Source organism: Chryseobacterium sp. A301 (assembly GCF_054489425.1).
On the sequence record NZ_JBTMWY010000001.1, the window covers coordinates 230686 to 287285 of the forward strand.

The following is a 56600-nucleotide window of genomic DNA, read 5'->3' on the forward strand; positions in this document are numbered from 1 at the left end:
ACCTCCATATCCGTAAAGAATGGTTGGGTTTTTTCCGTCCATTTTAAGACCTTTCTTGTAGGAAATAATCATAGGTACTTTAGTGCCATCTTTGGAGGTATAGAAAACCTGTTCCGAAACATAATTGTCCGCATCGAATTTTACATTTGGCTTGTAATAAACCTCTGATTTTCCACTCGCAACATTAAATTTGTATGTGGTTCCCGGTGTGATATAGTTACTAAATGAATAGTATAGATCTTTGTCCTCTGCTTTCCCGTAAAAACCACCCGCGGATCCTTTTCCTGGAAGAGTGATCTCACGAATGAGCTTGCCTGAATAGTCGTACTGCTTAACGACAGAGACCGCATCCTTAATGTAGCTTGCAAAAAGATTTCCGCCTCCTGTGGAAATTCCAAGTACGTCCGAGGTTTCCTTAATTAGATCCGTCCATTTCGTGGGCGTATTTATATTCGCAGTGACCACACGTTGATTCGGCGCGCCTTTGTCGGTAAGCAAATAAAGGGTATCTCCTTTTGAATCAATGAAATTGGTATTGTAGTCATACCCTGTTTGAATCGGAGTAAAATCCGATTTCGAACCGATCTTTTTAATGTATAACTCATTGCCATTGGTGGCATTAGCGGCGGAAAGAATTAAATACTGTTGATCATCTGAGACCCCTACATTCATGTAGCGTCTTTTGAAATCCTCACCTCCAATAATCAGTTCGTCATTTTTTTGATCGGTTCCTAGTTTATGAAAGTAAACTTTGTGCGTATCGGTCTTCGCTGATAGTGCGCTTCCTTCAGGCTTATCATAGCTAGAGTAGAAAAATCCTTCTTCTCCAAGCCAAGAAGCTCCACTAAATTTCACATCTTGAATGGTTTGGTCGATCACCTGGTTTTTATCCACATCAAGAATAATGATTTTGTTCCAATCACTGCCCCCTTCAGAGATAGAATATGCGGCAAGTTTCCCGCTCTTATTGAACGATAGACCTGCAAGCGAAGTCGTTCCGTCTTTCGAAAAGGTATTAGGGTCTAGAAAGACCTCCGTCTTCCCATCCTTATCGGTACGATAAATCACGGACTGGGCTTGAAGTCCATCATTTTTTGAAAAGTAAGTATAATCACCCTCTTTATATGGAGCTCCTACCCTTTCATAGTTCCAAATTTCTTTTAATTGGTTTTTTATATCCTGGCGGAAAGGTATTTTCGATAAATAACGATCGGTGTACGCCGCTTGTGATTGCACCCAAGCTTGGGTGTCGGTCGCCATGTCATCTTCCAACCATCGGTAGGGATCGGCAACGTTTTGCCCAAAATAAACGTCTACCACATCGGTTTTCTTAGTTTCTGGATACATGGTCGTGTTTTCGCCTGATGAAGTTTGTGCTGTACAGGAAGTAAGGAAAGCAACTCCTGAAGTCATAACCAGTGATTTTAAATTCATTATTATACAATTTGACCAAAAATACATTTTTTTTAACAAATTTTATACGTTCCATGGGGTAGAAAGGAACATAATTTGCAAGTTACAGAGAGATAAATCTCACGAAAATGAAAATCGAAACAAAAGTATTACTTGCAAGCACACTAGGATTAGCCGCTGTATTCGGAATTACCTTCTTTAAAAAGTTATTTACAACGGAGATGGAATCGAATTGCTATTACGACGAATTTCATAAACAGTTTTCGAAAACAGAACCTAAAGAAGATCCTCAACACGGTGTGGAGTATCTCTCCTTGCTTTAATCCGAAGTGAAATTAGATAATTTCAATCTCTACCCTTTTAAAGTCCAATCATAACTCCGAGCGTGGGCGAAAATCCACTGGAAAACACAGAACTATTCTTTTTGTAAAGAACGTTATACATTCCTCCGATTTGAAGGTAGGAACCTCTTGCTATGGGCTGAGCGTACCCTAATCCAAACCAAAGGGAGGGCTCAGAGTCCGATATCTTTTGAGAGGTCGCTTTGTCCTTCTGACCCACAAAATAATGTTCATACTTGGAGGAAAGATAAAAATTAGGAAGCACAAAATAATTTAAAAAGGGTCCCACGCCCGCAATCGAGGTTGAGAAATACTTTGAGTTTTGCCACATAAAATTTGTACTTAATCCACCCTGCAATGCAGGCGTTAGCCAATACCCAACTTTGGGGGAAAGGGATAAAGCCGTGCTTGAGCTTCCGCTTCCAAAGGACCCTCCTAGACCCACAGATCCTCCGAGTGTCCATCGGGAAGGAGCTGGCTCCTCCTCTTGGGAGTAGGACTCTTGGGCAAAGCTGAAGGCAAAGAGATGCACCAAAACCAAAAGTGATATTTTCTGTAAATTTTTCATTTGTTGTTTTTTAAATTGTCTATTTCTGTCTTTCGTTCCATGAATCACAGAACCGACTTTTTGAATAATTAAGTCGTAAATTTGCAAAAATATTTTTTAAGTATTCACATGAAAATAGTAGTTGGACTTTCTGGAGGTGTAGACTCATCTGTTGCCGCTTACCTGCTTCAGCAGCAAGGGCACGACGTGGTGGGGTTATTCATGCGCAATTGGAACGATGCTTCCGTTACCTTAGAGGATGAATGTCCTTGGATTGAGGACAGCAATGACGCTCTGCTAGTAGCACAAAAACTAGGAATCCCATTCCAAGTGATTGACATGAGTGACTTGTATAAAGAGCGTATCGTGGACTACATGTTTGAAGAATACCAAAAAGGTCGTACTCCCAACCCAGATATTTTGTGCAACCGTGAAGTAAAATTCGATGTCTTTCTAGATACCGCCTTGTCTCTCGGTGCAGACAAAGTTGCAACGGGCCATTATGCACGTTTAGACTCCACAAAGAATTCGGAAGGAAAAGAAATCTACAGACTTTTAGAAGGAATAGACTCCAACAAAGACCAAAGCTATTTCTTATGTCAACTTAACCAACAACAACTCTCTAAAGCTGTTTTCCCCATTGGAGAACTGACCAAACCTCAAGTGCGAGAAATTGCTAAAAAACTAGATTTGGTCACTGCAGAAAAAAAGGATTCTCAAGGGTTATGTTTCATTGGCAAAGTGAGCTTACCTGAATTTTTAAAGCAACAGCTAGAGCCAAAAGAAGGTGAGATTGTGGAGATTTTCAAAGACCATCCTATTTTTCAGAAAGAACTTCCAACGTTTGAAACAAAAACTCAGGAGCTCGAATATTTATCCTCAAAAATCACCTACCAGAAACCGGAAGGAAAAGTCATTGGAAAACACCAAGGAGCGCAGTACTACACGATTGGACAAAGCAAAGGTTTAGGGATTGGTGGACACAAAGAAAGTTGCTTTATCCTCTCTCGCGATATGGAAAATAACATTCTCTATGTGGGAGAAGGAAAAGACTTCCCTGGCCTATTTCAAAAAGTGATTAAAGTGACTCCTGAAGAAATACACTGGATTCGTCCGGACTTAAGTTTAAAAGTAGGAGAATCTATGGAGGTAATGGCTAGAATCCGATACCGTCAACCCTTAAGCAAAGCCACACTTTACCAAGAGGAATCAGGACTGTATGTTGAATTTGAAACCCCTCAATCTGCCGTAGCGGAAGGACAATTTGTGGCATGGTATCAAGGAGATGAGCTTATTGGAAGTGGTGTTATCAATTAAAAAGATTAGGCTTCTAGCCAAGCTTTAAAATCCTTCACCCGTTCCCTACTCACAATGATTTCTTCATGCGATTGACCCGCCATTTCTACTTTGAATTGAGGCGAAGTATGAATATTTCGAATCTCTTCCAATCGAATGATCGTTTGTCTATTGATTCGGAAAAACGCGGCGGGATCTAAATTCTCTTGCAGTTCCTCAAGTGTAAAATCAGTAGGATAAGTCCTCTCTAACGTTTGGGCATAGACCGTCTTATTTTCGCTAAAAAAATAACTTATATCTTCCACCGGGATGACCTTTAAATTGTAACCTATTTTTACTAAAATTCTGGAGAGTGAGGCTCTTGGAGTACTAATTAATTCTCGGAAATTTAAATCCGCATAATGCTGCTCTTGGGGTGCAAATTTTCGATACTTTTCAATAGCACATTCTAATTCTGGCTTTCCAATGGGTTTAAGTAAATAATCAATCGAATTGAGCTTAAATGCTCGTAACGTATAATTATCAAAGGCGGTCGTATAAATAATAAAACTCTGGGTGGGTATTTGATCAAAGATGTCAAACGAGACACCATCTCCAAGGACAATATCTGAAAATATGAGGTCGGGATGTGGGCTATTTTTAAAATAATCCACTCCCTCCTCCACCGAATGCAGCACTGCAACTAGCTCCAACTCAGGAAACAAGCTAATAAGCCTTTCTAGCTTTCGTGCGGCTGGTTTTTCGTCTTCAATAATGAGCGTTTTGGTCTTACGTTGCATTTTTCTTAGCTTTTTCCTTCCTTATCAATTCTTCAATTTTTCTCTCCTCCCATTTCCTTCCTAGGATAAATTTAGGAATAAATACGGAACAGCCATGGGCAAGCAGACCAATTCCCCAAAATCCTAGTCCCCAAATGGCACTGAAATCTTCCTCACCCTCATGAACCAGATAAGGAAGAAGGGTCAAAAACACCAAAACAGTTAAATAGACCTGCAAATGAATGTAAAAGCCTTTTATTTTCCGTACTTGCCTTTTCGCGGTTTGGTAGGTTTGATCTGAACTCATAATCCCTGATTGTTTTTGGTAGCATACTTCTCGATTCGTTTCAGTTCCTTCTCTAACTGCCTATCTTCCCAATGACGAAAAAAAGGTATGTAAAGAAATAGTCCAAACAAAATCAAAAATACACCCCAGAGAGTAAGAAGCCAACCGTTCAAAAAAGGTCCAAGACTAAAGAAGGGTTCGCCGCTTTTATTTAGAAAATATATCAGTACAATAATTACATATCCAAAAAGCATGAAATAGTAGGTTTTGAGATTTTTTACTCTCGCCTTCGCTTTGCGGTATTCAAGAGACTTCTGCGTTTGTGTATTTGTTACTTCCATTGGTTGGTATTTGCATTTTCTTTTTTCATATACTTTTTAATCTGTCGCTCTTCCCAATCGCGTCCGATGCCAAAAATGTGGACTGCATGGGATACCACTCCGATTCCCCACCCTAGCATGGGCCAAAATGCCCACCAGTAGTTAGGCGAGGTTCTCCAATTGATAAAAAACAAAAAAGGAATGAAAATGCAGTAGGATATTAAATTTCCATAGAACCCTTTGAGTTCTTCCACTCGTTTTTTAGCTTGTTTGTAGGAAGTATCTTCCGTATATTCATAGGTTTGCATTGCTGTGATTTTTTTAGTTAATAAGGGTATTTTTACTTTAAACTTTTCTTCCGATTTTTCAATGTATACATTGCGTGAGGTTAATAGTGCGTAGCGCTGCACAATATTGCTCAGCCCGATTCCATGGCGCTCTTTGGATTGTTCTCTAGGTTGATAATTATTCTCGACGCATAAGAAACCCTCCTCAGAATAGATTCGTATACGTAGCGGCCTACTTTCAGTGGCAAAATTGTGCTTGATGCTATTCTCCAACAAAAGTTGCAAAGAGAGTGGGACTACGAACGCTTCTAAGGTTTTTTCGTTCACATCAAATTCAAATTGCACACTTTCTTCAAAACGCGTTTTAAGAAGCTCACAATAGGTTTTTGCAAATTCAATTTCCTCCTGTGTGCTTACTAATTCTTTGTCCTTTTGTTCCAAAACATACCGGTATACTTTTGACATCGAATCGGTGAATTTTTGCGCTGCTTCAGAATTTTCCTCAATTAGGGCACTCAACACATTTAGAGAATTGAATAGAAAATGAGGGTCTAATTGGTTTTTCAAACTCTCAAATTGTGCATTGGCCGCTGAAGCAATGATTTTTTGCTCCACGACCTCACTCCGAGTATTTCTCTTTAGGGCCTTAACAAATCCATTAATATGCATTACTGCGGTAACTAATAGAGCAATATTTAATATAAACCAGTGTCTAAAATTCATATCCCCGTTGAAAAAATGGGAAGGATCCTCCCCTTGAATCACGATAAAATTCAGGTAATTGCAAAGTAGAACAAGGACTGCATTGACCACTAGAGTCAAAAGAATACCAAGGGCTACTCGCTTCCCCGTATTTTTTGCCCATGAAAACTTCTGATTCAAAAACGTATTTAATGCAGTGTTACTTACGCCAAGTATTACGGTATACATTAAACATACGCCAAGGGTAAGACCAAGATTCGCAACGGTCCTGTCAGGGGTAAGAAAACCAAACAAGAGGCTCGAGAGTATCAGAGTAATTAGCAGTATGTTACGAAGGTTTTTAGACATTTTTAATAGCGTTTAAGTAAAGATACATTTTAATTAGATTTGGTTATTGTGGAACCATTAGATTTTAACCAGGGTTTTACACTTGCATGATAGAACAAATGAAAAATTACAAATTGTCCGTATACGGTTAGAAGATATACCGAGATGAGAAATTTTTCTTGTGAGGACTCATGCATTCTGCAGAGCAGTATCAGAAGCATAAGTACGATACTGTGAATCCAAATCCATCGCGAGAATCTCCCAGTCCATGGATTTGCTTTCCTATTAATGAAATGTTCTAGCATACAATATTGGTTTTGGTCCGTACTTCGCGACTTTAAGGTTTCGACTTTAAGAAATACTCAGCCTCAGACTTACCCCAATTTGGAGCATTTTTTCCTTTTACTTGATAGGAATCAAACTGTTCGATCGACTTTGCAAAGAGCTCAAGTCCTTTTGATTTACTACCCCCATACTCTTCTGGAGTATAATACAAATCTTCTGCACGCAAGAGTGTAATCCTAGGATTGGTCGGATCGATTTTTTCCGCTTTTTCTAAAGACTGGGCACCAAGCATACTTTCACTTGCATATCTCTCCATGGGATTAACCATTAACCTAAGTCCATGAATCATCTTTTTCAAAATATAGAGTTCTGCGTTTTCAGGTTGTAAGGCCATTGCTTTCGCTACATAACTCTCTGCTTTATCTGCATAGGGATCTAATTCTCCAATTTTACCCTCCATCATAAGGCTTCTTCCCATCCGTATTTGTGCCAAGGCAGCAAAATAGTTGGGAAGCCAATTCGATGGGTCTTGGCTAGCCAGAGTAGCAAACTCATTTGATAACTTTTTTAAATGCTCAAAGGAAGGACGCTGCTCTAATTGTTCGATTTTCTCGTGCATATTGATTTGTTCTCCTTGTTGAGCAGAAACAAAATTTAGAGAAAATAGAATTCCGGTAATAAGTAGTACATTTTTCATATTCTTTATATTTATAGAACAAAGGTATTCGCTCGAAGCTTTTTTTCAAAAGCGAACCGACCGAACCGTATATTTTGTATCCTGAACCGTAAAGATTAGTACCGGTTTTGGAAAAAGAACGTAAAGGATGGTGATTTTACGGGTAAATCCGCACATTTAACTCCTTAACGTTCCGTGAGAACCTGCTTCAAAATGAATTTAAAAGGTCTTTGAAATGACAAAACCATCTATTCCGGTAATCACCCTACTTACATTTATTCAAAAAAGCTTTCTAAAATATCGACATCTTACTATTCTTTCGCTTAATAATCAGTAAATTTAGGCTCGAGTTAATCTAATTTTAAATTTTATATTATGAAAAATTCTTCATTCCTCTTAATCGGTGCTGTGCTTGCCACTGCCGTTTCTTGCGGGACGACAAAGACCTACGCCATTCAGTCTAAAAGCGATACGAATACTCAAGGTACGGTAAGCTTTACACAAAAGGCTGGCGAAGTAGAACTAGACATGAATGTCTACAATTTAAATCCGAACAGTACGCATGCAGCTCATATTCACGAAACAGGTGATTGTTCTGCAGCGGACGGAAGCTCTGCAGGTGGACACTGGAATCCCCTTGCTAAGGACCATGGAAAATGGGGCGATTCTGATCATCATGCAGGCGATATAGGAAATTTAAAAACCAATCAGGACGGAACAGCCCGTTTGGTCATGAAAACCGACAAATGGTGTGTGGGATGTGACGATCCAAATAAAAATGTAATTGGAAAAGCCATCATTATTCATGCAAAAGCGGATGACTTCAAAACTCAACCGACTGGAAATGCAGGAGGTAGAGTTGGATGTGTCGAAATTAAATAAGACAAAGCACTTAAGGGGAACATTAGACCTATTCTGTGTTCCTCTTATTTTACAAAAACTCAATGCTACATTTGGAATCTACCTTGAGTTTCACTTCCGACCCAATAATTAACGGTCTGTTATCGAAAATATGTCCGTTTGGAAATCCAAATAGCATAGGAATTTCATAGGATTCTAATCTACTAGCAATGAGCTCGTAGGAATACGGATCATAGAAAGATTCGTAATTCTTGTTCTTATCTTTCTTCCCCATGCTAGTCATCCCTCCTACAATCAGTCCTTTAATTTGACCAAATACACCCGCAAGTTCTAAGCTCGTAATCATACGATCTAAAGCATAGTACTCCTCTCCTATTTCTTCTATAAAAAGGATCTTATCTTGAAAATCAAAACTATAAGGGCTTCCAAGCAAAGCATAGACTAAGGCTAAATTACCTCCAACGATTACACCTTCAACCTCCCCTCCTTTATTATGTTCATGCACTTCAACTAAATAATTAGGTTTAATGCCTTTGAAAACATCAAATATGAGCTGGTAGGACTTAGGATCTACTTGGAAACTCGAGGTTTTAATCGTTTGACCGTTAATGGAATTCCATCCCTTCTTTAGCAAATAGCTATGGATTACGGTATTGTCGGAATACCCAACATACCATTTTGGTGTTTTGTGTAATGGGTCCAGCTGAATGCCTTTGAGTAAATGCTGACAACCGTATCCTCCTCGGGTAGCCCACACCGCATCAATCGACTCCTCGTTTAACGCCCAATTCAGGTCTTCTAATCGGTTTTTAATGCTTCCCGAGTACATGTAGCCTTCCTCATGCTCACCGAGTGCATATCGACCCAGAACAGGCTCAAATCCTTCTTTTTTAAGTAGATCTAACGTACCTTCTAAATCCGAGGCCTTAACAGCGCCAGCAGGAGAGATAATTGCAATTCGACTATTTTTCCCAAGCGGCTTCTGAGCTAATTTTGTCTTCATAATTTTCATTTGATTCCTCCTCCTTTCTTTCCATTCCCTTGTCTAATTTAGGGCTCCTGTTTTTGTAACTTAATTTCTTTTTTTTGTGCTTCTTCGATCTGCGTATCTAAACGATTAAATTTCTTGAAACTTTGGAGAAACACAACAAGACTAAAAAGTAATAATATGAATCCTACTACACGTCGTATCGTATTTGCAATGTTTTGATTTAGTTTATAGTGAAATTGCTTTGCAAGGAATATTTTCACCATATCCACACACAAATAGGTTATAATGACCAGTGAAAGATAGAGTATAAAATTATTTTGCTGCGGATACTGATTGCGTACAGAGACCACAGTCACTAACCAAAAAAGGATGACTCCGATATTTAGGAGATTAAAAATAAACCCATTAACAAAGGTTTTAAAATAATTTTGAGAAATTAGATTTCCCTCTCCTTTGATGTGCATCTTTGTTTTGGTCAGAATCATGAAAAGACCATAGATGAATAAAAGCAGTGCCGTTATTCGATAAAAACTAGGGTGTTTATCAATAAGATGGACTATGTCTGAACTGGCGAAATAGGCTGCGATAATACAAAGTATATCTGCGGCAATCACGCCCAAATCCAATGCTAATGCATGCCTTGGTCCTCGTAAAAAACTAGTTTCAATTAATAGAAAGAAAATAGGTCCTATGAAAACTAAACTTAGCATTAAACCAAGTCCAACCGCTGATAGTATGAGTTCTATCATGAAGTAAGTCTTATATTATCAAATGATTCTGGAGGTTAATCTACAATTTTAAAATCAAGTTGTTTTCGAACCAAATTGGCTTTCATTACTTTGATTTTCACTTTATCTCCCAATTGAAATTGACGTCCATGCCTAGACCCATGAACGGAATGCGTTTTCGCATCGTATTGGTAGCTATCGTCTGTCAAATCTCTAAGTTTAATAAGTCCTTCCGCACCATTTTCTGGTATTTGAACCCAAAATCCGAAGTCTGCTACTCCAGAGATAACACCTTCGAACACCTGCCCGACATGTTTATCCATGAATTTCACTTGCATATATTTAATGCTGTCACGCTCCGCATCAGCTGCTAATCGCTCTCGTGCAGAACAGTGTTTCGCTTTTTCCTCAATCTCTTCGCTATTCACCGATTTCCCGCCATCTAAATAATGTTGCAATAATCGATGGGCAATTAAATCGGGGTAACGTCGTATTGGAGAAGTAAAATGTGAATAATAAGAAAAACCTAACCCATAATGCCCAATGGGATCGGTTGAATAAACTGCCTTGCTCATCGAGCGCATGGCCAAGGTTTCGATCATATTTTCTTCTGGTTTCCCCTTTACATCTTGCAAAAGAGAATTCATACTTTCCGTGGTTTGCTTCGAATTCGAAATGTTCATTTTGTAGCCAAAAGTAGAAACAAAATCTCGTAAGGCTTCCAGTTTAGTAGGATCAGGATCGTCATGAATCCTGTAAATAAAGGTCTTATTCGATATTTCTCCTTTGGAATTGAGCGAAATAAATTCCGATACTTTGCGATTGGCAAGTAGCATGAATTCTTCAATTAAATGGTTGCTATCCTTGCTTACCTTAAAATAAACCCCAATCGGTTCATTATCTTCATCTAAATTAAATCGCACTTCGCTTCGATCAAAAGTAATTGCACCGTTTTTAATACGCGCATCCCTTAAAATTTTAGCAAGCCTATTTAAGGTGTTGATTTCTTCATGTAAGTCACCCTCTCCACTTTCAATTCGTTCTTGAGCTTCTTCGTAGGAGAATCTACGGTCTGAATGGGTTACCGTTCTACCAAACCATTGGTTTTGTATGTTCGATTGATCGTCTAACTCGAAAACAGCCGAAAAGGTATATTTGTCTTCATTAGGACGAAGGGAGCAAACATCGTTGCTGAGCACCTCGGGTAACATGGGAACGACTCGGTCAACTAAGTAGACTGAAGTGGCACGTTCATAAGCTTCCTGGTCAATTATACCCTCGGGTTGTACATAATGGGATACATCTGCAATATGCACGCCTATTTCCCAATTTCCATTTTCTAATTTTTGAATCGAAAGCGCATCGTCAAAATCCTTTGCATCCTTCGGGTCAATGGTAAAGGTTAGAACAGAGCGCATATCTCTACGCTTTGCAACTTCTTCTTTTCGAATTTCTCGATCTATATGATCCGCTGCGTTTTGGACTTCTGCAGGGAACTCATAAGGGAGTCCATATTCTGCTAAAATGGAATGAATTTCGGTCTCGTGTTCCCCAGGCGCACCTAGTATCTGAATTACTTCTCCTTGAGGGTTTTTATCCCCTTTGTTCCAACCTAGCATTCGAACCACAACCTTATCTCCGGATGTCGCACCGCCAAAGTGTTCTTTTTTAATAAATATATCGGTATTAATCACCTTTCTATCGGCGACCACAAAAGCAAAATCCTTAAGTGTGATATGTTCGAAGGTTCCAACAAACTCTGTTTTGTTCCTTTCAAGTACTTCCAGAACAGAGCCCTCAAGCTTTTTGCCTTTGTAATTGTAGGTGACAATCATTACTTTATCTCCTTGAAAAGCATCTTTTACATTCTTGGAATGAATGAATATATCATCCTCAAACCCCTCTACTTTCACAAATGCATTTCCGGCTTGATTGAAATCAATGATTCCTGTCAGCGTTCCTTGGATCTTTAGATTTACGATGTATTTCCCCTTTTCAACCTCTTTGATTCTATCTTGCGATAGAAGTTGATGCAGAGCTTGTATTACCAGTTCTCTCTGTCTAGGGTTTTTATAGTCAATACCATCAGAAATCTGTTTGTAATTGTAGATTTTCGAGGTTTCCTTATTCATGAACTCGAGAACTTTTTTACCAATATCTCGTAATTTCTGATTGTTCTTTTGACTAATGTATTTTGATTTTTTTGCCATTGACACGGTGGGTTATATACTTAACAAGAAATTTTATTGACGCGGGTTTGGTGTCTTCCGCCTTCAAATTCTGTTGTTAAAAAAGTTTCTACAATTTCTAGAGCAAGCTCTTTTGCAATAAAACGAGCTGGAATAGCAACCATATTGCAATTATTATGCTGCTTTGCTAAACTCCCTAAAGCAGGCATCCAACAAAGTGCACATCTCACCCCTTTATGTTTGTTTGCAGTAAGTTGAACACCTTGTCCACTTCCACAGATTAAAATACCCATTTCATTGATGCCTTCTTCTACAGAATTGGCCGCGGGATGTACAAAGTCAGGATAGTCTACACTCTCCAAACCGTCCGTACCATAATCTGTAATCTGGTAACGATCTTTAAGCATCGTTTTTAAATATTCTTTATATTCAAAACCGGCATGGTCACAAGCAATGGCAATTTTCTTCATTTTTTTCATTTTTAATCTTCCAAATTTACAATTTTAAATTCAGTCCGATATTTATCCCCACTCTAAAATCAAGCTCAATACTTTCACTATATTATAACTATTTGAATAACTATAAGTTATAAACTAATGGTCGTTTATAAAGCGTTGATAGAAACCATTTTAACATTTTATTAGGAACTATGTTAATAAATCATAAGAAACGTGTGAATAACTATCCAAAACTTGCTCTTGTTTTATTAACCTAAATTGTCTAAGACAGAATACTAAAAGAGAAAAGCTAAATACTTTTCCAAAATTTGGCCGCAGTTATACCGAGTTTGTCCATATAGATTTTATCCATAAATCAAACTAAAAAAAAATTGCAGTTAATTGTGAATAACCTCGCATTTATCTAATTATCAAATATATGAAATGTGAATTACTTGCGGATTAATTCCCTATTGTACGAGGTAAACTTTTTTAAAAAAACTTATCCCCACAACTAACAAGACATAACAACATACAACACTTTTCTTTTTATATATAAAAAAAAATAGTGAAATACTGTTAGGTAATGTGAAGAAGGGTTTGTGATTAATTTTAGTGAGTTTGATTTTTTTTAAGGCGGTGAATTGATTAGATTTGTTTTCCATTAAGCAATGAATAAAAAGCAATATGAAAACAATTAAAGATTTTGATTTTAATAATAAAAGAGCTCTAGTCCGAGTGGATTTCAATGTTCCACAGAGTGCGGATTTAAAAGTAACTGATTTAAGCCGAATTGAGGCTGCAAAACCTACGATTGATAAAATACTTAGCGATGGGGGTTCGGTTGTGCTTATGACTCATTTGGGGCGACCTAAAGGAAAGGTGAGTGAAGAGTTTTCGCTTAAAAATATTGTGAAAGATATTGAAGGAGTTTTAGGACATAAAGTAGAATTTTGTTCTGATTGTCTTGGGGATGAGGCTGTAAAAAAGACCTCGGAAATAAAGACGGGCGAGATTCTCTTACTTGAAAATTTAAGATTCTATACAGAAGAAGAAGATGGAGATGAAAATTTTGCTGAAAAGCTTTCTAAGTATGGAGATGCCTATGTTAATGATGCCTTTGGTACGGCTCATCGTAACCATGCATCTACGGCAGTAATTGCTAAATTTTTTCCTAAAACTAAATTTTTCGGTTTGTTAATGGCTAAAGAGTTAGAAGCTATTGAACAAGTACTCGGAAAAGGAGAAAGACCGGTGACAGCAGTTATTGGAGGATCTAAAGTTTCTTCTAAAATAACCATTATTGAAAATATGCTTGGCGCGATAGACAATCTCATTATTGGAGGAGGAATGGCGTTCACCTTTATTAAGGCTTTGGGTGGCAATATTGGAAATTCCTTAGTGGAAGTGGATAAGATGGATTTAGCTTTAGATATTTTGAAAAAGGCTAGGGCTAATAACGTGGAGGTTTGTCTTCCTATGGATGTAGTGATTGCGGATGAATTCAATAACGATGCGAATACGAAAGTGGTAGATATTTATGATATTCCAGAAGGTTGGATGGGACTTGATTCTGGTCCTCGATCTCGAGTATTAGTTCATGATACGATTGTGAATTCTAGAACCATCCTTTGGAACGGTCCACTGGGTGTTTTTGAAATGCCTTCTTTTGCGGAAGGAACGATTGCACTAGGGGATAGTATTGCCGAAGCAACAAAGCTTGGTGCTTTTTCTCTTGTTGGAGGAGGGGATAGTGTAGCGTTTGTTAAGCAGAATAACTACGAGAATAAAGTTTCTTATGTTTCTACTGGAGGTGGAGCAATGTTAGAAAGTTTGGAAGGTTTGGAATTGCCTGGAGTTGCTGCGATCATGCATTAATGATTTTTTGATAAAAAAAGAAGGGCCGGAGATTACTTAATTATCTCCGGCCTTTCTTTTTTTCTTTTTTAGTAAATTTTTCCGAAAAAATAGCTTTCAGAAATAGGTCAAATTTAAACGTTCTCTTTTTTTTCGATAATATATATCAGACTAGAATAATCGTTTGTTTTTAATGCTTTAAAATTAGAAATTACTCCAATGAGACCTCCCGAAAGGATTGCAAATGGGTTTTTTTTGTATTTTTCACTCAGAATTGAAATATAAATGGAATCGAGTAGGAGAGGTTTGATTTGTTTCAGTTTCCAAGAGTTTGAATCAAATTTAGATTCTATCCCTATTTTTGAAAAATGGTAAAGGTGTCTTGGTACGTCGTAAGCAGCCCAATAGGATTTGTAATGCTGAGCATCAAACGATTTATAATTGGGAAGCGCTAAGATTAGTATACCGCTTGTTTTCAGTTTGTTATATAATTTATTTAATGTATCTTCTTGATTTTCAATATGTTCCAATACATGCCATAAGGTAATTACATCCAAAGAAGAATCCGGTAGATCTTCGAGGTCTGTAACGAGATGGGTTTTCTTAAGTTTATTTTTCGCTGCTTCACTTGCTACTTTTGAGGGTTCATAGCCATAGGTTATAAAATCCTCCTCAATGGTTTTTAAAAACTCACCGGCGCCACATCCATAGTCGAGTACACTTGCATTTTTAAAACTATGCGAAGCAACTATATTTCGCTTGTAATTGAGATTAAAAGATTGTACAAATTTGTAGATTCTTTCTTTTAAACTTCCGTTATCTTGGTGATGGGAAATGTATTTTGGACTTTGGTAATATCTATTTAATTGAGAGGGGATGGGCCATGTCTTTTTAATACCTTCGGTATCCGTATCTTTTATTTCAAATTCCTCTTGAGTAAGAAAATGATCTTTAACCTGCATTTGTTTTGTTTTTCAATTTCAAATGAATTGTTTCACGTGAAACAATATATTTATCTTCCTATATAAATAAGTAGTACATTAATATCGGCAGGGGAGACTCCGCTGATTCTAGAAGCTTGGGCAATGGTACGTGGTTGTACAGCTTGTAGCTTAATTTTTGCTTCTGCTGAGAGAGAGGCTATCTTAGTATAGTCGAAGTCTTCATGAATTTTGATGTTTTCCATTCGTGAAAGTTTTGATACATTTTCACGTTCCTTGTCTATATAGCCTTTGTATTTTATGTTTATTTCTGCTTGTTCACGAACTTCTTGTTGAAAATTTCTTGAGAACTCTTTAATGAAATCGATTTCATCAAGTTTTTCTAAACTCATATTGGGTCTAGTAAGGATCTGTGCAGCTTTATAGGCTTGATCCACAGGAGAAGATTCGATAGATTCTAAAATAGGATTAATTATACCAGGTTTAAGGGATGTTTCCCTTAAAAAGGCTTCCAGTTCTTGGGATTTTACTATTTTTTCTTGAACTCTTTCGAGACGTTCCTGTGATGCTAATCCAAATTCATATGATTTTTGTGTTAGTCTAATGTCTGCGTTGTCCTGACGAAGCAGTAGTCTGTATTCTGCTCTCGACGTAAACATTCTATAGGGTTCTTCTGTTCCTTTTGTGATTAAATCGTCAATAAGAACACCTATATAGGCCTCGTTTCTGTTGAGAATAACTTCCGGTTTACCGTGGACCTTATTGTGCGCATTGATCCCTGCCATTAGGCCTTGGCCCGCTGCTTCTTCGTATCCTGTTGTTCCATTGATTTGACCTGCGAAATAAAGGTTTTCTATTAATTTGGTTTCTAAGGTATGCTGGAGTTGAGTAGGAGGGAAGTAGTCGTATTCAATGGCATACCCAGGACGGAAAACTTTTACGTTTTCAAAACCTGGAATTTGCTTCATCGCTTTCACTTGAATGTCTTCTGGGAGTGAGGAACTGAATCCATTTACATAAACTTCAACCGTTTTCCAGCCTTCAGGTTCTACGAACAATTGATGTCTCGTACGTTCGGCAAATCTGTTGATTTTATCTTCAATACTAGGGCAGTATCTTGGGCCAATGCTTTGGATGGTTCCATTAAACATAGGACTTCTGTCAAACCCTTCACGAAGAATTTCATGTACTTTTTCGTTGGTATACGTAATGTGGCAGCTTCTTTGGGCTGTCAATGGATCACTAGGCAAGTAGGAAAATTTCTTTGGATTTGGATCTCCCGGCTGTTCTTCCATTTTGCTATAGTCTAGACTTCTTCCGTCTACTCGGGGAGGTGTTCCGGTTTTCATTCGACCACTAGTAAAACCTAAGGATACCAGCTGTTCAGTAATACCAAACGCTTTGGGTTCTCCCATACGTCCACCTCCAAGCTGTTTATCACCTACGTGGATAAGCCCGTTTAGGAAGGTCCCGTTTGTAAGTACAACGGATTTTGATTTGATGTGAATACCGAGAGATGTTATGACTCCAGATACTTTGTTATTTTCAATCAAAAGGCTTTTCACCATGTCTTGAAAGAAATCTAAGTTCGGAGTATTTTCCAAAGCCAGTCTCCATTCCTGGGCAAAGAGCATGCGGTCATTCTGCGTTCTAGGAGACCACATAGCGGGTCCCTTAGATAAGTTTAGCATCTTGAATTGGATGGCAGACTTATCCGCTATAATACCTGAGTAACCACCCATGGCATCGATTTCACGTACGATTTGTCCTTTTGCAATACCTCCCATTGCTGGATTGCAGCTCATTTGACCTATCGTTTGCATATTCATCGTAACTAGTAGAGTTTTGGATCCCATGTTCGCTGCTGCGGCTGCTGCTTCGCAACCAGCATGACCTCCGCCCACTACTATTACATCGTATATTTCACTAATCATAATTTCCAATCTATTGGATTAAATTTCTAATGTTTCACGTGAAACATTAGATTCTTAAATCTGAGAAGTGTAGGTATAAATGCAGAGATTTAGGAGAATAAAATTTCCTAAAAGTAAATACAATCCTTATCGCTTCTCAAGATAGAAGTTTTCTTTTGCGCGCATTTGAGCTTCCTGCTCTTCGGTTTTGTCCTTATATCCACAAAGATGGAGTAGGCCGTGAGCAAGCACTCTATGCAATTCTTGGTCGTAAGTTGTTGATAATGACTTTGAATTTTCTAAAACGCGGGGCAAAGATACGAAAATATCTGCGTTTATAAGGCTACCCTTTACATAGTCAAAAGTGATTATATCTGTGTAATAATCGTGTTGTAAATAGGTTTTGTTAATAGAGAGTAGGTATTCATCGTCACAGAATATGTACGATATTTCGCCAACCTTTTTGCCTTCCCGCTCAACTAATGACGTTAACCACTCAGTCGTGGAGGTCGCGATATCCATAGAAGGGATCTGTTCAAAAAAATAGTTTATCATATTAAAACCAGTGTCCTAGGATTACGGTAAATAACCCTTCATTATTAATTGTAAGTGATTTGCTGTAATTTAGTTTTATCTGTCCAAAGGGAGATCTATAGCCTGCGGTTAGCCCTACAGAGGAGTGCATGATATCAAATAATTGAATATCTTCCAAAGAATTAAATGCAGTCGCAATGGATACATTAGGGGTTAGAAATAGATTTTTATTTATCTTGAATTGAAAATCATTGGAAACCACGAATATATTGTTTCCAGTTTCCTGTCCCAGCTCGTATCCATTAAAAGGTATCAAATTACCCATGTTTTGTCCAAAAATCCCACCGAGCTTATATTCATAGAAAGGATTAAGCTGTTCTCCAACTGAAAGTCCCACCATGGTTTGGAGTCGATTGGTGTAGTAGGAGGTTATAGGGATATTGATTTTAACATTTGCCTTTGCTTGGAAGATAGAATTATCCGTCTCTTTATCAAGGACGTCTATTAATTTTCCTTCGACGTATAAATAGATGCCTCGTGTTGCAAAATCTCGATCGTCTTGGGTATCGCTTTTAATAAAAGCGTAAGGGTTGAGAAATTGGTCTTTCGTCGAAACTGTGGAACTTGGGATTTTGGATTCAAAATGATCATGACTAAGTCCGCCACCAATTGCGTAACGGTCTTGCCAAACCGACTGTATGAATATATCATTTCGGTACCAGGTCTGTTTCTGATAAGTAATTGAATTTTTATCTTTTAAATCGTAAGACATGCGGGAAGCATAGAGTCCAAATCCTGGGATATAGCCATTGTCTATAAAATAATTGAAGTAATATCGTGGTGCATCACCTATAATGACGTCCGCCGAAATGGTCGAGTTCCGAAATAGCAATCGTTTTGCTGTAATGTTAACCAATAGACCTGTTTTAAAGATCTCGTCATAATGGAGCCCGAATTTTAAGAAAAAGCGAGTTTCGTCTTCGTTTACAGTTAGTTTCAAATAGGTTTTGTCTTCTTCTTGAACAAGATCGTAATTGATTAATTTGTAGTGGTTTGTAGCGTACAGTTTATCAATCATCTTGTTTATGGATGTGTAGCTCTGAAGAGAGGGTAGAGACAAATTCATTTTTCCCTGAACGTAATCACTGCTAAAGATTTTGTTATTCTCCAGTTTAATGCCTTCAATTTTGTAAAGGTTGTTAAATACGGGGTTGGTTGGGGCCCGTAATAGATTTTCGGTTGATTTTGGAAGCGAATCCAATACGGAACTATACTTTAGCGCTTCTTGATAGCCCTTCGATAGGATGTTTTGTTTATCTCCGTAACTCGTAGCACTAAGCCCCTCTAGATTGGGATGGATATTGATATCTGTATAATTGTATTGATTTTTCGTCTCTTTTTGAATCGAGTAGTCCGTTACTTGGTTAAGGATGGCTATTAAGCTATTTAATTGCTCTCTAGTGGCCAGACCCTGACTTAAATCTACTCCAATCACAATGTCAATTCCTTTGTCTTTCAAAGGTTTTGAAGGATAGTTCACCGTCATCGCTCCGTCAATGTAAAGAGAATCTCCTATCTGTACAGGGTCCATAAGGGATGGGAACGCGGAACTTGCCATAATTGCATTCACGAGATCACCTTTTTCGAAGAGTTCCATTTTACCGGTCTCTAAATTAGTGGCCACACACATAAAGGGGATCGGAAGCTTAGAAAAATCATTTACATTAGAAACGTTTTTAAATAATTCTTTTAACATGTAGATGTTCTTCTGACCTGAAGAAATTGCAGTAGGCAGTATATTAACTTTTCCATCTTTAATGGGAATATTGAGCAAGTATTTATCTACTGATTTGTTGAAGAATGAAGTTTCTTGCCGCGTCTTTTCATTCGCGATAAGAGTATAGAAATCCGTTTTTAAGACGATTTGCTCAATGTCCTTCGCGCGATAGCCTGAGGCGTAAAGCCCTCCTACAATGGCACCCATACTAGTCCCGGAAATATAATCGATTTTAACTCCTAGAGAGTCTATTACTTTAAGTACTCCAATGTGGGCAAACCCTTTGGCTCCTCCTCCTGATAGAGAGAGCCCAACTTTTGCATTTTTAGGGATGACAAGGTCTTTTTTTACCTGGGCTTGAATGCTTAGGCAAAGAGAGAAGGCGAGTAGGAGACTTAGTAACTTCTTCATTAGGTTTTAATATAAATTCGTTTAACACGACGAGAAATGGAAGTGAGAACCTCATAAGGAATCGTTTCGCAATACACGGCAAACTCTTCAAGTGAAGGACTACCGTTAAAAATAGTGACGGAATCTCCTTCCTGCACATTTAAATTTCCAATATCAAGCATAAGCATATCCATGCATATATTCCCAACAATAGGCACTAAAGTCCCTTTTACGCTTACAAATGCTTTCTTATTACCAATGCGTCGAGGAATACCATCTGCATATCCCACAGGTATGGTTGCGATACGAGTGTCATGTGAGGCAATATAGCGCCGGCTATACCCAACAGAATCACCTTCTTTAATCTCGGAGATTTGAGAAATGACGGTTTTGAAACGGACGGCGTTTTGTAGAGAATCTTTTATGGGCTGGGAAGAACTGACGCCCACCATTCCAATTCCGATGCGCACCATGTCAAATTGAAATTCGGGATAATTTGCAATTCCTGACGAGTTTAAGATGTGACGTAGGGGCGAGTACCCAAGTAGACTTATAAGCGAAGTCGTAATCCGCTCAAAGGTTTCTACTTGGCTTATTACGTAGGATTTTTCTTCTGGTATATCTGAGGTAGATAAGTGAGAGAAAATGGATTTTACATGCACATTGAGCTGCTTAATTTTTAGCGTAAGGGCTTGCATCTCCGATTCTTTAAATCCAAGTCTATGCATGCCTGTTTCCACTTTAATGTGAATGGGATAAGATCCCAAATACCCTTTTTGCTCTAGTTGCTCGCAAAAAAGCGAGAGAACTCGAAAGCTATAGATTTCAGGCTCCAGATTGTAGTCAATGATCGTGGCATAACTATGCTGCTCGGGATTCATGACCATAATGGGAGTAGTAATTCCATTCTTTCGAAGTTCCACCCCTTCGTCCGCATAAGCAACCCCCAAGTAATCAATATGGTGGTGCTGTAGAAATTCGGCAATTTCGTACCCTCCTAAGCCATAGGCGTATGCCTTTACCATGGCCATCATTTTCGTTTGAGGCTTGACTAGAGATTTATGTACGTTAATATTATGAAGAATGGAATTGAGGTCTATCTCTAATACAGTGTCGTGCTTTTGCAGCTCTAGTTGGTTTTTTAAACGCTCGATTTCAAATCGACGAGCTCCTTTCAACAAGATTAAAGAATCTTCTATTCGTTGAAGAACAGGACTGGACATAAGTTGTTGCGTATGCTCAAAAGTGTAAGTTTTCGAATCAAAAAGCGAGGCATGTTGAGATATTTCTTCCCCGACTAGAAAAACAGTATCGAATTCTTGTTCATTGGTTAGCTTTGCCACTCGCTCATAGAGGCCTTTCGAGTTTTGTCCTTCGAAAAAATCGGTCAGAACTAAGTTCTTTTCTTGTTTTTGGTATTCTTTTATAAATTGGAAGGCCGTAATTAAAGAATCGAGATCTAAATTGAAAGAATCATTGATAATTAGGTTTCCTTTTTGACCGTTTACACTCTCGAGCCGCATTTCGACCCCTTTTAGCGCATTGATTTTTGCGATGGCTTGCGAAGAGGAATATCCTAAATAGGTAAGAGTCGTTAAAATACAGAGTGCATTATTTAATGTAGCGTGATCCCGTTGTTGGACCGGAAGCTGTATTTGCTCTCCCTTAAGTTGAATTAGAACGTCTTTTTGAACGTTTTGCCAATCTCCTATAATGTGTACATCATTATGCGATTTAAAACCAAAACTGAGTAGTTCACGGTCTGCATACTCAGAATTTATCTTTCTGTAAACGTCTAGATTGTCTCCAGAAAAAATAACAGTATGAGAATGCTTGAAGAGTTTAAGCTTTTCGTCGATTAATTGACTTTCTTCCTTAAAATGATATAAATGTGCAGATCCAATATGGGTCAAGATGCCTATTTCTGGTGAAAGAATAGCTTCCAGCTTCTCCATTTCGCCAGGTTTTGAAATACCCACTTCAAAAAGACCTAAACGATCCTCGGGTTCAAGTTGTAGGATGGATAGAGGTAAACCAATTTGAGAATTAAAGCTCTTTGGGCTTTTTACGGTCTTTTGACGATCCCAAAGGCTTTGGTATAGCCATTCTTTAACGACCGTTTTTCCATTACTTCCAGTGATTCCAATGGTTTTTAAGTTCTCGATCTGTCGCAAATGATAAGAAGCAAGTTGTTGTAAAAAAACTTGCGCATCCCTTACAATTATCCAGGTAAGATCCTCATAATTGGGTAAATATTGCTCTGCGATAATCACATCAATACCTTTATCCTTCGCTTCGCTAATGTATTTAATCCCACTACTTTTGGGCGTGGATATCGCTATAAAAGCTGTGTCTTCTGTGGAATAGATGATTCGGCTGTCGAATGCTATTTTTTGTACACGACGATTTTTGTCACCAATCAGCTCAGAGTTGGTAATATCTGCAATCTGTTGAGCAGTGTAATTCATTGCTTTTTAATTATGAAACTATCGTTTACGATTGGCGAGCTCTTCCACAAATACGTTGCGGCTAACCGCCTCGTAGCTCTGGGTTTCTCCGAGCTCAACCAAATCTTTACTTTCGGTAATCCGTAGGGAGTAATTGGCTAAATTCCCTGTTCTTTTGCAAATCGCATGTACTTTGGTCACGTATTCTGCGGTAGCCATCAAATCGGGCATCGGACCAAAAGGACGTCCCAAGAAGTCCATATCAAGACCTGCAATTACCACTCGAACTCCGTTGTTGGCCAGTGTATTGGCAACTTCTACGATCCCGTGGTCAAAAAACTGAGCCTCGTCAATTCCCACTACCGCGCAATTAGAACCCAGCAGTAAAATTTCACTTGAACTCTCCACGGGTGTACTACGGATCTTATTGTCGTTATGTGAGACGACTTGCGTTTCGTCATAACGTACGTCTAATTTTGGTTTGAAGATTTCTACGGCCTGCCCTGCCATTTCTGCACGTCGAAGCCTACGAATTAATTCCTCTGTTTTCCCTGAAAACATAGATCCGCAAATGACTTCCATCCATCCACTTTGCTTAGCGTGATTTATTGTATTTTCTAAAAACATTTGTTAAATTAGCCGTAGTTTTGAAGCATCAAAAATAACGAAAATTTAATAAGGTTAGCTATGACTACGATCGAAGATTTAAGATTACAGTATTTTGAGGATTGCAAGGAGATTATCGCAGATTTACAAGAGATTGATAGCGAAATGGAATTGATCGATCAGAAAGCGAATCTTGATATATTGGTAGAAAAAATAGCTTTCTTAAAACATTGTGAGGAAAATTTGCTTTATTTTTCCGAACCAGAACCTATTTTGGAGGAGGTGATGAAGGAAAGTGAGCAAGAACTAGAAGAGGAGATCGTAGAGGAAAGTCCAGCCTTCAATTTTGAAATCGCAGGACCGAGTATAGAACAGGAATCAGAGATTTCAAATTTAGAGACTGAGTCCAATCCAGAATCCGAAGTAGGGAAAGGAGTTGAGGCCGAACTCGCGGAAGAAACTACTGAGAATGCGATGGAAAGTGAAAGTTTACAAACAGATTTTGAATTTGCAGAGGATTTGGATGCCTCTACATCTTGGGAAGAATCGCAGGAAACAATTGAAGAAAGTCTGCCCGTAAAAGCAGAACACGAAGAAGAGGAAGAAAATGAAACCCTTGAGCTTATGGAGTCCAGTACGGAGGTAATTGAGCAGGAAGAATCGGTGGAAGATCAAGAGGTAGATGAACTAGAAGTTTTAAACTCAACACAAGTCCAGCAGAAAGCACAAGCGCATAGAATCGAGAAAAAGATTAAACTTGCGCATATCAAAGGACTAACAGGATCCGTTCGGTCACTATTTGACGACGATGCCCTCGACACAACGCCTACTTCACTTCAAAGTCACGTGGCAAGCAAGGATTTTTCAGATATAGAGACCCAAAACAAGTCCAAGGAACGAACTCATTTTAAATTGGATTTGAACGATCGAATTGCATTCTCCAAAATCTTATTTGACGGAAGTCAATCTGATTTAAACCACACCGTCAATGAGCTTAATGAGTTTCGCAATTTAGCCGAGGCAAAAGACTATTTAAGTCAGGTATACCACAAAAGAGATTGGAAAAAAGTGGATGAGTATGCCCAGAGGCTATGGATGCTTGTAGAGAATAAATTTCAATAGAAGAACCCATTTCCAAAACAAGATATAGAATTTAAGAGCGTATGATTAAAGATATTTCCCAGTTCAATACTGTTTTTTTTATCGGAGTTGCTGGAGTGGGCATGAGTGCTATCGCTCAGTATCTTAGCGGAGTAGGGAAACAGGTTGCAGGTAGCGATCGGTTTTTTAATTCCCTAGAGTACAATCGGACCAAAGAACAACTTGAAGAGGAAGGTATTCAATGTTTTGCGCAGGACGGATCTGGAATTTCGGCTGCAACCGAGTTAATTGTAGTTTCAAGTGCCATTGAAGACACAGTTGCAGAAGTAAAAAAGGCAAAAGAATTAGGAATTCCTATTATCAAAAGAAGTGAACTTTTAGCCCTAATCGCTAAAAGCAAGCGAACAGTGGCCGTTGCGGGCACTTCTGGCAAAAGTACCACTGCTGCCATGCTTTTTCAAATCCTAAAGGATGGGAACATGGATCCAAGCATAATTACAGGTGCCGGCTTAACCAGTATAATTAAAAAAGGTAAGCTCGGGAATGCGTACGTCGGAAAAGGCGAATGGCTCATTATTGAAGCAGATGAAAGTGATGGGTCTGTGATACAATACACTCCCGAAATTGGGCTACTATTGAATATTGACAAAGACCATCAAGAAATTGAGGAATTGATTTCTCTTTTTCAACAATTTAAATCCAATACAACGGGTAGCTTCGTGGTGAACCTAGGCCATGAGCTCACACAGAAGCTTTCTGACAATAGAAATGAGGATTTTGGATTCGAAACTCCTGAAGCTCATTACAATGTGACGAATTATGTTCAGAATGAATTTGAGATTCGTTTCGAGCTTCTTGCTCAAGGATTTGAAATGAATGCCTTAGGGCAACATAGTGCAGAGAATGCAGCGGCGGCCGTAGCCGTAGCCCATAAAATTGGAGTCGATTTAAAAACCTGTGCAGAGAGCTTAAAAACTTACGAAGGAATTTTTCGACGCCACCAAATAGTAGGAGAGAAAAACGGAATTTGGGTAATTGATGACTATGCTCATAACCCTGCAAAGTGTGCAGCGTCTATCCGCGCAGTTCAGGCCGTAAGACCCAAGGTGATTGCCTGGTTTCAGCCCCATGGATTTGGTCCTACACGCTTTTTAAAAGACGATTTCATTCAAGAAATTTCATCAGCACTACGTGAGAAGGATGAGATATGGATGAGCGAGATTTACTACGCTGGCGGAAGCGCCACAAAGGATATTTCTGCAAACGATTTAGTAAAAGGAATTCAGAATGCAGGCAAGCAGGCTTTTTTTGTAGAGGATAGAAAAGATCTTTTGAAATCCATGCGTTCTCATTTAGATTCTCAAAGCGTGCTATTGTTAATGGGTGCACGAGATCCAAGTCTAGAATCCTTTGCCAATGAATTTTTTGAAGAGTTATGAGTGGAATCTTGTATTTTGTACCCACACCCATCGGGAACCTTGAAGACATGAGTTTTCGAGCGGTTCGTATTTTAAAAGAAGTCGATTATATCTTGTGCGAAGACACTCGGACTTCAGGTATCTTACTCAAACATTATGAGATAAGTAAACCTACACGGTCCTATCATCTTCATAACGAGCATCATGCGACGGACAAAATCGTGGAAGACCTGCAAAACGGTTCGAACATCGCAATTATCACCGACGCAGGAACTCCTGGGATCTCAGATCCTGGATATTTACTTGCACGCGCCTGTAGTGATGCAAATATAGAAATGATCTGTTTGCCCGGTGCCACCGCTTTTGTACCGGCATTAGTAGTGTCGGGGATTCCTAACAATGAGTTTTTCTTCGCAGGCTTTCTTCCTGCCAAAAAAGGGAGACAAACGAAATTAAAGGAACTTGCTGCCTTAGGAAAAACAATAATAATGTACGAGAGTCCGCACAAAATCAATACAGCACTTGAACAGGTTTTAGAATTTTTCGGTCCGGAAACTCGCGTGAGTTTAAGTCGTGAAATATCAAAAAAATTCGAAGAAACAAAGCGCGGAAGCATTCTAGAATTGATTGCGTTTTCAAAAAGCAAAACCTTGAAAGGAGAAATCGTTCTCATTATTAACAATACGAAGAATTAACCAACGAAAAAGGAGAACGTCCTTTTTTACTTATTTGAATATATGAAATTACTAGAAGGAAAAGTGGCCCTTGTTACGGGCGGTACAAGAGGAATTGGAAAAGGAATTGTAGAAGGGTTTGTCGCACAAGGTGCACAAGTTGCTTTTACCTACGCAGGATCTGTGGAGAAGGCTAAAGAACTTGAAACTACACTAGGTTCCGATACAAAAGTAAAAGCGTATCAATCGGATGCTTCTGATTTTGATGCTGCTCAGCAACTCATCGACGAAGTAATGGCAGAGTTTGGAAAAATTGACATTCTAGTCAATAACGCTGGGATTACAAAAGACAACCTAATGCTTCGTATGTCAAAGGAGGATTGGGATACGATTATTCGTGTGAATTTAGACTCCGTCTTTAATCTTACCAAGGCGGTCATTAAACCGATGATGAAAGCAAAGTCTGGATCTATCATCAATATGACTTCTGTTGTCGGGGTTAAGGGAAATGCAGGACAAGCAAATTATGCCGCTTCGAAGGCCGGTGTGATTGGCTTTACAAAATCCATTGCACTTGAGCTAGGTTCCCGTAATATCCGTTGCAATGCAATTGCGCCAGGATTTATCGAAACGGAAATGACCGGAGCATTGGATGAAAAGACAGTTCAAGGGTGGAGAGAAGCCATTCCTTTGAAGCGAGGAGGACAACCTAAAGACGTAGCAAATGCCTGTGTATTTTTAGGAAGTGAATTATCGGGGTACGTTACAGGACAAGTTCTTAATGTGGACGGTGGAATGCTAACGTAGGTCATGGCAATTTGTATTGACGGTACTACGTATCATCGACCGCTTCTCGTTTTTGCGATGGAAGCAGAAGCAGGACAGGAATTCAAAGAATTTGAGACTCTTTTCACGGGTGTTGGTAAAGTGAATGCGGCGTACCATTTGACAAAACGGTTAATGAGTGGGCCCAAGCCGGATCTCGTATTGAATCTAGGAACGGCAGGAAGTAGCTTTTTTAACCGGGGTGAAATTGTGGTCAGTGAAGCTTTTGTTCAAAGAGATATGGATGTGAGTGGACTAGGTCTTCCCAAGTACAAAACGCCCTTTATCGAAGAGCCAGAAGTTTTAGGTTATGGTCTGGTTCCTAAGGAGTTTGAGAAGGGAATATGCGGTTCAGGTGACAATTTTGAAACCACGATGAAGAAAGATATTTTTAACTTAATCGATATGGAGGCTTATGCGTTTGCCTTTCTATGCAAACGCGAAGATTTACCCTTCCTTTGCCTAAAGTATGTCTCAGACGGTGCCGATGAGTCCGCGGCACAAGACTGGAGCTCACAATTAAAAGTAGCTGCAAATGCTCTTAGGGAAGCAGTGAAAAAATTGGAGGTATAGTCGATTAAGAATTCGTTCGACAAAAATCCTTCAGGGAATATTTGACTACTATAAAAAACGGGAGGCTAATTAAAGGGCATCCCGTTTTGGTTATTAGTTGTGATAGATTCTATCGTTGATTTTTAAATTAGGTGTTTAGCACCTTTCCGAGATCCCTAATGTACTCGTGAGCCGTTAGGTCGAATTTTACCGGAACCACAGAGATATATCCTTCAGAAAGAGCTACTTCATCTGCATCTTTCCCTTCGTCCATGTTGTTGAAATATCCGGTTAACCAATAGTATTTTTTGCCGTGTGGGCTTACTCTTTCGTCAAAACTTTCTTCCCATTTTGCATCTGCTTGTCGACAGACACGAATTCCTTTAAGCTCCTCTTTTTCTAACTTAGGTATGTTTACATTTAAGACAATCCCTTTTGGAAGAGGGCTGGCTAACGTTTTTCTTACGATTTGTTGAATGTACTCCTTTGCTTGTTTGAAATCAGCCTCCCAGCTGAAATCAAGAAGTGAAAATCCAATTGCTTGTAGGCCTTCAACTCCTGCTTCCACTGCAGCGGACATGGTACCTGAATAAATGACATTAATTGAAGAGTTAGCTCCATGGTTTATACCTGAAACCACTAAATCTGGTTTTCGAGTGAGAATCTGGTTCAATGCGAATTTTATGCAGTCTACAGGCGTACCGCTAAGAGAATAATCCTTTTGTGGTCCTTCGAGATTAATTTCTTCAAATGTAAGGGTAGAGTTTATTGTAATGGCGTGACCTGTGCCACTTTGAGGAGAATTGGGTGCGACCACCACCACTTCGCCAATTTCGTTCATAAATTCAACCAGGTTGCGAATTCCAGGTGCTGTAATACCGTCATCATTGGTCACCAAAATGAGCGGTTTTTGAGTTGTCGTATTCATTTTCACAAAATTAATCAAAAATTAGATGACATTTTGTAAATAAGGTATTAAATTTGATTCCTTGTTTCGGTCATGTAACAAATGACAAGGCCATTCAACCAATTATACAAACGAACGTTCAATATGTTTAAAAATTTCAAGTTCAATACTTTACTTCTTTTCATCCCTTTGACTTCTTTGGTGTTTTGTTTTAACTCACCTAAGAATGACGATGAAAAGATGCAAACGATAATGGTCAGTGTAAAAAATACACTTAGCTATTTACATTATACACCTACGCCGATCAACGATGCATATTCTCAAAACGTTTTCGACACCTACATAGGTATGATTGACCCTGCAAAGCGGTACTTTTTGAAGTCCGATACGGAAGAGTTTGCAAAGCATCGAACTCTACTCGATGACTATTTGAATCAAGGGGATCTTACCTTCTATAATTTGACTTATAATCGATTGTTTCAACGCATTGACAAAATTGATCAAGCGACGCAGGAAATCTTCAAGAACCCTATTAACCTAAAAGAAGACGAGGTTCTGATCCTTGAACCTGAAAAGAAAGAATTTCCAGAAACGGAAAAAGAGCTCTATAACGAGTGGAAAAAGTACATCAAATACAATATTTTACAAGAAATAGAATCTCTTAATGCAAAAGAGGAGTCTCAGAAAAAGAAAAAAGATTCGGTGATCAAACACAAGTTAGTGGATACGATCAAAGTTGAGATTTTAACTCCGGAACAAAAGCAGGTAAAAGCGACTGAGGAGGTGAAAGACCTAGTGACCGAATCCTTTAAGCGATTTAAGAAAAGAAAAAAAATGGATTGGTTTACTGTATATATGAATGCATATACAGAAGTATTTGATCCTCATACGAACTATTACTCTCCAAAGGACAAGGACGATTTTGATCTGATGTTTAAAGGGAAAGTGATTGGAATTGGAGCTCTAATTCAAGAAAAGAAAGGCTATTTGTACCTTGGACAATTAACCATTGGTGCACCGGCTTGGAAATCTAAACAACTTAGTGACGGTGACAAAATTCTTAAGGTAAGATCCAAACCAAGCGAAGAGCCTGTTAATGTGGTTGGAATGCTCGCAGATGAAGCGGTACGCTTAATTCGCGGGGAGAAAGGAACGAAAGTGACCCTTACCGTGGAGAAGAAGGACAAAACAATTAGAGAAGTAACCATGGTTCGGGAAGAAGTCGCCATTGAAGATACATTTGCCCGTAGTATTCTTGTAGATGCACCGGACGGTAAGAAATATGGATTTATAAACTTACCAAGTTTCAATGCAGATTTCGAGGATGCGAAAGGACGAAATGCTTCTGATGACATCAAGAACGAGATCATAAAACTTAAGGCACAAGGCATCTCGGGGATTATTCTTGATTTAAGAAATAATGGGGGAGGATCGCTTACAGAAGTAGGGGATATCATGAGCTTATTTATGAATGAGGGAGCCTATGTTCAAGTGAAAAATAGCAATGGAAAAATTCAAACGCTAACCACCAAGGCAAACGATCCTCTTTGGACCGGTCCGCTAGTGATCATGCAAAATGAATTATCCGCTTCTGCTTCTGAAATTTTATCAGGTGTAATGCAAGATTACGGTAGAGCCGTACTTGTTGGTTCGCCACAAACCTATGGGAAAGGAACTGTACAAACCTTTGTCGATCTCAACCGATTTTTAAGTACGAACGATGATTTTGGATCTCTAAAGCTGACCATTCAGAAGTTTTATAGAGTGACAGGAGAGTCCACGCAGAAGAAAGGGATTGAATCCGACATCGTAATGAACGATTTCTTTACGCACGCTGAAATTGGGGAACGTTATGAAGATTTTGTTCTCGCTTGGGATAAGATTCCAGCGGCTCAAAACATTAAAAAAGAGAATCGATTTGACCTTGTGAAATTGAAGCAGAATAGTGCTTCGCGTTTAGCAAAGGATGACATTTACCAACTTGTTCAAGAATCCGCTAAGTGGAAAGAGAAGCTAGACAAGGAAGATACAATCACCTTAAATATTGATAAATTCAGTGCCCTTATGCAAGAGCGAAAAGCTCAGATTAAGCGTTTTGAAGCGCTCGAAAAAAGCGAAAATGGATTGAAATTTATTCGCTATGAAGACGAGCTAAAGCGTGAAAAAACAGACGAGGCATTTCAGAAGAAATCAGAAAACTGGATTAAGAACTTACAACGTGATATTTATCTAAAAGAAGCGGTTCATGTAATATCTGAACTGCCGTCCTAAATTCCCACACAAATTTCTAATTGTCATTGACAAAGCTAAATGCTCAGTTAATGACGATTTTTTTTAATGAAATAAGGATATGAAAACAATTTTTATAACGGGCGCAAGCTCTGGAATAGGCAAAGCAGTAGCCACTTATTTTGCACAGATGAAGCATCGATTAATCCTCTGTGGAAGACGAGAAGAGAAGCTACACGAACTACAAAAACAGTTCTCTGAGTGTGAAGTGCATGTTCTTGTTTTTGACGTTAGGGATCGTGAGAGTGTACAAAAAGCTGTAGACTCGATACCGGTCGCATTTCGCAAAATAGATGTCCTGGTGAACAATGCTGGGAATGCGCATGGAATAGACAGTCTACTAACGGCGAACCTAGATGATTGGGATGCCATGCTCGATGGAAATGTAAAGGGACTACTGTACGTTTCTAAAGCAATTCTACCTTTATTGACAGAGAAAGGACACATTGTGAATGTAAGTTCTGTAGCTGCAAGACAGACCTATGCGGGCGGAGTCGTTTACTGTGCAAGCAAGCGAGCAGTGGATGTGATTTCAGAAGGTATGCGCCTTGAATTAACCCAAATGGGTATCAAAGTAACGAATATTCAGCCAGGGGCAGTCGAGACTGAGTTCTCAGACGTCCGATTTAAAGGGGATAGAGAAAGGGCTAGCAAAGTTTATCAGGGTTTTCAGGCCCTAAAGGCCGAAGATGTCGCGGATGCGATTGGATACTGTGTGGAAGCTCCCGCGCATGTCACCATTTCTGATCTTACAATTTATCCGTCCGCTCAAAGCGAACCTAGGACTATTCATAAAAATGAGTAATTTTGCAGCATGACGATTTTACACATTGAGTCTTCTTCAAAAAATTGTTCCGTGGCCGTTTCCAAAGGGGAGGAACTGTTATGTTTATGTGAAGAGCGATCTGAGAATTATAAGCAAAGTGAAAACTTGCACCCATTCGTTTCTTGGGCGCTTGAAGGAGCGGGTCTTACACTGGAGGACATTGAGGCTGTTTGTCTGGGTATGGGACCGGGTTCCTACACAGGCCTACGTATAGGTGCATCTAGTGCAAAAGGATTTTGCTTTGCACTCAATATTCCCCTAATTGCAGTCAATTCAATGGATACCCTCGTAGAACCTTTTTTAAACAGAATTTACGAGGTTATAATCCCTTTAATCGATGCAAGACGAATGGAAGTATATACCGCAGCGTATGACGGTACTACTGGAGAACTGCTCGATACAAGTCAGAACCTTATTTTAGATGAGGACAGCTTTTCAAAATATGGGGGCAAGAAGATTCTTTTTGTCGGCGATGGTGCACTTAAAGCCCAATCCATCCTGAATTTATCCAATGCCAATTACAAGGATGAAATTCTTCCTTCTGCGCAGTACCTAATTCGGAAAGCAAAAGCAAAATTTGAAGCTAAAATGTTTGAAGACATTGCTTATTTTGAACCGTTCTATCTGAAAGATTTCCAGGGAGTCAAAAAATCGGAAACAAAAAAATAGCCTTCACGAATTGGAGGCTATTTTATCCTTTTTAAAAAGGCATTCTTATTTTTTCGAGACTTTAAAGAGTTTTCCACTATCGGTCACAGCATAAAGATGGCCGTCATGTCCACTGAGGACATCTCTAAATCTCTCATTGTATTCCGTGAGTAGCCATTCTTCTCCAATTACCTTATTATTTTCAATCAATAATCGGATGATTTTTTGTCCACTTAAGCTTCCAATAAATAGGTTGTTTTTCCATTCTTCGATCGAACCCGTGTAGAAATCAATTCCACTGGGAGAAATTGAAGGATCCCAATAATAGACAGGCTGCTCATACCCTTGTTTTTGCCCAATTCCTTCTCCAATGACAGCGCCGCTGTATTCTCTTCCGTAGGTAATAATAGGCCAGCCGTAATTAATTCCAGGTTTTATTAAATTGACTTCGTCTCCCCCTCGAGGTCCGAATTCCGTTTCCCAAAGTTCTTTTGTTTCAGGGTGAAATACGAGGCCTTGTGGATTCCGATGTCCGATGGAATAGATCTCAGGTTTCCAACCTAAGGTATTCGTGGAGGCGGCTTTCCCATCTTTCGTTAGTTTAAGAATTTTGCCAAGATAGGCATTGCCGTCTTGTGCGAGTGGCCGTGTAGGTAGATCAGATCGTTCACCGGTCGTTACATAAAGTGATCCACTCGAATCAAAGGCAAGACGACTCCCGTAATGCAGTTTGCCATCGTACACAGGAGTAGCCCTGAAAATGACTTGTATGTTTTCAATTGATTTTTCATCTGCGGAGAGTACTCCTTTGGCCACTGAGGTATGGTTTCCGCCTTTAACGGGTTCCGAATAAGACCAATACAGTGTTTTGTTGTTTTTAAAATCTGGATCCAGCGCCACATCTAATAGACCGCCTTGTGCCTTGGAATCCACAGACGGAAGTCCCTGAATTTTATGACTTGATTTACCATCCATACTCACGAGATTCATCCATCCGTTCTTATCTGTGGTTAAAAACCGAGAGTCAGGTAGTTGAATCACTGCCCAAGGGCTACCTAGGTTTTCATTGAGAATCTCAACGGAATAAGGAGTGGAAGTATGGACTCCTTTGATTCGGGTTTGGCCTTCAAAAGCAGCTGCAATATCTGTGTTGGGCTTTTCCGTTTCCGGATTCGCGCCCTCAGTGGCGGTCGTATTTGAAGTGCTCGAAGATGATGAAGTGCCGTTTTGGCAGGAAAATAAAAGTGTACCCAACAGAGGTAAACACAAAATCGCTAACTTTTTCATAAGATTTGGAGATTAAACACTCTAAATTTAAGAAAAAATATATTAGCAAATTACGTTCGCCCAGGGACCTATAAAAAGGGGCTGAGGTTGAATTTTACACGAGAACCTCACGGGGAATACTTCGTTCAAAACCTTACAATTTCTTGAGTCGAATCGAGATGATTACTTTTCGATCAATTGAAAAGGAACCTCTTTGAAAATTTCAGTAGAGTCCTTTTGGAACAGAATGCCGTTCGGCTTATCGACCATTTTAGGCCTAAATCCTAACAATGTACGGGATTCTGCTAGTATTCTTAGGTGGTAAACAAGACCTTTTTTATCGCTTGGAAGCACTTGGTGTTCTAGACTATTGATGACCACTGCACTCGGCAATGCGTTCTCGTTAGACAATTCAAAATCAACAAGATACCCCTTCTCAGTTCCTTCATTAAACGATTGATACGTCGGGTTTTTCACCTCTGGAATATCTGAGGTTTTACAAGCAATGCTCACGAGTGAGAGAATAATTAGTAGAAAAGACTTCTTTATTTTAGTTATTTTCATATTTTTACGATCTAGCTTTTGACATTTCACAAAACTAGTAAAAATTAGATATGAAAACTATGAGATTTAGCAAAATTGCATTGACCTCTTATATGGCACTTATTCTATTGGCAAGTTGTTCAAGAGAAGACGATCCGAAACCAGATCCAACGCCTGAACCTCCTGTGACCACCATTACTCCAGATAAAGTTAATGATTTTGTATGGAAGGCAATGAATTCCTGGTATTACTGGCAAAAGGAATCAACCAATCTGGGAGATGCGAAATTTGCGACCCCTAACGATTATGCAACTTTTATTAATGGAAAGAGTCCAGACAAACTCTTTTATGAGTTGCTTTTTGAATATGGGAAAACTGACTTTTTCTCTTGGATAGAAAACGATAATGAGATTGTTTCCAAGGCTCAGTATGTAGCAGAGGAACAATCGACCACAGGATTAGAGATTGCCGTGTTAGGAAAAGGAGACGGATCAGGACGATATGTTGCCTTAGTGAATTATATTATTCCAAATTCAAGTGCAGACAAAGCGGGTCTTAAAAGGGGTGATGTCATTACGAAAGTAAATGGACAGTTTTTAGTTGGGTCTAATTATTCGCAGCTATTCGGAGACTCGTTTAGCCTTACACGAGCGAATACAGCTTCTTACAATGATGAAAGCGGAGTGATTTCCACGACCGACAAAGTCGAATCGATTGCGATTGTCAAAACCATGGTGGAAGAGAATCCGATTGCGCACTACCAAGTCTTTAAAGAAGGGGGCAGAACAATCGGATATCTGGTATTCAATGGATTTAAAATTGATTATAATGATGAGTTAAACGCCCAATTTGCTCAAATGAAGGCAGACGGAGTGAATGAGCTAATTTTAGATTTGCGTTATAATGGAGGAGGTTCATTAGACACAGCCGTAGGACTTGCACAGATGATTAACGGTTCGTTTACAGGAGGAGATTATGTCTACTTAGATTTTAATGACAAGCACAATCAGTACGATGAGTTTGATAAGCTAAGTGACAAGATTGATATCTACAATATTGTGGACGGTCATCAGGAAAAAACAGGAGAAGTACAGCAAGTTAATAGCTTGACCCTACCAAAAATTTATGCGTTGGTTTCTTTCCAAACCGCATCCGCAAGTGAGCTTACTGTCACGAGTTTAAAGAAATACATCGACGTAGAGGTGATTGGATATCTTACTGTAGGGAAGTTTGTGGGATCGCATACGCTATACGATTCTCCTACCTCCGACTTCTTAAATTATGAGAACCGAAACAAAGACCACAAATGGCAATTGCAACCGATCACCTTTGCTTATTACAACAAAGATATGGATCCCCATCCAATGGTAAGACTAAACGACGGAAGCGTTGTGCCTGGAATCATTCCAAGCAAACAAGAAAATTTCATTTCTCCTTTTCAGTGGGTTGGAAAGGTCAAGGAGTTTGGCAATCCAAGCGATCCTGAATTAGGACGCGCTTTAGAGATTATCACGGGAAATACGGTAAGTACAACTGCAACGATGAGAAATCGTGCTATTTTAAGTAGTAGAGGCGGGGCTAAATTATTGTCCAAGCCGATGAGTGCAGCAAAAGGATTGTATATATCTGATGTGACACAATTCCGTAAACCTTCAAATTAAGGTTAAACCTATTTTTGGCGAAGAGGAGCTTACCTACCCGGGTTTGCTCCTCTTCGCCTTTTCAAAGGAGCTTTAGGGCAGTGCAAGGGTTCCTTTTTCACCTCTCAAAAATACAAAGCAGCCGCTTACTTTTTTCGTACTTTTGTAGGAAAGAGGGAGTATCAACTTCTATTTAAAATCGATAGCGAACCATTATATGAACTTTCAATTACAATCCGAATTTAAACCCACGGGCGATCAACCGCAAGCCATTGAGAAATTAACAAGGGGTATAGAGGAGGGTGAAAAATACCAAACGCTGCTTGGAGTTACCGGTTCTGGAAAAACGTTTACCATCGCCAATCTTGTGCAGAACGTCCAAAGACCGACCATCGTTCTTGCCCATAACAAAACTTTGGCTGCGCAGCTCTACATGGAGTTTAAGGAGTTTTTTCCTGAGAATGCAGTCGAATACTTTGTCTCTTACTATGACTACTACCAGCCCGAGGCTTATATCGCTAGAACAGGCACCTATATTGAGAAAGATTTAAGCATTAACGAAGAAGTGGAGAAACTTCGACTTGCGGCGACAGCGAGCCTGTTGTCGGGACGAAGGGATGTGCTCATCGTGGCTTCGGTTTCGTGTATCTACGGGATCGGAAATCCAAGTGAATTTCACAAATCCCTAATTACCCTTGCCGTCGGTGAGAAATTAACCCGTACTTCACTCCTTCATTCCTTAGTTAATGCACTTTATGCCAGAACGCTAAATGAGTTTCAAAGAGGAATGTTCCGTGTAAAAGGGGATGTAGTCGATGTGTTTCCCGCGTACGCTGACAACGGAATTCGAATTCAATTTTATGGAGATGAAATTGAGAAAATTCAAGCCTTTGATCCGGTAACAGGAAGTGTGACTTCAAATTTTGAAAAAGTCCAGATTTATCCAGCCAACTTATTTGTTACCTCAAAAGAAACGCTCAATGGAGCCGTGCGACAAATACAGGATGACCTTGTGGACCAAGTCAGTTTCTTTGAGAAAATTGATAAGCCTCTTGAGGCCAAAAGACTAAAAGAAAGAACCGAACTAGATCTCGAGATGATTAAAGAGCTCGGGTATTGCTCGGGTATTGAAAACTATTCTCGGTATTTAGACGGGAGGCTTCCGGGCACTCGGCCCTTCTGTTTGCTTGATTATTTCCCTGAGGACTATTTAATGGTCATTGATGAAAGTCACGCTACGATTCCCCAAGTGCATGCGATGTTTGGGGGAGACAGGAGCCGCAAAGAATCGCTTGTAGAATTCGGTTTTCGACTTCCTGCTGCCATGGACAATAGACCTCTAAAATTTGAAGAGTTTGAAGGCATGCAGAATCAGGTTGTGTATGTCTCGGCCACACCGGCGGATTACGAGCTAGAGAGAACCGGAGGAGAGTATATCGAACAAATTATTCGCCCTACGGGCCTTTTAGACCCCATTATTGAAGTGAGACCTACGGAGAATCAGATTGATGATTTGATGGAGGAAATTCACAAGAGAACGGAACTAGACGAACGAGTTTTGGTTACCACACTTACTAAGAAAATGGCGGAGGAGCTAAGTAAGTACTTTACGAAGTTTGGAGTGCGATGCCGCTACATTCATTCCGATGTGGAAACCTTAGAGAGAATTCAAATTATGCAGGACCTAAGAACAGGCGTTTTTGATGTGTTAATAGGCGTGAATTTGCTGAGAGAAGGTCTAGATCTACCTGAAGTATCGCTTGTGGCGATTTTGGATGCAGACAAAGAAGGAATGCTTCGTTCTCGTCGCTCCATGATTCAAACCGTAGGTAGGGCTGCCCGAAACTTAAATGGGATGGCGATTCTCTATGCCGATAAGATGACTAAGAGTATGCAAGCTACCATTGACGAGACGAATTACCGCCGTGAAAAACAAAGACACTACAATGAAATTAACGGTCTAGAGCCTAAACAAATCAACAAGAAGATTTCATCAGCACTTGTGGGTAGTGCCCGCGATTTCCCAGAGGAAAAATACACGCAACGTGAAGTGTTAAAGCAAGTCGATAAAATCAAGACGAACTTAACGAAGGAAGAATTAAGTGAATTACTCGATCGCAAACAAACGGAAATGGAAGCGGCAGCCAAGAATCTAGATTTCATTCTAGCAGCCTCGATTCGAGACGAGATTAAAGCATTGAAAGGGGAATAGTACTTAAGAAAACTCTCCTGACTTTAGTTTTGCCTTAATAGGAATTAATAATTCTGAGAGACCATTTAGCTTAATTTCATAAATGGTTGAGAGTTGCATCCCTAGTTTTCCAGCGGGCATTCCCTTGCGGTAAAACCATTCCAAATACGAGATAGGTAAATCGCAGATAAGGCTTTCTTTGTATTTGCCGAACGGCATCTTCGTGCGACAAATTTCAATAAGTATAGTAGGGTCCATAAAGGTCTAGATGCTTAAATCGATTTTCTTTTCAAGTTCTTCATCGTCCTCGAGGATGAGCTCGTTGTCATCTTCGCTAAATTCATTGTGGTAAACTTGGATCAGTAATACAGTCATGGAGACTAAGATAGGTCCAAAAACAAGACCCATAAATCCAAAAAGATTCATCCCCATGATGATTCCAAATACCGTGTTAAGTGGGTGAATGTTTTCAAGTTTTCGAAGCAGAGTAAAACGCAAAATGTTATCTGTGAGACCCACTGCGATCAAGCAGTACAAAAGAATTCCAATTCCTCCAGTACTATTGCCCTCGGCAATCATGAAAATTCCGACCGGTACATAGATAATAGCAGCGCCTACAATTGGGATCATCGAAGCAATGGCGGTTAGCGCAAAGAGCAAAATAGGACTTGGTGCCCCGAAAATAATGTACCCTATTAAGGCCACGATCCCTTGACCTAATGCTACCACAGGAATTCCAACTGCATTCGCAACGACTAGTTTTCTGAATTTTTCGCCGATTAAGTCAATGTTAGCACGCTTTAGAGGTACTGCATTTCGCACGATTTTTTCAAATCGACGGGGCTGTTCTAGCATGAAATAGAGCATGAAAAAGAGTGAAGCTACCACTGAAAGGGTATTAAATGTACCACTTAATGCGGAGGTTGAAAACTTCGCCGCACTGGCTTTAATTCCATCTAAATTGGTGGAACTGAGTAAATCAATCTTGGTTTTAGATAAAACAAATGTGTGAATTTTGTCAATAAACACATTGAATTTTTCCAAATATACTTCTGAATCCCCAAGCTTAGCAATCAGCATATCCCCAAGCAAGTAAATGGGGATTATAAGAATAATTAACGACAAAAAGATAATCAAAAAGGATGACCACATCGGTTTCCATCCTCTTTTTTCTTGAAGGTAGAAATTAAACTCTCTGCAGACGATATACAAAGTCAGTGCCCCTAATAGAGCAGGAATAAAAAGAGCAAGATTAAAAACGATGAGGGCAACTAAGGCCGTGATAATCAGAATTAAAAATACCTGCTTAATTTTGACTCCGCTAATGATTTGATTGCGATTCGGCATAGTAAACAATTTAAAATCCTCCCGATAGGACTATCGAGAGTTGTAAATTAGAAATTAATTCTCGATTAATTCTCTTGGCTTCCCTAAATAAGCACAGTAAGCGCAGTACATGACCACATAAATAAAAGGCAACGTAATTAAAATACCTACACCACAAAAGATAATACCCGCAAAGCTAATGAGTCCTCCTAGAAGAGTGGTTCCTAAGAAAGTGCCATAATTATCTTTTGCAATCGAATAGCTTTTTTTGATAGCCTGAATCGCATTTGCATTTTCAAAGAGCAAAATTGGATATCCTAGTAAAAATAAGGGCGCAACAAAAAGACCCGGTAGAAAACAAAGTGCAAATGCAATCCCAACGATAAGAGAAGATAGGATTGAGTATAAAAATATATTTAGGAAATTCTGTCTGTACGCGATGAAAAGATCGTTGAAGCGAAGAGGTTTTTGGTTGTCGTACCGGCTAGTGATGTAGATTAACCCTACAAAGAGTGGCCCTGCGAGCCAACTAAAAAGGCCTGAGAATGCATAATAGGACTTTACTCCTTCAATTTCTAATAGGTCTTGGGTTTTAAAATCATCGCCAGCATTCATGATTTCCGAGTAAAGAGCTTCAGAATCAAAATTAAAAATGGCTTCAAGCAAAAGAGTTCCTGCAATATAAACTGCCATGGCGAGCAAGGCAAACCAAAAGACACCTTTATACATATCAAATGCATAGGAGATAAGACTACTTGTGTTTTTTTCGGGAGGTGTTGAATTTCTGAATTCGCTTAAATTTTCCATAGTTTAATGTATAAATCAAAAATAGCTTATTTTACCGACACTATCATTAATTAATTGATAAATTTAATGAACTTCATTGAAAACTCGACGATATAGAGCATAAATCATTGCATTCCAAAAAGGATAAGTGAATACTGCTCCGACGATCGTAAAAAGCCCTATGTATTTAAAAAGGAGGGCCACAATACAGCATACAAAGATCTCGAGGGGGTATCGCTTTAATCCCTTAAAATTCAAAGGGATGGTTTCAAAGAGCTTTCGGCTCATGAAAAACATCAGTGGTGCGGTAAATAGAGTTAGTAGCACCCAGGCAAACCCTAAGATCACGGTTGGAATAGTATAGAGATAAATTAGAATCCAAAATAGAAAATAACTCGTGAAAATAAAGAAATTGATACCCTGGTAGCCTGCAAATAAATCTTGCAGTGCCGGTTTTTCTCCCAAGTCCATTTTTCGGTACATTTTGAAAAATCCGAGGTTTAAGGGATATAAGAAAACTGCCGTGGCAATCATAATCCAATAAAAAGTCATGAAATTCGGAAGTAGAGTCATTTCTTGAACCCCTTGTTGATAGGACTCCATGCTTTCAGAAAGTCGAGCAGAAAGAGAAAGGTAATGATCCATGATACCGTACTTAACGGCAAAATAATATCCAACAACAATATAGACGCTAAAAGTAATCAAACTGAAAAGCACCTGGTATAAAAGAGTGCGGCTCCAGTAGGAAAATGCTTGTTTTAAGATCGATTCAATCCCTGGTTTTTGAGGATACAATTGGGGCATTTAAAATGTTTTTGCAAAAATAGGGTTAAATAATTTACTTTTGTGAAATGAGTCAAGATTTCGACGCGAAATTCAATAGGATGGATATTCTATCTCTACGAAAGGAGCCTTTTTTCTTTATGGTCGATTTCGAAGGGACAGAGCTCGTGGTATATTCTTTAGAGGAAGTTGTAGAGGGTGGAATTTACTTTGATTTCCCCACTTTGAAATTGGAGAAAGTTCAAAAGGAGGTTTTGAAGGATCTCTCCATCAAAGCAATGCCAGAATCGATTCATTCCTACAAAGAGGGTTTCGATCATGTTCACAGAAATTTGATGCTTGGGAACTCTTACTTAGCTAATTACACGTGCAGAACCCGCATTGAGAGTTCTTCGACTTTGGAAGATTTCTACTACGGTTCGAAAGCGAAATATAAAGTGTATTTCCAGAATCAGTTTTGCTCGTTCTCACCCGAAACCTTTGTAGAGATCTCGGGAGATAAAATGTATACGTATCCCATGAAGGGGACGATTGAAGCCTCGGTAGAGAATGCGGAGGAAATACTTAGAGAAGATCCTAAGGAAAAAGCTGAGCATTACACAGTAGTAGATCTACTTCGCAATGACTTAAGTAGGGTTTGTGATGAAGTACAAGTGGATGAGTTCCAAAGAATTGATTATTTAAAAACAAACCAGAAGGATTTGCTGGCCATGAGTTCTCAAATATCGGGTCGGATCAAACCGGAGTTTTCTGGAAAAATTGGCAGTATACTGAAAACATTGCTGCCGGCCGGCTCCATTTTAGGTGCGCCTAAGGCAAAAACGATGGAAATTATTCTCGAGGCGGAAAAGCAGACTCGAGGTTGGTATACGGGAGTGGCCGGTGTCTTTGACGGTGAATCTCTCGACTCGTGCGTTTTAATTCGGTTTATTGAACAAGAGGAGAATTCACTTTTTTTCAGGAGCGGAGGAGGAATTACGCATCAGAGTGTGATGGAGCAGGAATACCAAGAAATGATAAATAAGATTTATGTCCCGATTCATTGAAAGTATAAAGATCACGGCCACAGGAGCCCATCTTCTCTCTTATCATCAAAAGAGGGTAGAAGACACTTTTCAATTTTTTGGCAAGACATGCCCTATAAATCTTGAGCAAATCGCTTCTTTTCATGGGAGCGTAGATTCAGGCGTACATAAATTAAGGGTAGTCTATGATTTAGAAGGTAGATTCGAATCGAGGATTACCACTTACTCTTCCCCGGTCATTCCTTCCTTTCAACTTGTTGAATGCCCAAAGATTTCCTATCGTTTCAAAAAAGAGGACCGCGCAGCATTAGAACAAACTCTTCAAAAGATCCATCCATCTCAAGCTCTAATCACACAAAATGGCCTTTTGACCGATTCGACGTTTTCCAATTTAGTATTTTTGAAAGAAGATTCCTGGTATACGCCAGAAAGCTATTTACTGAATGGAGTTCAACGCCAATATTTGTTGGAGCGTAAAAGAATACAAGAGGCTCACATTGGGGTAGGCGATCTTCAGAACTATAGTCATTTTGCACTAATCAACGCCTTGAACCCCTTAGAGGATTGCACTTGCTACCCGCTTGATCTTATTCAAAATATTCCGATTTAAATTTTAGCGTACTTTCTTAAAATCAATTAGTTGTGTCGGTCTTTAGGTCGCTCGCTAAGGAAGTGAAGTAATTTCTTAAGATCTGCGCATTTGCGATTTCTTTCGTGTTTACTTCTAAGATTTTAGGTTTTGTCGAAGAGGCAAAAAACAGATCTAGTACCCTCACGAGGGTTTGGTCGTCGTCCACTTCGGTATACTCCATTTCAAAATGAGCCGCAAGGTGCTCTGCGGTCTTGGTGTGGCGTGTAGAGATAAACTCCTCTAATATGTCGGTGTTTGCGCGGTCGGGCCCTGGAATGATCTTGAAAATGCTCCCTTCCCCATTATTAAAAATAATGATTCGGGTATAGGGAGGGATGTATTGGTTCCAAAGGGCATTAATGTCGTAGAAAAATCCTAAGTCTCCGGTCACGAGAAGGGTCGGGTTTTCAGACTTCATCGCGTATCCCATGGCGGTAGAAGTACAGCCGTCTATCCCACTGGTTCCCCGGTTGCAATGTACACGATGCGCACTGAAATCGAACAACTGCGCATAACGAATGGCTGAACTATTGGAAAAGTGTATGTCGTAATGGCTAGGCACTTTTTGTGCTAACAGCGAAAAAAGTCGAAAATCCGAGTAGCCGGTGGTAAGTTCATAGCTCTCATGTTTAATGTCTTTCTTCCTTCTTAAATGATCCCATAGATTGTAGTAGGCACTAGGTTCTAAGTTCACGACATTTAAAAGTTTTTGAAGGAATTTCTCAGGGGCTACTTTCAGAGACTGTGTAAGGGAGAAATAGGTGTCTGGATGCCAAAATTCATCTACGTGCCAATGGTGAGCTATGTTCGCTTGTCGAAGGAACTGTTTGACTCGTTTGGAAACGACATTTTGTCCAAGCGTAATAAGTAGATCCGGTGCAAACGTTTGGTAATCCTGCGCATCAAAATTGTAAAGATAGCGGTCGATATGGTGGAAGAATTTGGGATTTTCTAGATTTGAGTTCACTTCACAAAGAACCACAACCGAATGATTTTTAACCAATTGAGAAAGGCTACTCTCAAGCGATTCACTAAGAGGCTGCGTACCTACCAAGATCATAATTCGTTTGGAAGTGTTCCACTGGGCTACTAAAGGCGAAGACAATTCGAATTTTCGGGCAGGAGCAAGTTTCTCGACGGAAGGGAACACAGGGATTTCTCCCACGAGGTCGTATAGAGGCTCGTTTAAGGGAATGTTGAGGTGTACAGGACCTTGCTTTTCAAGACAGAGTTCAATGGCTGTTTTGATCGTGGCAAAATTTTGTTCCTCTGAGCCCTCGATTTCGTCTTCAAGAAGTTGAAAGTCACCATAAGAATGGGAAGAGAACAAATCCTTTTGTCGAATGGTTTGGCCGTCAAAAAGATCCACGTAATCTGAAGGACGGTCTGCAGAAAGGATTAGGAGGGGAACGTTTTGATAAAAGGCCTCCGTGACTGCAGGGTAGTAGTTGGCTGCGGCGGAGCCGGAGGTACATGTAATTGCTACGGGTTTTTGCTGCACTTTAGCCATGCCTAGCGCAACGAATGCAGCGCTTCGTTCGTCCACAATGCTATAGGAATTAAACTCCTCAATTTCTCCGAAATGAATCGCAAGGGGTGCGTTACGTGACCCTGGAGAGACCACTACGTCTAGGATTCCATATTCTTTTAGTAAATGGGCTAATAATTGAACACTGCGTTTCGAAGAATACTTTTTCATGGAGGCAAAGGTAGGCGTTTTTGTGAATTGAAAAAATTATTTTCCTTCCGTGGGTCTGCCTTTTCACGCTCGTTTCTATACAAATAGAGCTGCCTTTAAAAAGACAGCTCTATACTATTCCATGGAAACAAGGATTAAACTTTTTGCTTTTTCGATTTGGACTCGGGAAGCTTTTTGATTAATCCGTCGCCAGTTTCATTTAACTCTAAGACGAGAGTTTCCTTGTCTTTAATTTGCTTGTTTACCAGCAGATCCGCAAGCAGATCTTCAATATATTTTTGAATGGCTCTTTTCAGCGGTCTTGCGCCAAAGTCTTTGTCCCATCCCTTTTCGGCGATAAAATCTTTAGCCTCTTGGGTAAGTTCTACTTTATAACCAAGTTTTTCAATTCGCTCGTAAAGTTTTCCTAATTCAAGATCAATAATCTTCGCAATGTCTTCTTTTTGTAGAGAGTTGAACACTACGATGTCATCAATTCGGTTTAGGAATTCAGGGGCAAATGCTTTTTTGAGGGCACTTTCTATAGTAGATCGAGCTCTCGCATCCGAGTTGGACTTCTTCGCAGAGGTTCCAAACCCAACGCCATCACCAAAATCTTTAAGATCTCTTGTTCCAATATTGGAAGTGAGAATAATGATGGTATTTCTAAAGTCTATTTTCCGTCCTAAACTGTCCGTGACGTGTCCTTCGTCTAAAATTTGCAGTAAGATGTTGAACACATCGGGATGCGCTTTTTCAATTTCATCTAGAAGCAAAACCGCGTAAGGTTTACGACGAACGGCTTCGGTCAATTGACCCCCTTCTTCGTATCCTACGTAGCCTGGAGGCGCTCCCACAAGTCGAGAAACCGCGAATTTTTCCATGTATTCACTCATGTCAATTCGAATAAGCGCTTCGTCAGAATCAAATAGCTCACGAGCCATCACTTTAGCGAGTTCCGTTTTCCCAACTCCAGTGGTTCCTAAGAAAATAAAGGTTCCAATGGGTCTATTAGGGTCTTTTAGCCCTGTTCGGTTCCTTTGAATGGCTTTTACTACCTTTTGTACCGCCTCGTGTTGTCCAATTACTTTTCCATTGAGCTTCTCGTCCATATGAGCCAATTTGTCAAGCTCATTTTTTCCTACTTTGGTCACAGGAATGCCACTCATCATGGAGACTACTTCTGCAACATTTTCTTCGGTAACGACTTCTTTTTTCTCCTTGACATCTTTGTCCCATTGTTCCTGCGCAGCGGCAAGCTCCATGGCTAGGCGCTCTTCCTCGTCTTTCAATTTTCTTGCTTCAAGATAGTCCTGCGCTTGTACGGCCTTTTGTTTCAAAAGCTTAATCTCTTCGATTTTTTCTTCGTTTTGAATAATGGCAGTAGGCACTTTCATGTTTTTGATGTAAACCCTTGATCCCGCTTCGTCCATTGCATCGATGGCTTTGTCCGGTAAGAAACGATCGGTGATGTAGCGCGCACTTAAATTGACACAAGCATTAATGGCTTCGTCCGTATACGTTACGTTATGGTGGTCTTCGTATTTGTCTTTAATCTGATTTAAGATCAATATCGTCTCTTCAATTGAGGTAGGTTCCACCATTACTTTCTGGAATCTACGTTCCAGAGCACCATCTTTTTCAATGTATTGACGATACTCATCAAGTGTAGTGGCTCCAATGCATTGGATCTCTCCTCGAGCTAAGGCTGGTTTAAACATGTTAGAAGCATCCAAACTTCCAGTAGAACTTCCCGCACCTACAATGGTATGGAGTTCGTCAATGAATAAGATGACATCGCGATTCTTTTCCAGTTCGGTCATAATCGCTTTCATTCTTTCTTCAAATTGGCCACGGTATTTGGTTCCTGCAACTAAACTTGCAAGATCAAGCGTGATGACACGTTTTCCATAAAGAACTCGAGAAACTTTTTTCTGGTGGATACGAAGGGCAAGTCCTTCTGCAATTGCAGATTTACCCACTCCGGGCTCACCAATAAGCAAAGGGTTGTTCTTTTTGCGTCGAGAGAGAATCTGTGAAACTCTTTCAATTTCTTTTTCCCTTCCAATCACGGGGTCTAATTTCCCGTCTCTTGCCAAGGAGGTTAAATCCCGTCCAAAATTATCGAGAGTAGGCGTTTTGCTTTTGCCACTTCCTAGGTTTCCGGTAGGCTTACGCATTTGGCCGTATTCTTCTCTTTCTTCATCGTCTTCGTAAGCACTCATTTTGGGAGCCTGACCCGAGTTTTTCAATAGGGTTTGGTACTCACGCGATACTCTTTCATAGTCGACGTCGTATGCCTGCAAAATGTTACTAGTGGGGTCTTCGAATTTATAAAGGATGCCCAACAGTAAATGCACGGTGTTGATTTCTGCACTTTTGTACTGTCTACATTCTAGTTCCGCTCTTTTAAGAGCCTGATCTGCCATTTTTGTAAACGATATTTGCTTAACCTCTTCTGCAAGTGGACTTACAGAAGCTAAGTTCATTGTTTCAATCTTCCTTCTAATTTGCGCTAGATCGGCATCCAAATTCTGAAGAATTTGTCTCGCAGAACTATCTGTTTTTAGAATGCCAAGCAAAAGATGCTCGGTGTTGAGGAATTCACTTTTCAGTCTTCGTGTTTCACTTTTGCTCTGTTTGAACACTTTATCCAAACCGGCTGAAAATTTATAATCCATAATTTGGTCTCGTATTAATTTAAGGAGGTCTTTTCCTCCTAGGTTAAGTAAAGTTACAAATACTTTACCAAAAATGGTTTAATGACTTTCTGTCAGTGTTATAAATTTTTTACCAGGGAAAATATATACCTTTGTATACAGATTAAAAAAACTATGAGCCCAGAGATTGCAACTTATATCGGCTATGCCGCCTCCGTTTTCATTGTCCTTAGTTTTGTTTTAAAAGAGCTTCGAAAAATTCGGTTTGTAAACCTATTTGGTTGCATCTGTTTTGTAGTTTATGGCGTTTATAGCGGTATGCTATGGCCCATTATAATCCCTAATTTACTACTGTGTTTCATCCAAATTTACCATTTGGTAAAGAAGGATTAACCTATAGAGAAGAGAGAAAAGTTCCTATTTCTCAAACTTTGCTTAATTTTGCCATATGACCATTAAAGAGAAACAACAAGAAATTGTTAATGATTTCAATTTCCTAGAGGATTGGGAACAGAAATACGAGTATATAATTGATCTGGGAAAAGAATTAAGGGGCCTTTCGGAGGATAAAAAGACGCCTGAGAATTTAATTAAGGGTTGTCAGAGTCAGGTTTGGATCGATGCTAGCTACGAAAACGGGATTTTAACTTTTAATGCAGACAGTGACGGCATCCTTCCCAAGGGTATTGTTTCTTTGCTTGTCTCAATTTACAGTGGACACAGTACCCAAGAAATTTTAGACTCGGATTTTGACTTTATCTCTCAAATTGGTTTGCAAGAGTTTTTGTCACCCTCTCGAGCAAACGGTTTGATGGCAATGACCAAACAGATCAAATTTTATGCGGTGGCATTTCAATTAAAATCTTGATACGAATTCTCGCATATCGATTTTCTGCCTTCGGGGATGTTGCCATGTGCGTGCCTGTCGTCAGAGAATTTCTAGAACAGAATCCGGAAGTAGAGGTCATCTTTGTTTCAAGACAGAACTTTAAACCCTTGTTTTTTGATTTGCCGCGTTTCACTTTTGTGGGGGTGAATTTCGATGAATACAAAGGCGTATTCGGACTAAGGAAACTCGCAAAACAATTAAGACTAGACTATAGACCAGATTTTGTCGCGGATCTTCACGATGTACTGCGAAGTAAATTACTTGATCGGTACTTTCGGGCAAAGCGATTTAAAATTGCGGTATTGGACAAGGGGAAGGAGGAAAAAGAACGGTTAACGGACATTTGGCAGTTAGATAAAAAACCTTTAAAACGTACGGTGGAGAGGTATGCCGATGTTTTTAGAGCCTTAGGATTCTCCCTTACGTTATCCCATAAGTACCGAGGTATAAACCACCCTAAAGAAGGGATTGGAATCGCTCCCTTTGCTCAGCATCACGGAAAGATGCTACCTCTAGAAAAATCATTTGAGCTTGCACGCCTATTGTCGGCGCACCATAAAGTTTATTTTTTTGGAGGAGGAAAGAAAGAAGTAGAGATATTGGAACAGTGGGAATCCAAGATACCCAATTGTAAATCGGTGGCCGGTAAGTTTTCTCTTGAACAGGAGCTTGAGGCGATTTCAAGTCTTTCTGTCATGGTTTCTATGGATTCTGCAAACATGCACCTAGCAAGTCTAATGGGGACGCGCTGCGTTTCAATTTGGGGATCTACACATCCCTATGCAGGCTTTCTTGGCTATGGACAAAGTCCGTTGGATGTTGTCCAAGTTGACGATTTAACTTGTAGACCTTGTTCAGTCTTTGGAGACAAAAGATGTTACCGTGGAGATTACGCCTGCTTAGAGGAATTGCAAATTCAAAAAGCGTATGATAAAGTGATGGGGGTATTTGATATTTCTTGATAGGAAAGGTATTCACTTTTTTACCATAAACTAAAAACTTCTCAATTGCTTGAGAAGTTTTTTTGTGGGCGGTACTGGGCTCGAACCAGCGACCTCTGCGATGTCAACGCAACGCTCTGAACCAACTGAGCTAACCGCCCAAAAAAAAACTTCAACATTTGTTGAAGTTTTGTGGGTCCTGAGGGATTCGAACCCCCGACCCTCTGGGTGTAAACCAGATGCTCTGAACCAACTGAGCTAAGAACCCTTATTTTTGGTTCGGCAAATATACGACCTTTTTTTATTTCTCCAAATTTATTTCTAAAAATTCTCCTACTACAAAGTTGCTACCGCCAATGAATACAATATCAGAATTTTTAACATTTTGTTTTGCAGCAAGATATCCCTCTTGCACGGAGTTAAAAATTTTGTAATTTATTTTCGCTTTTTTTAGCAAGGTCTCGTATTCTTGGGGGTTTCGACCTCTTTCGATCGCGGGCTTTACAAAATAGTATTGGGTATTCAAGGGAAGGATTTCCATGACCTGCTCAATCTTTTTATCCTTGACAAAGCCAAGCACGATATGCTTATAGACAGCTAAGGATTCAAGTTGGGCAAATACTTCGATTAAACCTGCATGATTGTGCCCTGTATCGCACAAAACGAGAGGGTCGTGAGAGAACTCATACCATCGGCCTAGAAACTGCGTATTTTCTTGCACCTTGAGTAAGCCTTGTCTTATTTGGTCATCAGAAATCTGAGCGCCCATTTTCCGTAGCTCATGTAGGACGCTAAGCGCGACTTTACTATTCTTTTTTTGATAGTTTCCTTTTAAGTCTGTGCTTGGGACTGTTTTAAGTTCTGTAGCGTCTATAAATGGTGAATTTAGTTCGATAGCTCTGTTCTGAAGGACTAAGGCGATGGCGGGGTTTAATTCTCCGGATACAATCGGAACCCCAGGTTTTATGATGCCCGCTTTTTCCCCGGCAATTTCTTCTAAGGTCTCTCCGAGAAGATCGGTATGGTCCAGGGCAATGTTGGTGATGGCGCTCACCAAAGGAGTGATCGTATTTGTCGAATCTAGCCTTCCTCCTAAACCCACTTCTATAAGGGCATAGTCCACTTTGGAATGTGCAAAATAGCAATAGGCTAAAAGAGTCGTATATTCAAAGAAAGAGGGTTGAAAATCAAGTGGTAAGGTTTGTATTTTTCGTAGAAATTGAAAGACAAAGCCTTTGTCAACATTCTCCCCATTGAGTTTAATTCTTTCTGTGAAATCAATAAGATGAGGGGAGGTGTAAAGCCCTACTTTGTATCCCGCTTCTTGCAAAACGGAGGCGATCATACTGCTTGTGGATCCTTTTCCGTTTGTGCCTCCAACATGGATGCATTTTAATTTTTTCTCAGGGTTTCCAAAAAGTTGAGTGAGTGTTTTGATGGACTCTAGTCCAGGTTTGTACGCGCTCTTTCCCTGTTTCTGATAATTCGGAATTTGACTAAATAGCCATTGAAGTAATTCATCGTACTCCTCTTGCTTAAATTCAGTTGGGTCTGAGGAAGAAAAGTTTGTGTCCATTAGAAGGTGATGCGATAGGTTCCCGTGGATGAGCTTGTGCTTTTCTCGGCTTTTACATACTGTTTGACCCAGGAGACTGAAGTCGAGCTTACACAGGGGTCAGAAACACCTCCCGTGCGTCGTGCACTCGTCACGTTACCCGATTTGTCTACGGAATAACTGATGGTGATGGTTCCTGAGGCATTGCACTTATGCGAGGGCTGATTTCCTCCTCGTCCCATGGTGCCTGGAATGTAGGCGATTAACTTACGATCCACTCCGATTTTGCTGTCTCCACTAGAACTACCTCCTAATGGATCTCCTTGGTTTCCAGAACCGGTTGTGCTTCCTTGAGAGCCGTTTGCGGTACCGCGTCCTCGGATTAAATTTCCAATGGCAGCGGTTCCTTTTGCGTCTCCTTTTTCAGTTGTGGCCGCTTTCTTCTTAGGCGTGGAAGTGGATTTAGTCGGCGTCGTCTTTGCTGCTGTTTTTGATTTGGTCGCTGTGCTTTTGTCCACTTTTGCCACCGCCATATTTTTATTGGTTCCCACAATTACTTTTTGTTCTACAGGAATTGCGGGCTCTACTTTAGGTTGAGGGTCTTCAGTGGGCTCTTGAATGCTACTAGACTCCGATCCGTCTTGTGTTGCAGGTTCCTCTAGAGATTCTCCCGTGGTGTTGTCACCAAAATTCATAAGCATTGTGGTAAAGACCTGTTCGTGAGGAATAAGTTTCGAGAATTTGTAGAAATAAAGTGCAATGAGAGTTCCTACGGAAAGAAGTACCGTAAGAATTATACTTTTAAGTCTGTCTTGCTTTTCTTTATTACTATGTTCTAGCGTCCTGTTCATTATTCTTTTTGAAGCGTGGCAATGGCCAAATTAAATTTATGTTTTTCTGCAATCTCCATGGCGTATACCACATCTCCATGCTTTGTGTTTTGATCTGCTCTAATGGTAAACGTAGGGTTTTCTTGTCCTTTTAATGCGCTTACGAGAAGGGGCTCTAGTTCTTCTTTTTGAATCACTTTGTCATTTACATAATAGTTTCCATCCGCGTTAATAGTGACCGTGGTGGGGTCTTGAGCAGAAGTGTTCTGGGTAGAGGCCTGCGGCAATTTTACTTCGATAGAACTCTGGGCAATGGCCGAGCTAGTGATCATAAAAAATATGAGCAAAAGGAAAATGATGTCCGTCATCGAGGCCATGCTGAATTCGGCACTGACACGATTTCTTCTTTTTAGTTCCATTAGATCGGTTGGTTTAATGTGTCAAGAAAATCATTGACATGCGTTTGAATTTTTAATACCATACGGTCGACTTGCGTGACTAGAAAATTGTAGAAAAAGTAGGCAGGGATTCCTATGAATAAACCCGCTGCTGTAGTTGCCATTGCGGTATAAATACCCGAGGCAAGTAGTTTTGGACTTACGGCTCCAGTCACGGTTGATATCTCAAAGAATGCCATAATCATTCCAATTACGGTTCCAAGGAATCCTAGCATTGGCGCGGCACCCGCAGCAGAAGCAAGAAGGTTTAAATTCTTCTCAAATTTAGAAACCTCTAGTTGTCCTTGATTTTGCATGGCATTGGAAATGTCAGAAATGGGTCTTCCCACACGGGCGAGTCCTTTTTCGATCATGCGAGACTCAGGCGAGTCAACGGATTTGCAATAGTCGATTGCGGTTTGAATCTTTCCTTCTTCAACAAAGTCTTTGATGTTCTCAAGAAAATTGGGTGTCGTTTTGGAAGATCTTTTCAAAAAGAAGTATCTCTCCAGAAAGATATAAAGAGCGAGTACCCCTAGGAGGAAGATAAGAACCATAATTAAGTTTCCGATAAACCCTCCTGAGGTTAAAATCTCCCATAATGAAAACACGTGTACTTCGCTTGGAGCGGGTTGAATCAACTGGGTGGTAGGCTCTACGGGAGCGCTGGTAACGGTTTGTACAAGGGTAGTGCTGTCCTGCATGTTATTTTTCTTTTAAATACCACCTGAATTTCTATAATCACGGGTGGAAAGTGTGTAAGTTAATAAATTATAAAAAGACCTATTGTTCCTCGATGAACTCAGGATCGAGTTCTTCAAAATGACATTTGAGTTTAAAGGGAATAGGTGCGCCTGAGTCCGTATAAAAATCATCAATTTGACCTGACCATACAAGTTCCATACGCTCGGAGGGATCCGAGGTGAATTCGAGACGATTTTCATAAAGGAAAGCGTCCTGATCTGTATATAGATCTACTTCACTATAGACAAGCTCCTCATTTTCTTCGATTTCAAAAGTTTGTCCCGGAAGCTCATTCTGCTCTAAAGGATAATCAAAAATACGAAGTGCAATCTGAGGAAATGGGTATTGAAGGGAATCATCCTCCACATGATCTTGGTTCTCGTCTGTAATGATTTCGACTTCTAAGAAATGTTCATTGTTCAGGTAGACCGCTTTGGAATAGGAATTTTTAATATGGTACTTTAAGGTCTCCTCTGGATGGTAAATTTTTAGAACCCCTTTCATGGCTTTGATGTCACAATTAATTTGTTAAAGATTATTTTATACGATTGACAAAGATAGAAAATTGATTGAAAGACCGAAGTGTTTTGTTTCAATATTTAAAAGGTGAAATATCCTAATCTGGTATCGCGTAGCAAACGATTTAAAGTAAATAATTGCTAATTTAGCCTCTCAAATTTGACTTATGAAAACTCTATACCTAAAAATCTTCATATCGTTACTTTTCCTTGCCTTTGTTGGAAGTTGCAAGAAGAAAGACATGCCATTAACCAAAAGCACTCCTGTGGAAATAGATTCCATTGCAGCGCATTATTATGAGCAATATCTAAAAATGTACCCGCTAGAGGCTACCATGCAAGGAGACTCGAGGTACAACGATCTTCTGCCCATAGACATCGACAAAGATTTTATTTCGGGAGAGATTGCATTCTATAACGATGTGCAAATCCAGCTTGATCAGGTGTCGTATGAGGAACTGTCGGAGGAAAAGAAAGTCGTATTTGATGTGCTGGATACTCTTTTGAAAGACAAGATTGAACGCTATGCCTACCATCCGGAATACATCCCCTTTACACAGTTTTCAGGTCTTCCTTTGGATTTTCCTATGCTAGGAAGCGGGCAGGGCGCGCAGCCCTTTGAAACGCAAAAAGATTACGAAAATTGGTTGAAACGAATGAATCAGTTTCCCAATTGGATGGACGCTGCAGAGGAAAACTTTAGATTGGGAATGAAGTCGGGAATGGTTTTGCCGAAAGTTCTTGTATTAAGAATGATTCCGCAGCTCCGTGCCGCAGAGATCACCTCTACGGACTTCGCCACCAATATTTTCTACGGTCCATTACGCGATATGCCTAAGTCGTTCTCCGAAAAGGAGGCTGCCAAATGGCGCAAGGCCTACAAAAGCGTGATCAATGGAAAGATAATTCCTGCTTATATCCGGATGGCTGAGTTCTTAGAAAAAGAATATCTGCCAAAAGCTAGACTTACCGATGGATACAACTCCCTCGCGAAAGGAAATGACATTTACTCCTATTATGTAAAGAGCTGGACTACGACAGACAAGACTCCGAATGAAATTCATGAGATTGGACTTAAAGAAGTTAGCAGACTTCGCTCTGAGATGGAAAAAGTGAAAGCAAGCGTGGGGTTCGAAGGGAGTTTAGAGGAGTTTTTGACGTTTGTGAAAACGGATAAAAAGGCAATGCCTTACACCAGCGCAAAGGAAATTCTAAAAGGTTTTAATTCCATCCTGGAGAAAATCACCCCTAAATTAGGTACGATGTTTCATCACACACCGAAAACCCCTTTCGAGATTCGTCAAACTGAAAAGTATCGAGAGGCTTCTGCGAGTGCTGAATATAGACAAGGAACTCCGGACGGAGAAAGACCTGGAATCTTTTATATTCCCATTCCCGATCCCACCCGATTTAATGTGACCTCGGGAATGGAGTCCCTCTTTTTGCACGAAGCGATTCCAGGGCACCATTACCAGGTTTCTCTACAGCAAGAAAACGAATCCCTTCCAAAATTCATGCGGTTTGGATGGTTGGGTGCGTACGGAGAAGGTTGGGCCCTCTACGCAGAGTCTTTAGGTCCTGAACTGGGGCTTTATACGGATCCTTATCAAAAGTTAGGTTCATTAAGTGATGAAATGCTTCGAGCTGTACGACTCGTCATTGATACGGGTCTGCATACAGGGACAATGAATCGAGAAGAGGCGATCAAATATTTCTTAAGCAATGTAGCTTACGATGCTGCCGGTGCAACGGCAGAAGTGGAGCGCTACATGGCAATGCCAGGTCAGGCACTCAGTTATAAAATGGGATCTATGAAGATTCAAGAACTACGTGCCCGTTTTGAAAAAGAGTTAGGAGCCAAATTCAATCTGGCCGATTTCCATGACCAGATTCTGAATCAAGGTTGTCTCCCATTGAATGTATTAGAGCGAAAACTAGAATCCTACTATTCGAATCTTTAGCAGTAAAGTGTAGCAACTATTCGATTTTTTCAACATGAATATATTTCGGTTCAATTCCAGATATATTTTTTGATTGACATCCATAATATATAAATCTTTAGTTATATATAATTATTTCAATCATTCGTGAAAAAAGTGTAAATTTGTAGTCTTAACACCGTTGCTCGCATTTAGCGGGCAAGATGTAAAACAAATTAGAAAATGAGTATAATTGTCGTAGAAGACAACGTAGAGATTTGTTCCATGATAGAGGAGATTCTACGTGAGGAAGGGCATAAGGTTAGAAGCTGTACCAATCCAATGATCGTCTTCGAGATGATTAAACAAATGAAACCTAAGTTAATCGTCACCGATATGCTAATGTCGGGAATAGACGGTCGTGAGATCTGCCGACAACTTAAATCGGATTCAGAAACTAGCTCGATAAAGATCCTATTAATGTCTGCTCATCCTAATTCCTTTGCATTAAGTGAGGCGGTAGGAGCGGATGGACACATTTCCAAACCTTTTGAAATAGACGAATTTGCTACACTTGTGAAGCAAATGCTCGTTTAAGATTCGAAAAGCAATTTCGTTAAAAAATCTTTTTCTAAACTTCCTCGTGCAGGGGAATATTCTCTACCGTAGTATATGATTTGTAGGTGCAGTTTGTTCCATGTGTGTTTTGGGAAGAGACTTTTTGCATCTTTTTCCGTTTGGACGACATTGATTCCTGAACTTAACTTCCAACGGAATAAGAGTCGGTGAATGTGCGTATCTACCGGAAAGGCAGGCACTCCAAAAGCTTGACTCATCACGACAGATGCGGTTTTATGACCTACGCCAGCTAAAGCTTCTAGTGCTTCGAAGGAGTCGGGAACAATACCCTGATGACGTTCGAGCAATTGCTCTGCCATTAAACGCAGGTTTTTTGCTTTGGTATTAGAGAGTCCGATTTGTTTTATGAATTCTTTGATTTCCCAAACTTCTAATTGAACCATTTTCTCTGGTGTGTCTGCGATTTCAAATAAGGCGGGCGTAATTTGATTTACTTTTTTATCTGTACTCTGTGCGGATAGGGCTACCGCAACAAGCAGTGTATAGGGATCTTTGTGGTCTAATGCGATGGGTGGATTCGGGTAGAGCTTTTCCAATTCTTGTTGGATAAGAAGAGCTCTTTGCTTTTTTGTCATAATAGCGCTAAATTTGAACAAATTTAAGAATTATGCTGCAAGTAGGAGATAAGTTTCCATTATTAGAAGGGAAAAACCAAGAAGGGGAAATCGTAAAATTGAAAAATTTTTTAGGGGGCCCGTTTGTGGTGTTCTTTTATCCTCGAGCAAGCACACCGACGTGTACCGTGGAGGCGAAAAGTCTTCGGGATGGATATAGTGATTTAAAAGCCCAAGGGTACGAAGTGATTGGCGTTTCGAGCGACAGCGTGGCAAAGCAAAAAAACTTTCATTCAAAAAATGAATTGCCTTACGATTTGATTGCCGACGAAAATAAGAAGTTTGTCGAGGCCTTCGGCGTTTGGAAAGAAAAAAAGAATTTTGGAAAAACCTATATGGGCATTGTTCGTACCACTTTTGTTTTTGATAAATCTGGCGTATGTATTAGAGTGATTGAGAAAGTGAAAAGTCAGGAAGCAGCAGCTCAAATTCTTGAAAATTCTTAACTCTCGTAATACAGAAGTTCTTCCTCCTCGTCAGGTAAAATTACAGTCCTTTTGAACTTTAATCCCAGTTTTTGAATTAACTTCTGAGAAGGTAGATTGGTTTTTGATGTGATGGCCGAGACTTTTTCTAAATCAAACTCCTCAGAAAGTTTATCGATTAAATACTTCGCAGATTCGTATCCGAAGCCTTGATTTTCGTACGCTTCAAAGAGAGCAAAGCCAATATCAGGAACCTCTAACCCCGGACGAACATACAGTCCACAGGTGCCTATTTTTTCCTGTGTATCCTTTTCAATTAACGTATAATTACCAAAGCCGTATTGACTGTATTGAGGCTCTATTCTCTCTTGGATATAGCGCATCGCTTCTTCGCGAGTCTTAACACCCCGA

Annotated in this window: 55 protein-coding genes and 2 tRNA genes (2 of these 57 only partly in view); 22 read left to right on the forward strand and 35 right to left on the reverse strand. The window is 39.8% G+C overall.

The window, feature by feature from the left end; translation table 11 throughout:
- Positions 1-1434: the 5' portion of a prolyl oligopeptidase family serine peptidase gene (locus ACX3PU_RS01070; protein WP_459082940.1), read on the reverse strand. 687 nt of this gene lie to the left of the window's left edge; 1434 of the gene's 2121 nt are visible here — the first part of the coding sequence; its start codon is at positions 1432-1434; its stop codon lies beyond the left edge, outside the window.
- Positions 1435-1541: 107 nt separating this feature from the next.
- Here ACX3PU_RS01070 and ACX3PU_RS01075 point away from each other — a divergent pair, with 107 nt between their 5' ends.
- Entirely contained in the window at positions 1542-1736 is a 195-nt protein-coding gene (locus ACX3PU_RS01075) for a hypothetical protein (protein ID WP_459082942.1), read from the forward strand.
- Positions 1737-1773: 37 nt separating this feature from the next.
- Here ACX3PU_RS01075 and ACX3PU_RS01080 read toward each other — a convergent pair whose 3' ends face one another.
- Positions 1774-2322, reverse strand: coding sequence for a hypothetical protein (locus tag ACX3PU_RS01080; protein WP_459082944.1), 549 nt, complete (start codon positions 2320-2322; stop codon positions 1774-1776).
- Between the two features lie 108 nt (positions 2323-2430).
- On the opposite strand from ACX3PU_RS01080, the gene mnmA reads away from it, so the two are divergent.
- Positions 2431-3618, forward strand: coding sequence for a tRNA 2-thiouridine(34) synthase MnmA (mnmA, locus tag ACX3PU_RS01085; protein ID WP_459082946.1), 1188 nt, complete (start codon positions 2431-2433; stop codon positions 3616-3618).
- Positions 3619-3623: 5 nt separating this feature from the next.
- Here mnmA and ACX3PU_RS01090 read toward each other — a convergent pair whose 3' ends face one another.
- The 5 genes from ACX3PU_RS01090 to ACX3PU_RS01110 form a co-directional block, all read right to left on the reverse strand.
- Positions 3624-4376, reverse strand: coding sequence for a LytR/AlgR family response regulator transcription factor (locus ACX3PU_RS01090; RefSeq protein WP_459082948.1), 753 nt, complete (start codon positions 4374-4376; stop codon positions 3624-3626).
- A complete protein-coding gene (locus ACX3PU_RS01095; RefSeq protein ID WP_459082950.1) occupies positions 4366-4662 on the reverse strand; it encodes a 2TM domain-containing protein in 297 nt (98 codons plus the stop codon). The genes ACX3PU_RS01090 and ACX3PU_RS01095 overlap by 11 nt, the downstream gene beginning before the upstream one ends.
- Positions 4659-4982, reverse strand: coding sequence for a 2TM domain-containing protein (locus ACX3PU_RS01100; RefSeq protein WP_459082952.1), 324 nt, complete (start codon positions 4980-4982; stop codon positions 4659-4661). The genes ACX3PU_RS01095 and ACX3PU_RS01100 overlap by 4 nt, the downstream gene beginning before the upstream one ends.
- On the reverse strand, positions 4973-6298 hold the full coding sequence (locus ACX3PU_RS01105) for a 2TM domain-containing protein (protein ID WP_459082954.1): 1326 nt from the start codon (positions 6296-6298) through the stop codon (positions 4973-4975). The genes ACX3PU_RS01100 and ACX3PU_RS01105 overlap by 10 nt, the downstream gene beginning before the upstream one ends.
- 316 nt (positions 6299-6614) lie before the next feature.
- Positions 6615-7259, reverse strand: coding sequence for a tetratricopeptide repeat protein (locus ACX3PU_RS01110; RefSeq protein ID WP_459082956.1), 645 nt, complete (start codon positions 7257-7259; stop codon positions 6615-6617).
- Between the two features lie 354 nt (positions 7260-7613).
- Here ACX3PU_RS01110 and ACX3PU_RS01115 point away from each other — a divergent pair, with 354 nt between their 5' ends.
- Positions 7614-8120 carry a superoxide dismutase family protein gene (locus ACX3PU_RS01115; RefSeq protein ID WP_459082958.1) on the forward strand — a complete coding sequence of 169 codons (507 nt, stop codon included), beginning with the start codon at positions 7614-7616 and terminating at the stop codon, positions 8118-8120.
- A 49-nt stretch (positions 8121-8169) separates the two neighbouring features.
- Here the strand turns inward: ACX3PU_RS01115 and ACX3PU_RS01120 are convergent, their stop codons facing one another.
- From ACX3PU_RS01120 to rpiB, 4 genes are read right to left on the reverse strand one after another with little or no spacing between them, the layout of a single operon-like run.
- Positions 8170-9102, reverse strand: coding sequence for a S66 peptidase family protein (locus ACX3PU_RS01120; RefSeq protein WP_459082960.1), 933 nt, complete (start codon positions 9100-9102; stop codon positions 8170-8172).
- Positions 9103-9149: 47 nt separating this feature from the next.
- The gene (locus ACX3PU_RS01125) at positions 9150-9839 is read right to left on the reverse strand and encodes a LysE family translocator (protein ID WP_459082962.1); all 690 of its coding nucleotides are present in this window, start codon (positions 9837-9839) and stop codon (positions 9150-9152) included.
- Positions 9840-9874: 35 nt separating this feature from the next.
- The gene (gene rnr / locus ACX3PU_RS01130) at positions 9875-12028 is read right to left on the reverse strand and encodes a ribonuclease R (RefSeq protein WP_459082964.1); all 2154 of its coding nucleotides are present in this window, start codon (positions 12026-12028) and stop codon (positions 9875-9877) included.
- 20 nt (positions 12029-12048) lie between these two features.
- A complete protein-coding gene (rpiB, locus tag ACX3PU_RS01135; RefSeq protein ID WP_459082966.1) occupies positions 12049-12477 on the reverse strand; it encodes a ribose 5-phosphate isomerase B in 429 nt (142 codons plus the stop codon).
- A 654-nt stretch (positions 12478-13131) separates the two neighbouring features.
- Here rpiB and ACX3PU_RS01140 point away from each other — a divergent pair.
- On the forward strand, positions 13132-14322 hold the full coding sequence (locus tag ACX3PU_RS01140) for a phosphoglycerate kinase (RefSeq protein ID WP_459082968.1): 1191 nt from the start codon (positions 13132-13134) through the stop codon (positions 14320-14322).
- A gap of 113 nt (positions 14323-14435) precedes the next feature.
- On the opposite strand, the gene ACX3PU_RS01145 is transcribed toward ACX3PU_RS01140, so the two are convergent.
- The 6 genes from ACX3PU_RS01145 to ACX3PU_RS01170 form a co-directional block, all read right to left on the reverse strand.
- Positions 14436-15263, reverse strand: coding sequence for a class I SAM-dependent methyltransferase (locus ACX3PU_RS01145; RefSeq protein WP_459082970.1), 828 nt, complete (start codon positions 15261-15263; stop codon positions 14436-14438).
- Between the two features lie 50 nt (positions 15264-15313).
- A complete protein-coding gene (gene mnmG / locus ACX3PU_RS01150) occupies positions 15314-17176 on the reverse strand; it encodes a tRNA uridine-5-carboxymethylaminomethyl(34) synthesis enzyme MnmG (RefSeq protein WP_459082972.1) in 1863 nt (620 codons plus the stop codon).
- A 126-nt stretch (positions 17177-17302) separates the two neighbouring features.
- Positions 17303-17710 carry an rRNA maturation RNase YbeY gene (ybeY, locus tag ACX3PU_RS01155; RefSeq protein ID WP_459082974.1) on the reverse strand — a complete coding sequence of 136 codons (408 nt, stop codon included), beginning with the start codon at positions 17708-17710 and terminating at the stop codon, positions 17303-17305.
- A gap of 1 nt (position 17711) precedes the next feature.
- Positions 17712-19877 (reverse strand): patatin-like phospholipase family protein, encoded by a 2166-nt coding sequence (locus ACX3PU_RS01160; RefSeq protein WP_459082976.1) that lies wholly within the window; start codon positions 19875-19877, stop codon positions 17712-17714.
- Entirely contained in the window at positions 19877-22324 is a 2448-nt protein-coding gene (locus tag ACX3PU_RS01165; RefSeq protein WP_459082978.1) for a bifunctional UDP-N-acetylmuramoyl-tripeptide:D-alanyl-D-alanine ligase/alanine racemase, read from the reverse strand. Before ACX3PU_RS01165 ends, ACX3PU_RS01160 begins: the two co-directional genes overlap by 1 nt.
- A gap of 18 nt (positions 22325-22342) precedes the next feature.
- Complete coding sequence (locus ACX3PU_RS01170; protein WP_459082980.1) at positions 22343-22930, reverse strand: thymidine kinase; 588 nt, start codon at positions 22928-22930, stop codon at positions 22343-22345.
- A gap of 60 nt (positions 22931-22990) precedes the next feature.
- On the opposite strand from ACX3PU_RS01170, the gene ACX3PU_RS01175 reads away from it, so the two are divergent.
- The 5 genes from ACX3PU_RS01175 to ACX3PU_RS01195 are packed head-to-tail and all read left to right on the forward strand — an operon-like array spanning position 22991 to position 27500.
- Positions 22991-24031, forward strand: a complete 1041-nt coding sequence (locus ACX3PU_RS01175; protein ID WP_459082982.1) for a hypothetical protein — start codon at positions 22991-22993, stop codon at positions 24029-24031.
- 41 nt (positions 24032-24072) lie between these two features.
- On the forward strand, positions 24073-25449 hold the full coding sequence (locus tag ACX3PU_RS01180; RefSeq protein ID WP_459082984.1) for a UDP-N-acetylmuramate--L-alanine ligase: 1377 nt from the start codon (positions 24073-24075) through the stop codon (positions 25447-25449).
- Complete coding sequence (gene rsmI / locus ACX3PU_RS01185) at positions 25446-26123, forward strand: 16S rRNA (cytidine(1402)-2'-O)-methyltransferase (RefSeq protein WP_459082986.1); 678 nt, start codon at positions 25446-25448, stop codon at positions 26121-26123. Before ACX3PU_RS01180 ends, rsmI begins: the two co-directional genes overlap by 4 nt.
- Before the next feature lie 42 nt (positions 26124-26165).
- Positions 26166-26909: a 3-oxoacyl-[acyl-carrier-protein] reductase gene (fabG, locus tag ACX3PU_RS01190; protein ID WP_459082988.1), complete on the forward strand. Its 744-nt coding sequence runs from the start codon at positions 26166-26168 to the stop codon at positions 26907-26909.
- A gap of 3 nt (positions 26910-26912) precedes the next feature.
- On the forward strand, positions 26913-27500 hold the full coding sequence (locus tag ACX3PU_RS01195; protein ID WP_459082990.1) for a phosphorylase family protein: 588 nt from the start codon (positions 26913-26915) through the stop codon (positions 27498-27500).
- 127 nt (positions 27501-27627) lie between these two features.
- Here ACX3PU_RS01195 and surE read toward each other — a convergent pair whose 3' ends face one another.
- Positions 27628-28407 carry a 5'/3'-nucleotidase SurE gene (gene surE / locus ACX3PU_RS01200; RefSeq protein WP_459082992.1) on the reverse strand — a complete coding sequence of 260 codons (780 nt, stop codon included), beginning with the start codon at positions 28405-28407 and terminating at the stop codon, positions 27628-27630.
- Between the two features lie 123 nt (positions 28408-28530).
- Between surE and ACX3PU_RS01205 the strand changes: the two genes are divergently transcribed.
- The 3 genes from ACX3PU_RS01205 (at position 28531) to tsaB (ending at position 32170) form a co-directional block, all read left to right on the forward strand.
- Positions 28531-30657: a carboxy terminal-processing peptidase gene (locus tag ACX3PU_RS01205; protein ID WP_459082994.1), complete on the forward strand. Its 2127-nt coding sequence runs from the start codon at positions 28531-28533 to the stop codon at positions 30655-30657.
- 79 nt (positions 30658-30736) lie between these two features.
- The gene (locus ACX3PU_RS01210) at positions 30737-31480 is read left to right on the forward strand and encodes an SDR family NAD(P)-dependent oxidoreductase (RefSeq protein ID WP_459082996.1); all 744 of its coding nucleotides are present in this window, start codon (positions 30737-30739) and stop codon (positions 31478-31480) included.
- Between the two features lie 9 nt (positions 31481-31489).
- Entirely contained in the window at positions 31490-32170 is a 681-nt protein-coding gene (gene tsaB, locus ACX3PU_RS01215; protein WP_459082998.1) for a tRNA (adenosine(37)-N6)-threonylcarbamoyltransferase complex dimerization subunit type 1 TsaB, read from the forward strand.
- Positions 32171-32215: 45 nt separating this feature from the next.
- Here tsaB and ACX3PU_RS01220 read toward each other — a convergent pair whose 3' ends face one another.
- Both ACX3PU_RS01220 and ACX3PU_RS01225 read right to left on the reverse strand, forming a co-directional pair.
- Positions 32216-33436 carry a PQQ-dependent sugar dehydrogenase gene (locus tag ACX3PU_RS01220; RefSeq protein ID WP_459083000.1) on the reverse strand — a complete coding sequence of 407 codons (1221 nt, stop codon included), beginning with the start codon at positions 33434-33436 and terminating at the stop codon, positions 32216-32218.
- A gap of 162 nt (positions 33437-33598) precedes the next feature.
- Positions 33599-33979, reverse strand: a complete 381-nt coding sequence (locus tag ACX3PU_RS01225; RefSeq protein ID WP_459083002.1) for a hypothetical protein — start codon at positions 33977-33979, stop codon at positions 33599-33601.
- 50 nt (positions 33980-34029) lie between these two features.
- Between ACX3PU_RS01225 and ACX3PU_RS01230 the strand changes: the two genes are divergently transcribed.
- A complete protein-coding gene (locus ACX3PU_RS01230; protein WP_459083004.1) occupies positions 34030-35619 on the forward strand; it encodes a S41 family peptidase in 1590 nt (529 codons plus the stop codon).
- Between the two features lie 196 nt (positions 35620-35815).
- Positions 35816-37810: an excinuclease ABC subunit UvrB gene (gene uvrB, locus ACX3PU_RS01235; RefSeq protein ID WP_459083006.1), complete on the forward strand. Its 1995-nt coding sequence runs from the start codon at positions 35816-35818 to the stop codon at positions 37808-37810.
- 3 nt (positions 37811-37813) lie between these two features.
- On the opposite strand, the gene ACX3PU_RS01240 is transcribed toward uvrB, so the two are convergent.
- The 4 genes from ACX3PU_RS01240 to ACX3PU_RS01255 all read right to left on the reverse strand — a co-directional run bounded on the left by ACX3PU_RS01240 (position 37814) and on the right by ACX3PU_RS01255 (position 40705).
- The gene (locus ACX3PU_RS01240; protein ID WP_459083008.1) at positions 37814-38047 is read right to left on the reverse strand and encodes a DUF3820 family protein; all 234 of its coding nucleotides are present in this window, start codon (positions 38045-38047) and stop codon (positions 37814-37816) included.
- Between the two features lie 6 nt (positions 38048-38053).
- On the reverse strand, positions 38054-39136 hold the full coding sequence (locus ACX3PU_RS01245) for an AI-2E family transporter (protein WP_459083010.1): 1083 nt from the start codon (positions 39134-39136) through the stop codon (positions 38054-38056).
- Positions 39137-39190: 54 nt separating this feature from the next.
- Positions 39191-39922 (reverse strand): beta-carotene 15,15'-monooxygenase, encoded by a 732-nt coding sequence (locus tag ACX3PU_RS01250; protein ID WP_459083012.1) that lies wholly within the window; start codon positions 39920-39922, stop codon positions 39191-39193.
- 63 nt (positions 39923-39985) lie between these two features.
- A complete protein-coding gene (locus ACX3PU_RS01255) occupies positions 39986-40705 on the reverse strand; it encodes a hypothetical protein (RefSeq protein WP_459083014.1) in 720 nt (239 codons plus the stop codon).
- A gap of 47 nt (positions 40706-40752) precedes the next feature.
- Between ACX3PU_RS01255 and ACX3PU_RS01260 the strand changes: the two genes are divergently transcribed.
- The gene (locus ACX3PU_RS01260; protein WP_459083016.1) at positions 40753-41730 is read left to right on the forward strand and encodes an aminodeoxychorismate synthase component I; all 978 of its coding nucleotides are present in this window, start codon (positions 40753-40755) and stop codon (positions 41728-41730) included.
- A complete protein-coding gene (locus ACX3PU_RS01265) occupies positions 41714-42319 on the forward strand; it encodes an aminotransferase class IV (protein WP_459083018.1) in 606 nt (201 codons plus the stop codon). Before ACX3PU_RS01260 ends, ACX3PU_RS01265 begins: the two co-directional genes overlap by 17 nt.
- A gap of 22 nt (positions 42320-42341) precedes the next feature.
- On the opposite strand, the gene menD is transcribed toward ACX3PU_RS01265, so the two are convergent.
- Both menD and ACX3PU_RS01275 read right to left on the reverse strand, forming a co-directional pair.
- Complete coding sequence (gene menD, locus ACX3PU_RS01270; RefSeq protein ID WP_459083020.1) at positions 42342-44039, reverse strand: 2-succinyl-5-enolpyruvyl-6-hydroxy-3-cyclohexene-1-carboxylic-acid synthase; 1698 nt, start codon at positions 44037-44039, stop codon at positions 42342-42344.
- A 134-nt stretch (positions 44040-44173) separates the two neighbouring features.
- On the reverse strand, positions 44174-46699 hold the full coding sequence (locus tag ACX3PU_RS01275; RefSeq protein WP_459083022.1) for an ATP-dependent Clp protease ATP-binding subunit: 2526 nt from the start codon (positions 46697-46699) through the stop codon (positions 44174-44176).
- A gap of 153 nt (positions 46700-46852) precedes the next feature.
- Between ACX3PU_RS01275 and ACX3PU_RS01280 the strand changes: the two genes are divergently transcribed.
- From ACX3PU_RS01280 to ACX3PU_RS01290, 3 genes are read left to right on the forward strand one after another with little or no spacing between them, the layout of a single operon-like run.
- On the forward strand, positions 46853-47071 hold the full coding sequence (locus tag ACX3PU_RS01280; RefSeq protein WP_459083024.1) for a uroporphyrinogen decarboxylase: 219 nt from the start codon (positions 46853-46855) through the stop codon (positions 47069-47071).
- A gap of 55 nt (positions 47072-47126) precedes the next feature.
- A complete protein-coding gene (locus tag ACX3PU_RS01285; protein ID WP_459083026.1) occupies positions 47127-47546 on the forward strand; it encodes a SufE family protein in 420 nt (139 codons plus the stop codon).
- Complete coding sequence (locus tag ACX3PU_RS01290; RefSeq protein ID WP_459083484.1) at positions 47546-48529, forward strand: glycosyltransferase family 9 protein; 984 nt, start codon at positions 47546-47548, stop codon at positions 48527-48529. Before ACX3PU_RS01285 ends, ACX3PU_RS01290 begins: the two co-directional genes overlap by 1 nt.
- 65 nt (positions 48530-48594) lie before the next feature.
- Here the strand turns inward: ACX3PU_RS01290 and ACX3PU_RS01295 are convergent.
- The 7 genes from ACX3PU_RS01295 to ACX3PU_RS01325 form a co-directional block, all read right to left on the reverse strand.
- A tRNA-Val gene (locus tag ACX3PU_RS01295) sits at positions 48595-48669 on the reverse strand.
- 32 nt (positions 48670-48701) lie between these two features.
- A tRNA-Val gene (locus tag ACX3PU_RS01300) sits at positions 48702-48776 on the reverse strand.
- A gap of 33 nt (positions 48777-48809) precedes the next feature.
- Positions 48810-50084, reverse strand: coding sequence for a bifunctional folylpolyglutamate synthase/dihydrofolate synthase (locus ACX3PU_RS01305; RefSeq protein ID WP_459083028.1), 1275 nt, complete (start codon positions 50082-50084; stop codon positions 48810-48812).
- Complete coding sequence (locus ACX3PU_RS01310; RefSeq protein ID WP_459083030.1) at positions 50084-50914, reverse strand: ferric siderophore ABC transporter substrate-binding protein; 831 nt, start codon at positions 50912-50914, stop codon at positions 50084-50086. The genes ACX3PU_RS01305 and ACX3PU_RS01310 overlap by 1 nt, the downstream gene beginning before the upstream one ends.
- On the reverse strand, positions 50914-51312 hold the full coding sequence (locus tag ACX3PU_RS01315) for an ExbD/TolR family protein (protein ID WP_459083032.1): 399 nt from the start codon (positions 51310-51312) through the stop codon (positions 50914-50916). The genes ACX3PU_RS01310 and ACX3PU_RS01315 overlap by 1 nt, the downstream gene beginning before the upstream one ends.
- On the reverse strand, positions 51312-52034 hold the full coding sequence (locus ACX3PU_RS01320) for a MotA/TolQ/ExbB proton channel family protein (RefSeq protein WP_459083034.1): 723 nt from the start codon (positions 52032-52034) through the stop codon (positions 51312-51314). The genes ACX3PU_RS01315 and ACX3PU_RS01320 overlap by 1 nt, the downstream gene beginning before the upstream one ends.
- Positions 52035-52113: 79 nt before the next feature.
- Positions 52114-52578 carry a hypothetical protein gene (locus tag ACX3PU_RS01325; RefSeq protein WP_459083036.1) on the reverse strand — a complete coding sequence of 155 codons (465 nt, stop codon included), beginning with the start codon at positions 52576-52578 and terminating at the stop codon, positions 52114-52116.
- 181 nt (positions 52579-52759) lie between these two features.
- On the opposite strand from ACX3PU_RS01325, the gene ACX3PU_RS01330 reads away from it, so the two are divergent.
- A complete protein-coding gene (locus ACX3PU_RS01330) occupies positions 52760-54553 on the forward strand; it encodes a DUF885 domain-containing protein (RefSeq protein ID WP_459083038.1) in 1794 nt (597 codons plus the stop codon).
- Between the two features lie 201 nt (positions 54554-54754).
- Positions 54755-55108 carry a response regulator gene (locus ACX3PU_RS01335; protein WP_459083040.1) on the forward strand — a complete coding sequence of 118 codons (354 nt, stop codon included), beginning with the start codon at positions 54755-54757 and terminating at the stop codon, positions 55106-55108.
- Here the strand turns inward: ACX3PU_RS01335 and ACX3PU_RS01340 are convergent.
- Positions 55105-55725 carry an endonuclease III domain-containing protein gene (locus tag ACX3PU_RS01340; RefSeq protein WP_459083042.1) on the reverse strand — a complete coding sequence of 207 codons (621 nt, stop codon included), beginning with the start codon at positions 55723-55725 and terminating at the stop codon, positions 55105-55107. The genes ACX3PU_RS01335 and ACX3PU_RS01340 overlap by 4 nt on opposite strands.
- A 32-nt stretch (positions 55726-55757) precedes the next feature.
- Here ACX3PU_RS01340 and bcp point away from each other — a divergent pair, with 32 nt between their 5' ends.
- The gene (bcp, locus tag ACX3PU_RS01345; RefSeq protein WP_459083044.1) at positions 55758-56210 is read left to right on the forward strand and encodes a thioredoxin-dependent thiol peroxidase; all 453 of its coding nucleotides are present in this window, start codon (positions 55758-55760) and stop codon (positions 56208-56210) included.
- Here the strand turns inward: bcp and ACX3PU_RS01350 are convergent.
- Positions 56207-56600, reverse strand: the 3' portion of a protein-coding gene (locus tag ACX3PU_RS01350) for a GNAT family N-acetyltransferase (RefSeq protein WP_459083046.1). It continues 110 nt past the right edge of the window; 394 of the gene's 504 nt are visible here — the last part of the coding sequence; its start codon lies beyond the right edge, outside the window; its stop codon occupies positions 56207-56209. The two genes, bcp and ACX3PU_RS01350, sit on opposite strands and share 4 nt — an antisense overlap.

Excerpts from the sequence above, each read along its gene's own strand:
- ACX3PU_RS01075 (WP_459082942.1), top strand. The coding sequence starts at position 1,542 with ATGAAAATCGAAACAAAAGTATTACTTGCAAGCACACTAGGATTAGCC.
- ACX3PU_RS01080 (WP_459082944.1), bottom strand. The coding sequence starts at position 2,322 with ATGAAAAATTTACAGAAAATATCACTTTTGGTTTTGGTGCATCTCTTT.
- mnmA (WP_459082946.1), top strand. The coding sequence starts at position 2,431 with ATGAAAATAGTAGTTGGACTTTCTGGAGGTGTAGACTCATCTGTTGCC.
- ACX3PU_RS01090 (WP_459082948.1), bottom strand. The coding sequence starts at position 4,376 with ATGCAACGTAAGACCAAAACGCTCATTATTGAAGACGAAAAACCAGCC.
- ACX3PU_RS01095 (WP_459082950.1), bottom strand. The coding sequence starts at position 4,662 with ATGAGTTCAGATCAAACCTACCAAACCGCGAAAAGGCAAGTACGGAAA.
- ACX3PU_RS01100 (WP_459082952.1), bottom strand. The coding sequence starts at position 4,982 with ATGGAAGTAACAAATACACAAACGCAGAAGTCTCTTGAATACCGCAAA.
- ACX3PU_RS01105 (WP_459082954.1), bottom strand. The coding sequence starts at position 6,298 with ATGTCTAAAAACCTTCGTAACATACTGCTAATTACTCTGATACTCTCG.
- ACX3PU_RS01110 (WP_459082956.1), bottom strand. The coding sequence starts at position 7,259 with ATGAAAAATGTACTACTTATTACCGGAATTCTATTTTCTCTAAATTTT.
- ACX3PU_RS01115 (WP_459082958.1), top strand. The coding sequence starts at position 7,614 with ATGAAAAATTCTTCATTCCTCTTAATCGGTGCTGTGCTTGCCACTGCC.
- ACX3PU_RS01120 (WP_459082960.1), bottom strand. The coding sequence starts at position 9,102 with ATGAAGACAAAATTAGCTCAGAAGCCGCTTGGGAAAAATAGTCGAATT.
- ACX3PU_RS01125 (WP_459082962.1), bottom strand. The coding sequence starts at position 9,839 with ATGATAGAACTCATACTATCAGCGGTTGGACTTGGTTTAATGCTAAGT.
- rnr (WP_459082964.1), bottom strand. The coding sequence starts at position 12,028 with ATGGCAAAAAAATCAAAATACATTAGTCAAAAGAACAATCAGAAATTA.
- rpiB (WP_459082966.1), bottom strand. The coding sequence starts at position 12,477 with ATGAAGAAAATTGCCATTGCTTGTGACCATGCCGGTTTTGAATATAAA.
- ACX3PU_RS01140 (WP_459082968.1), top strand. The coding sequence starts at position 13,132 with ATGAAAACAATTAAAGATTTTGATTTTAATAATAAAAGAGCTCTAGTC.
- ACX3PU_RS01145 (WP_459082970.1), bottom strand. The coding sequence starts at position 15,263 with ATGCAGGTTAAAGATCATTTTCTTACTCAAGAGGAATTTGAAATAAAA.
- mnmG (WP_459082972.1), bottom strand. The coding sequence starts at position 17,176 with ATGATTAGTGAAATATACGATGTAATAGTAGTGGGCGGAGGTCATGCT.
- ybeY (WP_459082974.1), bottom strand. The coding sequence starts at position 17,710 with ATGATAAACTATTTTTTTGAACAGATCCCTTCTATGGATATCGCGACC.
- ACX3PU_RS01160 (WP_459082976.1), bottom strand. The coding sequence starts at position 19,877 with ATGAAGAAGTTACTAAGTCTCCTACTCGCCTTCTCTCTTTGCCTAAGC.
- ACX3PU_RS01165 (WP_459082978.1), bottom strand. The coding sequence starts at position 22,324 with ATGAATTACACTGCTCAACAGATTGCAGATATTACCAACTCTGAGCTG.
- ACX3PU_RS01170 (WP_459082980.1), bottom strand. The coding sequence starts at position 22,930 with ATGTTTTTAGAAAATACAATAAATCACGCTAAGCAAAGTGGATGGATG.
- ACX3PU_RS01175 (WP_459082982.1), top strand. The coding sequence starts at position 22,991 with ATGACTACGATCGAAGATTTAAGATTACAGTATTTTGAGGATTGCAAG.
- ACX3PU_RS01180 (WP_459082984.1), top strand. The coding sequence starts at position 24,073 with ATGATTAAAGATATTTCCCAGTTCAATACTGTTTTTTTTATCGGAGTT.
- rsmI (WP_459082986.1), top strand. The coding sequence starts at position 25,446 with ATGAGTGGAATCTTGTATTTTGTACCCACACCCATCGGGAACCTTGAA.
- fabG (WP_459082988.1), top strand. The coding sequence starts at position 26,166 with ATGAAATTACTAGAAGGAAAAGTGGCCCTTGTTACGGGCGGTACAAGA.
- ACX3PU_RS01195 (WP_459082990.1), top strand. The coding sequence starts at position 26,913 with ATGGCAATTTGTATTGACGGTACTACGTATCATCGACCGCTTCTCGTT.
- surE (WP_459082992.1), bottom strand. The coding sequence starts at position 28,407 with ATGAATACGACAACTCAAAAACCGCTCATTTTGGTGACCAATGATGAC.
- ACX3PU_RS01205 (WP_459082994.1), top strand. The coding sequence starts at position 28,531 with ATGTTTAAAAATTTCAAGTTCAATACTTTACTTCTTTTCATCCCTTTG.
- ACX3PU_RS01210 (WP_459082996.1), top strand. The coding sequence starts at position 30,737 with ATGAAAACAATTTTTATAACGGGCGCAAGCTCTGGAATAGGCAAAGCA.
- tsaB (WP_459082998.1), top strand. The coding sequence starts at position 31,490 with ATGACGATTTTACACATTGAGTCTTCTTCAAAAAATTGTTCCGTGGCC.
- ACX3PU_RS01220 (WP_459083000.1), bottom strand. The coding sequence starts at position 33,436 with ATGAAAAAGTTAGCGATTTTGTGTTTACCTCTGTTGGGTACACTTTTA.
- ACX3PU_RS01225 (WP_459083002.1), bottom strand. The coding sequence starts at position 33,979 with ATGAAAATAACTAAAATAAAGAAGTCTTTTCTACTAATTATTCTCTCA.
- ACX3PU_RS01230 (WP_459083004.1), top strand. The coding sequence starts at position 34,030 with ATGAAAACTATGAGATTTAGCAAAATTGCATTGACCTCTTATATGGCA.
- uvrB (WP_459083006.1), top strand. The coding sequence starts at position 35,816 with ATGAACTTTCAATTACAATCCGAATTTAAACCCACGGGCGATCAACCG.
- ACX3PU_RS01240 (WP_459083008.1), bottom strand. The coding sequence starts at position 38,047 with ATGGACCCTACTATACTTATTGAAATTTGTCGCACGAAGATGCCGTTC.
- ACX3PU_RS01245 (WP_459083010.1), bottom strand. The coding sequence starts at position 39,136 with ATGCCGAATCGCAATCAAATCATTAGCGGAGTCAAAATTAAGCAGGTA.
- ACX3PU_RS01250 (WP_459083012.1), bottom strand. The coding sequence starts at position 39,922 with ATGGAAAATTTAAGCGAATTCAGAAATTCAACACCTCCCGAAAAAAAC.
- ACX3PU_RS01255 (WP_459083014.1), bottom strand. The coding sequence starts at position 40,705 with ATGCCCCAATTGTATCCTCAAAAACCAGGGATTGAATCGATCTTAAAA.
- ACX3PU_RS01260 (WP_459083016.1), top strand. The coding sequence starts at position 40,753 with ATGAGTCAAGATTTCGACGCGAAATTCAATAGGATGGATATTCTATCT.
- ACX3PU_RS01265 (WP_459083018.1), top strand. The coding sequence starts at position 41,714 with ATGTCCCGATTCATTGAAAGTATAAAGATCACGGCCACAGGAGCCCAT.
- menD (WP_459083020.1), bottom strand. The coding sequence starts at position 44,039 with ATGAAAAAGTATTCTTCGAAACGCAGTGTTCAATTATTAGCCCATTTA.
- ACX3PU_RS01275 (WP_459083022.1), bottom strand. The coding sequence starts at position 46,699 with ATGGATTATAAATTTTCAGCCGGTTTGGATAAAGTGTTCAAACAGAGC.
- ACX3PU_RS01280 (WP_459083024.1), top strand. The coding sequence starts at position 46,853 with ATGAGCCCAGAGATTGCAACTTATATCGGCTATGCCGCCTCCGTTTTC.
- ACX3PU_RS01285 (WP_459083026.1), top strand. The coding sequence starts at position 47,127 with ATGACCATTAAAGAGAAACAACAAGAAATTGTTAATGATTTCAATTTC.
- ACX3PU_RS01305 (WP_459083028.1), bottom strand. The coding sequence starts at position 50,084 with ATGGACACAAACTTTTCTTCCTCAGACCCAACTGAATTTAAGCAAGAG.
- ACX3PU_RS01310 (WP_459083030.1), bottom strand. The coding sequence starts at position 50,914 with ATGAACAGGACGCTAGAACATAGTAATAAAGAAAAGCAAGACAGACTT.
- ACX3PU_RS01315 (WP_459083032.1), bottom strand. The coding sequence starts at position 51,312 with ATGGAACTAAAAAGAAGAAATCGTGTCAGTGCCGAATTCAGCATGGCC.
- ACX3PU_RS01320 (WP_459083034.1), bottom strand. The coding sequence starts at position 52,034 with ATGCAGGACAGCACTACCCTTGTACAAACCGTTACCAGCGCTCCCGTA.
- ACX3PU_RS01325 (WP_459083036.1), bottom strand. The coding sequence starts at position 52,578 with ATGAAAGGGGTTCTAAAAATTTACCATCCAGAGGAGACCTTAAAGTAC.
- ACX3PU_RS01330 (WP_459083038.1), top strand. The coding sequence starts at position 52,760 with ATGAAAACTCTATACCTAAAAATCTTCATATCGTTACTTTTCCTTGCC.
- ACX3PU_RS01335 (WP_459083040.1), top strand. The coding sequence starts at position 54,755 with ATGAGTATAATTGTCGTAGAAGACAACGTAGAGATTTGTTCCATGATA.
- ACX3PU_RS01340 (WP_459083042.1), bottom strand. The coding sequence starts at position 55,725 with ATGACAAAAAAGCAAAGAGCTCTTCTTATCCAACAAGAATTGGAAAAG.
- bcp (WP_459083044.1), top strand. The coding sequence starts at position 55,758 with ATGCTGCAAGTAGGAGATAAGTTTCCATTATTAGAAGGGAAAAACCAA.